General features: G+C 64.4%; 31 protein-coding genes and 3 pseudogenes. 25 read left to right on the forward strand and 9 right to left on the reverse strand.

What is annotated here, in order from left to right; all coding sequences use genetic code 11:
* From IC50_RS16515 to IC50_RS16545, 7 genes are all read left to right on the forward strand, one after another.
* Positions 1–246 (forward strand): hypothetical protein (locus tag IC50_RS16515; RefSeq protein ID WP_035706707.1); only part of this gene is annotated, 246 nt, incomplete at its 5' end.
* A gap of 117 nt (positions 247–363) precedes the next feature.
* Complete coding sequence (gene hisE / locus IC50_RS16520) at positions 364–768, forward strand: phosphoribosyl-ATP diphosphatase (RefSeq protein WP_035706709.1); 405 nt, start codon at positions 364–366, stop codon at positions 766–768.
* Between the two features lie 144 nt (positions 769–912).
* Positions 913–1,515: a YqaA family protein gene (locus tag IC50_RS16525; RefSeq protein WP_081492454.1), complete on the forward strand. Its 603-nt coding sequence runs from the start codon at positions 913–915 to the stop codon at positions 1,513–1,515.
* Positions 1,516–1,616: 101 nt separating this feature from the next.
* On the forward strand, positions 1,617–2,165 hold the full coding sequence (locus IC50_RS16530) for a hypothetical protein (protein WP_035706710.1): 549 nt from the start codon (positions 1,617–1,619) through the stop codon (positions 2,163–2,165).
* A 36-nt stretch (positions 2,166–2,201) separates the two neighbouring features.
* Positions 2,202–3,602, forward strand: a complete 1,401-nt coding sequence (locus IC50_RS16535) for an aspartate ammonia-lyase (RefSeq protein WP_035706714.1) — start codon at positions 2,202–2,204, stop codon at positions 3,600–3,602.
* Between the two features lie 291 nt (positions 3,603–3,893).
* On the forward strand, positions 3,894–4,865 hold the full coding sequence (locus IC50_RS16540) for an NAD(P)H-dependent flavin oxidoreductase (protein ID WP_035706716.1): 972 nt from the start codon (positions 3,894–3,896) through the stop codon (positions 4,863–4,865).
* A 141-nt stretch (positions 4,866–5,006) separates the two neighbouring features.
* Positions 5,007–5,780 (forward strand): thioesterase family protein, encoded by a 774-nt coding sequence (locus IC50_RS16545; RefSeq protein WP_035706719.1) that lies wholly within the window; start codon positions 5,007–5,009, stop codon positions 5,778–5,780.
* Positions 5,781–6,140: 360 nt separating this feature from the next.
* Here the strand turns inward: IC50_RS16545 and IC50_RS16550 are convergent, their stop codons facing one another.
* A complete protein-coding gene (locus IC50_RS16550) occupies positions 6,141–7,703 on the reverse strand; it encodes an AMP-binding protein (RefSeq protein WP_035706722.1) in 1,563 nt (520 codons plus the stop codon).
* A 107-nt stretch (positions 7,704–7,810) separates the two neighbouring features.
* Here IC50_RS16550 and IC50_RS16555 point away from each other — a divergent pair, with 107 nt between their 5' ends.
* The 4 genes from IC50_RS16555 (at position 7,811) to IC50_RS16570 (ending at position 10,792) form a co-directional block, all read left to right on the forward strand.
* Positions 7,811–8,776: an NAD(P)H-dependent flavin oxidoreductase gene (locus tag IC50_RS16555; protein ID WP_035706724.1), complete on the forward strand. Its 966-nt coding sequence runs from the start codon at positions 7,811–7,813 to the stop codon at positions 8,774–8,776.
* A gap of 149 nt (positions 8,777–8,925) precedes the next feature.
* Entirely contained in the window at positions 8,926–9,174 is a 249-nt protein-coding gene (locus IC50_RS16560) for a hypothetical protein (RefSeq protein ID WP_035706727.1), read from the forward strand.
* Positions 9,175–9,306: 132 nt separating this feature from the next.
* Positions 9,307–10,020, forward strand: a complete 714-nt coding sequence (locus IC50_RS16565) for a hypothetical protein (protein WP_035706730.1) — start codon at positions 9,307–9,309, stop codon at positions 10,018–10,020.
* Positions 10,021–10,111: 91 nt separating this feature from the next.
* Positions 10,112–10,792: a hypothetical protein gene (locus IC50_RS16570; protein ID WP_035706733.1), complete on the forward strand. Its 681-nt coding sequence runs from the start codon at positions 10,112–10,114 to the stop codon at positions 10,790–10,792.
* 187 nt (positions 10,793–10,979) lie between these two features.
* Here IC50_RS16570 and IC50_RS16575 read toward each other — a convergent pair whose 3' ends face one another.
* On the reverse strand, positions 10,980–12,551 hold the full coding sequence (locus IC50_RS16575; protein WP_035706735.1) for a winged helix-turn-helix domain-containing tetratricopeptide repeat protein: 1,572 nt from the start codon (positions 12,549–12,551) through the stop codon (positions 10,980–10,982).
* Positions 12,552–12,842: 291 nt separating this feature from the next.
* Between IC50_RS16575 and IC50_RS16580 the strand changes: the two genes are divergently transcribed.
* The 3 genes from IC50_RS16580 (at position 12,843) to IC50_RS16590 (ending at position 16,377) form a co-directional block, all read left to right on the forward strand.
* Positions 12,843–14,204 carry a class-II fumarase/aspartase family protein gene (locus IC50_RS16580; RefSeq protein ID WP_035706738.1) on the forward strand — a complete coding sequence of 454 codons (1,362 nt, stop codon included), beginning with the start codon at positions 12,843–12,845 and terminating at the stop codon, positions 14,202–14,204.
* 113 nt (positions 14,205–14,317) lie between these two features.
* Positions 14,318–15,574 carry an aminopeptidase gene (locus IC50_RS16585; RefSeq protein ID WP_035706740.1) on the forward strand — a complete coding sequence of 419 codons (1,257 nt, stop codon included), beginning with the start codon at positions 14,318–14,320 and terminating at the stop codon, positions 15,572–15,574.
* Positions 15,575–15,921: 347 nt separating this feature from the next.
* Positions 15,922–16,377 carry a cupin domain-containing protein gene (locus tag IC50_RS16590; RefSeq protein ID WP_035706743.1) on the forward strand — a complete coding sequence of 152 codons (456 nt, stop codon included), beginning with the start codon at positions 15,922–15,924 and terminating at the stop codon, positions 16,375–16,377.
* Between the two features lie 106 nt (positions 16,378–16,483).
* Here the strand turns inward: IC50_RS16590 and IC50_RS16595 are convergent, their stop codons facing one another.
* The 4 genes from IC50_RS16595 to IC50_RS16610 all read right to left on the reverse strand — a co-directional run bounded on the left by IC50_RS16595 (position 16,484) and on the right by IC50_RS16610 (position 20,448).
* Positions 16,484–17,005: a hypothetical protein gene (locus IC50_RS16595; RefSeq protein WP_035706746.1), complete on the reverse strand. Its 522-nt coding sequence runs from the start codon at positions 17,003–17,005 to the stop codon at positions 16,484–16,486.
* A 249-nt stretch (positions 17,006–17,254) separates the two neighbouring features.
* Complete coding sequence (locus IC50_RS16600; RefSeq protein WP_035706748.1) at positions 17,255–18,070, reverse strand: MBL fold metallo-hydrolase; 816 nt, start codon at positions 18,068–18,070, stop codon at positions 17,255–17,257.
* A gap of 93 nt (positions 18,071–18,163) precedes the next feature.
* Positions 18,164–19,702 carry a hypothetical protein gene (locus tag IC50_RS16605; protein WP_035706751.1) on the reverse strand — a complete coding sequence of 513 codons (1,539 nt, stop codon included), beginning with the start codon at positions 19,700–19,702 and terminating at the stop codon, positions 18,164–18,166.
* The gene (locus IC50_RS16610) at positions 19,699–20,448 is read right to left on the reverse strand and encodes an ABC transporter ATP-binding protein (protein ID WP_035706789.1); all 750 of its coding nucleotides are present in this window, start codon (positions 20,446–20,448) and stop codon (positions 19,699–19,701) included. The genes IC50_RS16605 and IC50_RS16610 overlap by 4 nt, the downstream gene beginning before the upstream one ends.
* Before the next feature lie 262 nt (positions 20,449–20,710).
* On the opposite strand from IC50_RS16610, the gene IC50_RS16615 reads away from it, so the two are divergent.
* From IC50_RS16615 to IC50_RS16640, 6 genes are all read left to right on the forward strand, one after another.
* Complete coding sequence (locus tag IC50_RS16615) at positions 20,711–21,586, forward strand: branched-chain amino acid ABC transporter permease (protein ID WP_035706754.1); 876 nt, start codon at positions 20,711–20,713, stop codon at positions 21,584–21,586.
* A 5-nt stretch (positions 21,587–21,591) separates the two neighbouring features.
* The gene (locus tag IC50_RS16620) at positions 21,592–22,743 is read left to right on the forward strand and encodes a branched-chain amino acid ABC transporter permease (protein WP_035706757.1); all 1,152 of its coding nucleotides are present in this window, start codon (positions 21,592–21,594) and stop codon (positions 22,741–22,743) included.
* Positions 22,740–23,498: an ABC transporter ATP-binding protein gene (locus IC50_RS16625; protein ID WP_035706760.1), complete on the forward strand. Its 759-nt coding sequence runs from the start codon at positions 22,740–22,742 to the stop codon at positions 23,496–23,498. The genes IC50_RS16620 and IC50_RS16625 overlap by 4 nt, the downstream gene beginning before the upstream one ends.
* A gap of 3 nt (positions 23,499–23,501) precedes the next feature.
* Positions 23,502–24,290: an ABC transporter ATP-binding protein gene (locus IC50_RS16630; protein ID WP_035706763.1), complete on the forward strand. Its 789-nt coding sequence runs from the start codon at positions 23,502–23,504 to the stop codon at positions 24,288–24,290.
* 77 nt (positions 24,291–24,367) lie between these two features.
* A complete protein-coding gene (locus IC50_RS16635; RefSeq protein ID WP_035706765.1) occupies positions 24,368–26,206 on the forward strand; it encodes an AMP-dependent synthetase/ligase in 1,839 nt (612 codons plus the stop codon).
* Positions 26,207–26,287: 81 nt separating this feature from the next.
* A complete protein-coding gene (locus tag IC50_RS16640; RefSeq protein ID WP_035706768.1) occupies positions 26,288–27,487 on the forward strand; it encodes an ABC transporter substrate-binding protein in 1,200 nt (399 codons plus the stop codon).
* Between the two features lie 172 nt (positions 27,488–27,659).
* Here IC50_RS16640 and IC50_RS16645 read toward each other — a convergent pair whose 3' ends face one another.
* A complete protein-coding gene (locus IC50_RS16645; RefSeq protein WP_035706771.1) occupies positions 27,660–28,775 on the reverse strand; it encodes a lysozyme inhibitor LprI family protein in 1,116 nt (371 codons plus the stop codon).
* A 97-nt stretch (positions 28,776–28,872) separates the two neighbouring features.
* Positions 28,873–29,604 carry a transglutaminase-like cysteine peptidase gene (locus IC50_RS16650; RefSeq protein WP_035706774.1) on the reverse strand — a complete coding sequence of 244 codons (732 nt, stop codon included), beginning with the start codon at positions 29,602–29,604 and terminating at the stop codon, positions 28,873–28,875.
* Between the two features lie 621 nt (positions 29,605–30,225).
* Between IC50_RS16650 and IC50_RS44035 the strand changes: the two are divergent.
* The 3 genes and pseudogenes from IC50_RS44035 to IC50_RS16660 all read left to right on the forward strand — a co-directional run.
* Positions 30,226–31,867 (forward strand): annotated as a pseudogene (locus IC50_RS44035) (FecR family protein); the annotation flags it as partial.
* 698 nt (positions 31,868–32,565) lie between these two features.
* A pseudogene (locus tag IC50_RS44040) lies at positions 32,566–34,083 on the forward strand (VCBS domain-containing protein); the annotation flags it as partial.
* Positions 34,084–34,151: 68 nt separating this feature from the next.
* Positions 34,152–36,383 (forward strand): CHASE2 domain-containing protein, encoded by a 2,232-nt coding sequence (locus tag IC50_RS16660; protein ID WP_035706777.1) that lies wholly within the window; start codon positions 34,152–34,154, stop codon positions 36,381–36,383.
* 218 nt (positions 36,384–36,601) lie between these two features.
* Here IC50_RS16660 and IC50_RS16665 read toward each other — a convergent pair whose 3' ends face one another.
* Complete coding sequence (locus IC50_RS16665; protein ID WP_035706779.1) at positions 36,602–38,197, reverse strand: ABC transporter substrate-binding protein; 1,596 nt, start codon at positions 38,195–38,197, stop codon at positions 36,602–36,604.
* Between the two features lie 199 nt (positions 38,198–38,396).
* On the opposite strand from IC50_RS16665, the gene IC50_RS16670 reads away from it, so the two are divergent.
* Together IC50_RS16670 and IC50_RS16675 are read left to right on the forward strand one after the other, a co-directional pair.
* On the forward strand, positions 38,397–40,058 hold the full coding sequence (locus IC50_RS16670; RefSeq protein WP_035706781.1) for an ABC transporter substrate-binding protein: 1,662 nt from the start codon (positions 38,397–38,399) through the stop codon (positions 40,056–40,058).
* A 253-nt stretch (positions 40,059–40,311) separates the two neighbouring features.
* A pseudogene (locus IC50_RS16675) lies at positions 40,312–40,489 on the forward strand (ABC transporter permease); the annotation flags it as partial.

Consider the following 40,489-nt stretch of genomic DNA (forward strand, 5'->3'; position numbering starts at 1 on the left):
GGAGGCGGCGCCGCTGCAGCTGCGGCCTTCGCCGCCATCGGCACGGGGCTCGCCATCGCGGCCAGCCGCAATGCCTACGCCTATGACTACGGTCCGGGTTACGGCTACTACGGCGGTCCGGTCTATTACAGCGCTCCGGCCTACGGTCCCTATTATGGTCCGGGTCCGAACTACCAGTATCAGCGCTATGGCGGCACGGCTCCGTCCGAGCTCTGCGGCCAGGGCTACTATCAGAACTGCTACTAGCTCGGTATCCATGGGTTGACCATGACGGGCCGGCGCGCTTGCCGCGCCGGCCTGTTTTCTGCTTTTATTGTCGTGCGTTAACACGCTCGCCATTTGTTTAGAGTAGTTTTGAGTACCATGAGTGATTCCCTTGAGCGGCTATATCTGGCTGTGCTCGCGGCCAGGGATCTTGATCCGGCAATATCGCGTACGGCCCGGCTGTTTCAGCGCGGCCCCTCGAAAATGGCGAAGAAGCTGGCCGAAGAGGCCATCGAAGTCGTGATCGATGCGGTCAACGGCGATAGCGAGGCCGTGATCCGGGAAAGCGCCGACCTGTTGTACAATCTCACCGTGCTCTGGGCCTCTGCCGGCGTGCGTCCCGAGGACGTCTGGCGCGAGATGACGCGGCGGGAAGACATGCTCGGCATCGCCGAGAAGCTGCCGAAGTCGTCGATGAAGCTGCCCAAGGTCGCCTCGCCGCGCGTGGCCGCCGGGCGGCCAATTGTCGCGCTCGAGGGCCGTGCCGCACGCAAGCGCCACTAAAAGCGCGATGCGATCAGGGTGAATGGTCATCACGCTTTAGCCTCTTGTTGAGCATGATCTTTTCGGAAAACCGCTGCACACTTTTCCGGATCATGCTCGAAACGTCATAATTCGCCTCAATCTCGGCATGGACAAATCCGTCCCATGGTGCTTGATCGCGGCGCCATGCTGAAACGTATCTACGACTGGTGCATCGACGCCGCCCACAAGCCCTACGCGCTCTGGATCATGGGAGCCGTGGCTTTCGCAGAGAGCTCCTTCTTTCCGGTGCCGCCGGATGTGATGCTGGTCCCGATGTCACTGGCGCGCCCGCAGCGCGCCTGGCTCTATGCGGCGGTCTGCACCGCGACCTCGGTGGTCGGCGGCATCCTTGGCTATGCCATCGGCGCGCTGTTGTTCGATTCGGTCGGCCAATGGCTGATCCAGGTCTACGGCCTCGGCGGCAAGGTCGACGCCTTCCGCGCCTCCTACGCGGAATGGGGTGCCGTCATCATCCTGCTCAAGGGGTTGACGCCGATCCCCTACAAGCTCGTCACCATCACCTCGGGCTTTGCCGGCTATAACATCATCCTGTTCATCCTGTGCTCGATCGTTGCGCGCGGCGGACGCTTCTTCGTCGTGGCGATCCTGCTCAACCGCTATGGCGACTGGATCCGGGTCCGGATCGAGAAGCATCTCGGTCTGTGGGTCGCGATTGGCGCCGTGGTGCTGGTGCTCGGCTTCGTCGTCGCGATCAAGCTGATCTAGGGCATGATCCGGAAAAGTGTGAAGCGGTTTTCCGAAAAGATCATGCTCACGTAGTAACCCGCGGCTTTGCCGCCGGGCCGGCTTCGGCTACGTTTGCCGTCATGATGGTTCGATCCGGCAATCCGGTTCTGCGGCTCGGGACGCTGACCTCGGCAGCGTTGCTGCTCCTGCTCGGTGCCGGCGGGACCGGGTGGCCGCAATCCGCCCCGCCTGCGCTCCGCCTCCAGGAGCAGGGAGCGCAGGGAGCGCAGACCGCGCCGCCGCCCTCGACGCCGGCTGCTTCCGCTCCGCCGGCGCGCGAGGAAAATCCCGGGCTGATCAATGAAATGGGCAAGCTGTTCGACAAGCTGCCCTCGATCCTGCCGGCGATCAAAAGCCCCAGCGAAACCATGAATGACCTGTCGCGGCTGGCCAAGCCCTCGACCATGGTGTCGGGGCGCGTGGTCTGCCCGGTCTCGTCGAACGGCGCGCCCGACTGCAGGCAGGCCGCCGACCAGCTCTGCCAGAGCAGGGGTTACAAGGAAGGCAAAAGCCTGAACGCCGATTCCGCGGAAAAATGCTCGGCCAAGGTCCTGATCCCCGGCAGGCAACGCAAACCGGACGACTGCCGCACCGATACTTTCGTGACCAGCGCGCTGTGCCAGAACTGACGTGGCGGCCCGGCGCGCGAGCAGCAAGGAGTGCCCATGAGCCGGACGGAGCAGGACTTCCTCGGACAGCGTGAGATCGCCGACGACATCTACTACGGCGTCCAGACCATCCGCGGGAAGGAGAACTTCCACATCACCGGCATTCCGATGAACCAGGAGCCTTACTTCGTGAAGGCGCTTGGTTACGTCAAGAAGGCCGCTGCCATGGCCAATCGCGATCTCGGCGCGATCGACGCCAAGGTCGCGGACGCCATCATCCTCGGCTGCGACCGTGTCATCGCCGGCGACATGATGGATCAGTTCGTCACCGATTTCATCCAGGGCGGCGCCGGCACCTCGACCAACATGAACGCCAACGAGGTGATCGCGAACCTCGCGCTGGAAGCGCTCGGCTTCACCAAGGGCGACTACCAGCACGTCAGTCCCAACGATCACGTCAATTACGGCCAGTCGACCAACGACACCTATCCGACCGCCTTTCGGCTGGCGCTGATCCTGCGGCTCGAGAGCTACATGACGGCGCTGCGCCAGCTCCAGGAGGCCTTCTTCGCCAAGGGCCGCGAGTTCGACCGCGTGCTGAAGATGGGCCGCACACATCTGCAGGACGCGGTGCCGATGTCGCTGGGGGCCGAGTTCCGCGGCTGGGGCACCACCATCGGCGAGGAGGTCGACCGCATCTCGGAAGCACGTGCGCTGCTCCGCGAGATCAATCTCGGCGCAACCGCGATCGGCACCTCCGTCACGGCCGCGGTCGGTTATCCCAAGCTCGCGGTCCGGCACCTCAGCGCGCTCACCGGCGTCGACTTCGTGCTTGCCGGCGATCTCGTCGAGGCGACCTCCGACACCGGCGCCTATGTGCAGCTTTCCGGCGTCCTGAAGCGCACGGCGAGCAAGCTGACGAAAATCTGCAACGATATCCGCCTGCTCGCATCCGGCCCGCGCGCCGGCTTCAACGAGATCAACTTGCCGCAGTTGCAGCCGGGCTCCTCGATCATGCCCGGCAAGGTCAATCCTGTGATCCCCGAGGTCGTCAACCAGACCAGCTTCCTCGTCATCGGGCTCGACACCACGGTGACGCTCGCGGCCTCAGCGGGCCAGCTCCAGCTCAACGTGATGGAGCCGGTGATCTCGTTCGCGCTGTTCTTCTCGATCCGGACCATGGAGCGCGCGGTCAACAGCCTGCGCGAGAATTGCGTCGTCGGCATCACCGCCAACGAGGAGCACACCCGCAACATGGTGTTGAATTCGCTCGGCATCGTCACGGTGCTGAAGCCGCTGCTCGGCTACAAGCGGTGCGCCGAGATCGCGCGCGAAGGTTACAAAAGCGGCAAGTCGCTGCACCAGATCGTCGTGGTCGAGCGCAAATTGCTCACGCAGCAGAAGTGGGACGAGATGTTCTCGTTCGAGCGGCTGATCAATCCGGATCTGGTCGGGTAGGCGGTCGTCGCATCGACCGCCGGCGTTCATGGGCGATCGATGCTTTCTCCGCGCGTCATTGCGAGGAGCCCTTGCGATGAAGCAATCCAGATTGTCTCCATGGAAAGAGACCGGATTGCTTCGCTGCGCTCGCAATGACGGAGGAGGCAGATGGGCTAAGAATTCCGCTGCTTGGAATTGCGCCAGCCCCTCCGCCACGGCGCCAAAACGCAATACTTGACAGTGGAAAGATTGCCTTGTTGGTATCATTCCAATCGTCGATTTTGACTGTCAACAAAGGATCGCTTCGCAATGTCCATGCCCGCCTTGTTCAAGGGGCGCCTGTCGATCCCGGTGATCGGTTCGCCGCTCTTCATCATCTCGGTGCCAGATCTCGTGATCGCACAGTGCAAGGCGGGGGTGGTCGGCTCGTTTCCGGCGCTGAACGCGCGGCCGCCGGAGCTGCTCGACGAATGGCTGGCGCGGATCACCGAAGAGCTGGCGGCGTATGACCGCGCCCATCCCGACAAGCCGTCGGCGCCGTTCGCGGTCAACCAGATCGTGCACAAGTCGAACAACCGGCTCGACCACGACATGCAGCTCTGTGCCAAGTACAAGGTACCGATGATCATCTCCTCGCTCGGCGCGCGCGAGGAGATGAACCAGGCCGTGCACGGCTGGGGCGGCATCGTCTTTCACGATGTGATCAATCAGAAATTCGCGCACAAGGCGATCGAGAAGGGCGCCGACGGCCTGATCCTGGTCGCGGCCGGAGCCGGCGGCCATGCCGGCACCATCTCGCCGCTGGCTTTCGTCGCCGAAACGCGAACATGGTTCGACGGTCCGATCGCGCTGTCAGGGGCGATCGGCAACGGCAAGGCCATCCGCGCCGCACGCATCCTCGGGGCCGACTTTGCCTATATCGGCTCGGCCTTCATCGCCACCAAGGAGGCCAACGCGGTCGAGAAGTACAAGGAGATGATCGCCGGCTCGAGCGCCGACGACATCGTCTATTCCAACCTCTTCACCGGGGTGCACGGCAATTATCTGAAGCCCTCGATCCTCGCTGCCGGCATGGATCCGGACAACCTGCCGACGTCCGATCCTTCGAAGATGAATTTCGGCACGGACGCCTCCGGCGAGCGCGCCAAGCCAAAGGCCTGGAAGGAGATCTGGGGAAGCGGCCAGGGCATCGGCAGCATCGACAAGGTCGTGCCGGCGGCCGAGTTGATCGCGCGTTTCAAGAAGGAATACGACGAGGCGGTCGATCCGCCATTGCCATAGTCGGGTCCCGGACGCTGTGCGGCATGAAATGCCGCTCCGCAGAGCCGGGGCCCATCGTTCAACGAATGGACCCCGGATCAGCAGCGCACCGCTTGCGCGCTGTGCGGCGTCCGGGGAACGCGCCGCGAGAATGAGCACCACATGACCCCCATCTACCGCGTAGACGGCAATAGCGTCCTCACCAGTCCGGATGCGGCCGGCCCCTGGGACCGGCGCATGCAGCACGGCTCGGCACCGGCTTCGCTGGTGACATGGGCGGCCGAACGCATTCCGACGCCTGTTGCGATGGACATCGCGCGCGTCACCATAGATCTGATGCGTCCGGTGCCGGTCGCGCCGCTCACGATCGTGACCGAGGTCCTGCGCGAGGGCCGCAAGATCCAGCTCTGCGGCATCAAGCTGCTCGCGGACGGCGTACAGGTCGTCGGAGCCACCGTGCTGAAGGTCAGGCGCCAGGTGCTGAACCTGCCCGATGACGTCGAGGAGCTGCCGGTTACGCTGCCGTCGCCGGAGGACTCGTTGGTCGAGGACGGACACGCCGCCACCAGCCCCTTCGTGCGATCGGTCTCGATGCGCGCCGCGCGCGGCCGCTTCGGCCAGGCCGGCGCCGGCGCGATCTGGTTTCGCGTCGACCATCCGCTGATCGCCGGTGAAGCGGTCTCGCAGGCGATGCGCGCCGTGGTCGCCGCCGATTTCTCCAACGGCACCGCCTCGACGCTCGACTTCCGCGCCTGGACCTACATCAACGCCGATCTCACCGTCAGCTTTTCACGTCAGCCGGTCGGCGAATGGATCCTGCTCGACGGCGATTCCTGGATCGGGCCCGACGGCGCGGGCCTCGCGATGTCGCGGCTGGCGGACAGGCAGGGATATTTCGGCCGCGCGGTGCAGAGTCTGGTGATCGAGAAGCGGTGAACGTGACGGCGAATGCCGTGTTCGCTCCCGATTGAACGGCAGGCTTCCGCCGCCGCGGAAGGGATGTTTGGTCGCGAGCCCCTTGTCCGGAGGTCTCTGGGGCGACGCAGGCATCCTGCCAGTTCACATTCCGTAGAAGATCTTGATCTCCCACAGCACCACGATGATAGCCGTGATCAACGTGATCGCGGCGACGGCACTTTCCAGGGAAGCGACTCTCATATCCTACTCCGCTTCCCAGCCCCGTCAGCGGTCTAGTTGATTCCCTGATTCGCCGGCAATCGCGCGGCCATCGCGAACGCGCACTCGGTCCCGCATTGTGGTGCCGGGGCCACAATGACACCGTAAAATCCCGGGGATTTACCCCACCATCCGGTCCCTCCCGCTCCAGAACCCCGCACGCAATACCTTCTTGTCGACCTTGCCGACGCCGGTCATCGGCAGCTGCTTGACGAACCGGATCTGCTTCGGGGCATGCGCCGAGCCCTTTCGCGTCTTGACCAGGTTGATCAACTCGTCCGGATCGGGCTTTGCCCCCTCGCGCGGCACGACGATGGCGGTGACGGCTTCGCCCCATTTCTCGTCGGGGATGCCGACGACCGCGACCATGGCGACGTCCGCGTGTTGCGACAGCACGTCCTCGACCTCGCGCGGGAAGATGTTGAAGCCGCCGGTGACGATCATGTCCTTCTTGCGGTCGAGAATGAACATGTAGCCGTGCTCGTCCCTGCGCGCGATGTCGCCGGTGTGGACCCAGCCGTTCTTCAGCGTCTCGGCGGTGATGTCGGGGCGCTTCCAGTACTCCGCCATCACGTGCGGGGCGCGCACGCAGATCTCGCCGGCGTCGCCCGTCTTCACTTCCTGGTCGTTGTCGTCGAGGATCCTGACCTCGCAGGCCGCGATCGGGAAGCCGCAGGACAGGAACAGCTCCGGGTGCTTCGGGTCGTGATCCGCCTTGCGCAGCACCGAGACGGGATAGCATTCGGTCTGGCCGTAGAGCTGCGAGAACACCGGCCCGATGCGCTCGATGCCCTCGAGCAGGCGGCTCGGCGACATCGCGGAGGCGCCATAGAGCACGAGCTCGAGCGAGGAGAGGTCGGTCTTGCCGAGCGCGGGCTGATCGAGCAGCACATAGATCATGGTCGGAACGAACAGCGTGAAATTGATCCGCTCGCGTGCGATCGTCGTCAGCACCGCCTCGGGATCGAACCCCCTCAGCATGTGCACGGTGCCACCGCGCATCAGGGTTGGCAGCACCTTTGTGCCCGCGACGTGACTGATAGGCGCGACCGTGAGATAGCGCGCAGCCTCCGGAATCTCGAAGTCGGCGAGGATCGCGCCAGCGGCCCCGCTGTTCTCGCGATGGTAGCGCAGCGCACCCTTCGATTTTCCGGTGGTGCCGCCGGTGTAGTTCAGCGTGGCGAGATCGTCGGCGCCGGCGAGGCACAGCGGGCTCGCATGTCCCGCAGTTTCGATTGCGGCCAGCAGATCGACGCCATAGTCGGCGGGGCCCGCGGTGAAGACCGCCTTGAGCCAGGTCGCCCGCGCGGAGAGCTCGCCGCCGCGGTCGCGGAAGGCGGCGGCATCGACCACCAGCATCTCGGCCTCGGAATCCTCGAGCTGGAACAATTGGTCCTCCAGCGATCCCAGCGGATGCAGCCAGGTGATGCAGAGCCGGGCCAACTGCGCGGCAACGCCGGCGCACCAGGTATCGGCACGGTTCGCGGTGAGGAATGCGATGCGCGCGCCGGGCTGTAATCCAAGCCGCATGAACACGCCCTGGATGCGTCCGATCAGGTCGATGGTGCCCTGATAGCTCAGCGATCCCTCAGGCCATGCGAAAGCGGTGCGCTCGGGAAAGCGCGACAGCGCCCGTAGCGTCTGCGCACAAGCCGGGGACGATGCGTGGAGCGGATCAGACATATGTTTCCTCGTTGCTTTGTCACCGGCTCCTGGCGTGCCAATGTTGCTGACGACGCTAGCACAGAGACTGCGGGAGGGAACGACAAAGCCCGCGCAGGGAGGCATGCATGCCATCAGATCGACTGCAACGCTTCCGCGACCGTCTCGCCCTGCCGCTGATCGCGGCGCCGATGTTTCTGGTGTCGGGCGTCGAGCTCATGGTCGCGTCCTGCCGCAGTGGGGTGATCGGCAGCTTTCCCACCGCGAATTGCCGCGGCACGGAACAACTCGATGAATGGCTCACCGAGATCGAGACGCGGCTGCGGCGGCACGAAGATCAAGTCGGCCGCAAGGTCGCGCCGCTCTGTCCGAACCTGATCGTGCACCGCTCCAATGCGCGGCTGGAAGAGGATCTCGCCATGTTGCTGCGGCACAAGGTGGAGATCGTCATCACCTCGGTCGGCTCGCCCGCGTCCGTGTTGAAGCCGCTCCATGATGCCGGCGCGCTGGTGCTGGCGGATGTTGCCTCCATCCGCCATGCCGAGCGCGCGGCAGAGGCAGGTGCCGACGGATTGGTACTGCTCACTGCGGGCGCCGGCGGCCAGACCGGCTGGCTCAATCCATTTGCCTTCGTCCGCGCGGTGCGCGCGTTCTATGACGGCGTCATCGTGCTCGCGGGCGGGATCAGCGACGGCCATGCGCTGCATGCGGCCGAAGTGCTCGGCTGCGACCTCGCTTATATGGGCACGAAGTTCATCGCGACGCGGGAGAGCATGGCGGACGACCGTCACAAGCAGATGCTGGTCGACAGCAGCGCCGACGACATCCTCCTCACCACGGCGTTCACGGGCCTGCAGACCAGCATGCTAAGGCCATCGATCGTCGCGGCCGGCCTCGATCCCGACGATCTGCCGGTGCGTGGGGCGATCGACATCGGCAAGGATATCAACGTCGCCGCGCGCGAGAGCCGTCCGAAGCGCTGGCGCGACATCTGGAGCGGCGGACACACGACGTCGGGGGTGACCGATGTGCCTGCCGTCGACGATCTCCTTGCGCGGACAATCGCCGAATACCACGCGGCGGACGGCCGGTAGGTGGCAGCCCGGCCATGCCGATGTGAGGCGTCGGCGGCCCGATCACGGTTAATCCCGCATGGCTCCGCGCCTCCTCACTTAACGGCAGATTAACCAACCCCCGCCAAGAATTCCCTCACGGCCGCCAATCAGGACGAGAGGGACAGGCGATGGACTTCGATTTTCTCGACAGCAAGACAGCCGCGACGCTGGACGAAATCCGCGTCCGCGTCGCCCATGCCCTGGCCCGCCACCCGCTGTGCCGCAACGTCCGTTTCGACATCGTCAGCGTCCCCCGGACCCGCCGCGGCGGCAACTGGACGGTGACGCTGCAATCGGTCGAGCCGCGTGCGGTCTGGGAGGCCTCGGAGATCGTGGCCGACATCCAGGACGCCTATGATCTCGCAGCAGCGGCCTGACTACCTTGAACTTTCCGGCCGATGTCGCCGCAGTCCGCGCGATTTGCCGCCGCGATGGCACCGTTAAGCCTTATTTATCGCCCAGTTTGCGGGCAGTGATCACGTGGACTTGAAGTGGACGCGGAGAGACGTTTGTCCAAAGCCATCACCATCGTCGCGCTGACCTGTTTCCTCGTCCTCGGCGCCGCAACCACTGCCATTCTCGGCCGCGACAGCGTGCCCAGCGTCAGCGCCGAGATGATCGCCCAGACGCCCCCGCCCAAGCCGCTGGCAACCAACCGCGCCGCCAAGGCTGATCGCCTCGTCCCGACGCTCGCGCTCGCTTCGGCCGCGATCGAGCCGGTGCAGGTGGCTGCCGACAAGCTTTCGCAGACGCCTGTCCTGACCGAGCCGCTGCGCCAGGCCTTCGCCGCCGCCACGCCCTCCGATTTCCCGATGCCGAAGCCGAGCGCGCATGAGGCACCGGCCGCGGCGGAGGTTCCGGCCGTCGAAGTTCCGGCCAAGCCGAAGGTGGTCGCCAAGCCGCAGCCGCAGAAGGCCTATTCGCTGCTGTCCGACGTGCAGATCGAGGGCATCAGGGGTCGCCTGAAACTGTCGTCGTCGCAGGAATATTACTGGCCCTCGGTCGCGACCGCGCTTCGCAACGTCGCCCGCAAGATCCAGGCGAACAGGCTGTCGAATCCGAACGCGCCGCCCGGTTCGCAGATCGATCCGAATTGCGACGAGGTGCAGCAGTTGAAGTCGGCCGCGATGCCGCTGTTGTTCCAGCTCCGTGACGATCAGAAGGAAGAAGTGCGCAAGCTCGCTCGCCTCATCGGGCTCGAGAAGGTCGCCCAGCAGATCTGATACGCGCGGCTTCCTCCTGGAGGAGCCGCGGCCATCAGGAACATCTGGTAATCCCCGCGCGTTGCCCGCTCCAAAAGAGGGAGTGGATGAAATGCGCGCCTCGACAGCCTATTTTGTCGGTGCCGGAACCATCATCGCAGCCATCGCCATTGGTCTCGGCGGCGGCATCGTTGCCGGCAACATCATGAATCCGGTCGCGTCCAAGCAGGGCCCGGACACCAGCAAGGTGACGCAGCGCACGGGGGGGCCGGCGACCACGAACGCGCAGTCGGAGCGTGTGAATTATCTCACCGGCTCGCGAGCCTTTGGCGCGATGATCACTGCGCCGGCGCGGGCCGAAGCAAAGCCTGAAGCCGCAACGCCTGACACGCAAGCCTCGCAGGCGAATGCTGAACCGCCGGTGCCGCAGCCTTCGCAGGCCGCTGCGGTCGAGCAGCCCAGGCAACAATCCAAGCCCGCGCCGTTCCCGCAGGCAGGAGAATCTGCCGAGCAGCAGGCCGCGACCGAGCCGTCATCCTCGTCGAACAACGCCTATGCCAAGGCGAGGGATTCCGACGTGAAGCGTGCCGCGACCGAACGGCGCCGAGCCGAGCGCCGCGAGCGCTGGGCCGAACGGCATCGCCATTCCCGCGAGCCGCGCGGCTTGCGCGACCGCACCGATTGGGACGACGTCGCGCGCAATGTCCGCGAGGATTCCGATGCGCGCGACTACGCCAGCCGGCCGCGCGGCGGCTTCCCCCAGATCAGGCTGTTCGGGCCTGACGACGATTAGCGCCCAAAGCGCGACGAGATCTGGATGAATCGTCATCGCGCTTTAGGTTGTCGTTTGCCCATGATTTCCGCGCAAACGCGTTCCGCGTTTGTCGCGAGGGAAACCGCTTCGCACTTTTCCGGATCGTGCTTTGGTCCGCGATCGCGGCTGCAATGGGAGAAGGTGCGCCGTCGTCGTGGCGCCGCTGTCACGTCATTCCCGCGCGCCGCAAGCCTTCGAGATAATGCGCACGATCCTCCTCCCGCAGCATCGGCAGCTCGCGCGTGATCCAGGCAAGCGAGACCTCGGGCTGGGCGCGGCGCAGGCCTTCCAGCGCGGAAGCCGCGAGCGCCGGATCGCCCAACATGCCGGCGGCGGCGGTCAGCACGCGGTGCGCGCCGACGAAATCTCCGCGCTGGCGCATCGATTCCCGTGCCATCTGCACGGCCCCCTCGTAGTCGCGGCCGACGAACCTGGCATAGGCCGCAACTCCGCAATAGATCGCCGCGAGCGGGTCGCGCGGGCTCAGGCGCAGCGCGCGGCGGGCGGCGGCGTCGCCGTCCTGCCATCGTCCGGCATAGCACAGCGTCACGCCGTGGAAGGCATGCGCCATCGCGAAATTCGGATTGAGCGTCAAGGCCAGTTCGAATTCCGCCAGCGCGTCGTCGAAGCGGCGGCGGAACAGATAGGTGTAAGCGAGGCCGTGATGGGCCCAGGCATCCTCGCGATCGGCCTCCACCGCCGCGAGCGCCGCACGTTCGGCGACCGGCACGGTCGCGGCCATGTCGGCCCAGCCCATATGCGCGCCAAAGATATGGCTGGTCGCGAGCAGGCCCAGCGCCTTGCCATAGGCGGGATCGATTGCGACGGCCTGTTCCAGCAGCCCTTGCGCTGCGGCATTGTCCTCGCGGCTGATGCGCCAGTAATGCGACAGCGCGCGCATCACGAGGTCCCAGGCATCCAGGCTGCCCGGCGGCTTCTGCTGGGCCCGGAAGCTTTCGGCGGCGTAGAGCTGCGGCTCGATCGCGGCGACGATCGCCTCGGTGATCTCGTCCTGCACGGCGAAGATGTCGGCAAGCTCTCGGTCGTAACGTTCGGCCCAGAGATGGCTGCCGGTCGAGACGTCGTTGAGCTGGGCCGAGATCCGCACCCGCTCGCCGCTCCGCCGCACGCTGCCTTCGACCACGTAGCGCACCCCGAGTTCCCGCGCGACCTCGTGGATGTGTACGGCGCGGCCCTTATAGACGAAGGAGGAATTGCGCGCGACGACGAAGAACCATCGCAGCTTCGACAGCGCGGTGATGATGTCCTCGCTGATGCCGTCGGAGAAATAGTCCTGCTCGGCCTCGCCGCTCATGTTGGTGAAGGGCAGCACGGCGATCGCGGGGCGCTCGGGCAGCGCGAGGGGGACCCGAGGGGGCTGCGCCGCCCCGCGGCCGGGCTCCGGCGCGATTGCCCCGGACCTGGCCTCCTTGGCCTCGACGTCGCCGACGAAGCGAAAGCCCTTGCGGGTGATGGTGCGGATCAGCGCCTGGCTCGCGCCATTGTCGCCGATCGCCTTGCGCGCCGCGTTGATCCGGCTGGTCAGGGTGGATTCGGAGACGCTGCGCCCGTGCCAGATCTTGTCGATCAACTCGTCCTTGCTGACCACCCGGTCGCGGTTCTGCATGAGGTGGACGACGAGATCGAAAACCTGCGGCTCCACGGCAATGGGAACCTGCTCGCGGCTCAGCTCGCGCCGGTCGGTATCGAGAAGGTGGTCCCGGAACAGAAACTGCACGTCGAAAACTCAGGCCTCATTGCGCAATCGGGAAAGCAATATGACAAAATGAAATTCGGGTCGAAAATCGTATGTCTGCCGAAGGGGGCCCCTGGTTCATCGCGATCGCGTGATGGCAGCCATGCCGGACGATTGGGGCCAGATCGCTGCGGGCGACGTGTTGACCGGGTATCTCCGTCCGCAATCGATCCTCATCCCGAGGTGCGTGGCGAAGCTGCGAATGTCCATTGCCGAGCAGCACGGCCCGCGTAATCTGTCTTCACACAAAACACGAACCGCAAAGAAACGCCCATGCCCGCTTTCACCGCCTCCACCACCGTGCTCGACTCCATGCTGTTTCGCGACGCCTTCGGCACGCCTGAGATGCGCGAGGTGTTCTCCGACGTCGCGACGGTCGCGCGCTATGCCGAGGTCGAAGTGGCGCTGGCGAAGGCGGAAGCGAAGTGCGGTGTGATCCCACGAGAGGCGGCCGCAGCGATCGCGGCGCGGACCGACGTCGCCGCGCTCGATTTCGATCTGCTCAGGCAGGAGACCGATGTCGTCGGCTATCCGATCCTCCGTCTGGTGCATCAGATGGTGAAGCAATGCGGCGAGGCCGGCCGCTACGTGCATTGGGGCGCGACCACGCAGGACATCATGGACACCGCCGTGGTACTGCAACTGCGCGCCGCGCTCGAGATCGTCGAACGTGACGTCGCCGAGCTGCGCAAGATCCTCGCTGATCTGTCGAAGCGCCATCGCGACACGGCGATGGCGGGGCGAACCCATCTCCAGCAGGCGCTGCCGGTGACCTTCGGCTACAAGACCGCGATCTGGCTCGCGATGTTCGATCGCCACGCCGAGCGTCTGGTTCAATTGAAGCCGCGCGTGCTGGTCGGTCAGTTCGCCGGCGCTGCCGGCACGCTGGCCTCGCTCGGCGACGAGGGGTTCGAGGTGCAGGAGGCACTTTGCGCCGAGCTGAAGCTGGGCATTCCGGCCTCGACCTGGCATGTCGCGCGCGACGGATTCGCCGAAGTCGTGAACTTCCTCGCCCTCGTCACCGGGTCGCTCGGCAAGATCGCGCTCGACATCATGATCATGGCTTCGACCGAGTTCGCCGAGGTCTACGAGCCCTTCGTCAAGGGGCGCGGGGCCTCCTCGACCATGCCGCAGAAGCGCAACCCGATCTCGTCGGAACTGATGCTCGCGGCGTCCAAGGCGGTGCGCCAGCACGCCGGCCTGATGCTCGACGCCATGGTGCAGGATTTCGAGCGCGCCACCGGTCCCTGGCACGCCGAATGGATGGCGATCCCCGAAAGCTTCGTGCTGAGCGCCGGCGCGCTGCACCAGGCGAAGTTTGCGCTCGCGGGCCTCATCGTGGACGAGGCGAAGATGAACGACAACCTCGCCATCAGCCGCGGCCTGATTGTGGCCGAAGCGGTCATGATGGGGCTCGCGCCGCAGATCGGGCGGCAGGAGGCGCATGACGTGGTCTATGACGCCTGCCGTCAGGCCAACGAGAAGGGAATGAGCCTTGCCGATGCGCTGTCCGCAGATTCACGGATATCGAGCCGCATCGACCGCGCCACGATCGAGGCACTTACCTCACCGAAAAATTACCTCGGACTCGCACCCGCCATGGTCGACCGGGTGCTGAAATCGGCAACACGTTGAAAACCAAAATGCGTGAAACCACGTATCTTTCATGCGTCGCAGGCCGCTCGCACACTTGTGTCTTGCGATGCTAGACTTAGATTGAACGAGAGACTTTCGGCAGAGGGCCCGGCATGACTGATCAACGCAATACCTCCACTCCCATCGATCCCGCGAAGCTCGACCGGCTGGCCGAGGTCGCGGTGAAGGTGGGCCTGGGCTTGCGGCCGGGACAGGATCTGCTTCTGACGGCGCCCGCGATCGCGCTGCCGCTGGTGCGGCGGATCGCCGTGCATGCCTACAAGGCCGGCGCCGGCATCGTGACGCCGATCTTGTCGGACGAGGAGATGACGCTGGCGCGCTACCGCCACGGCCGCGACGACAGTTTCGATCGTGCCGCCGGCTGGCTCTACGAGGGCATGGCGAAGGCGTTCTCGGACAACACGGCACGGCTCGCCATCGTCGGCGACAACCCGATGCTGCTGTCGGGCGAGGATCCTTCCAAGGTGGCGCGCGCCAGCAAGGCGAATTCGATGGCCTATCAGCCCGCGCTGGAAAAGATCGTCAATTTCGACACCAACTGGAACATCATCGCCTATCCGAGCCCGTCCTGGGCCAAATTGGTGTTTCCTGATGATCCCGAGGACGTCGCCGTCGGCAAGCTCGCGGACGCGATCTTCGCCGCATCCCGCGTCGACCGCGAGGATGCGATGAGCAATTGGGCGAGCCACAATGCGGTGCTGCGCGAGCGCACCAACTGGCTCAACGGCCAGCGTTTTCGCGCGCTGCAATACTCGGGTCCGGGCACCGACCTGACCATCGGGCTCGCCGATGGCCACGAATGGGAAGGCGGCGCCTCGCTCTCCAAGAACGGCATCAGCTGCAACGCCAATATCCCGACCGAAGAGGTCTTCACCACGCCGCATTGCCGCCGCGTCTACGGCCATGTCGTGAGTTCGAAACCGCTGTCCTATCAGGGCACGCTGATCGACAACATCGCGGTGCGCTTCGAGGACGGCAAGATCGTCGACGCAAAAGCCTCGCGCGGCGCCGAAGTGCTGAACAAGGTGCTCGACACCGACGAGGGCGCGCGGCGCCTCGGCGAAGTGGCGCTGGTGCCGCATTCCTCGCCGATCTCGCAGAGCGGGCTGTTGTTCTACAACACGCTGTTCGACGAGAACGCGGCGTCTCACATCGCGCTCGGTCAGTGCTACTCGAAATGCTTCGTCAACGGCGCCCAGCTCACGCCGCAGCAGATCGCGGCGCAAGGCGGCAACCAGAGCCTGATCCATATCGACTGGATGATCGGCTCGGCCGAGACCGACATCGACGGCATTTTGGCCGACGGCAGCAAGGTGCCCGTGTTCCGCAAGGGCGAATGGGCCAAGTAGCCTGCGCGACTCTCTTCGCGGTTCGCTCGAAAAGACCCGATGCGCATGCTGCGGAGGAAGCAACGCGAGCGCGCCGCCGGAGCCCGGCGACCAGAGCCTCGGGCGTAAAGACATTGGTGAGCTCGGTTCCAGGGCCTTCGCGCATTTTGTCGCACCCTGGGAAGGACCGAAGCATGTGGGCGGATTTGCAAGGGGAATCGGGACGTTAACCGGTTTGCACTTGCCGCTTCCGGCTGATTCTCGAAGCCGGCGTAAGAAAGAATTAAAAACGGACTACTAGCGTCGGGGCATCTTTCGAAACAATCCGGGCCGGGGTTCGGCCGCAATATCATTTCCTGAGGAAGCAGATGTCGCGCGCATTGATTGAAGTCGGTAGTTGCAATGTGGAGCTCGAACTGCGGCCGATCGAGCCGTCCTGGATCATCGAGGGCAATCCCGTATCCCGCTCGCGCGTCCTGTCGACCAGCGCCGATGGGACCGCCCAGACAATCATCTGGTCCTGCACCGAAGGCCGCTTCAACTGGTACTACGACATCGACGAGACGATCATGATCATGGAAGGATCAATCGTGCTCGAAAGCGACGGCATGCCGCCCAAGCGCTATGGCCCCGGCGACGTCATTTTCTTCCGCGACGGCGCACACGCCAAATGGCATGTCGAAGGGCACGTCAAGAAGATCGCCTTCTGCCGCAAGACCAATCCGGTGATGATCGGCTTCCTGATCCGCGTCGTCAACAAGTTGAAGAAGATGTTCGCCTCCACCGGCGAGCGCCGTCCGGCCTCGCTCATGGGTGCCGGCTAAAGCGGACAATAGCGTTCCAGGGACGCTTCCCAGCGGCCACGACGAAGAGGGGGCGGGATCGACATTCCGGCCCCTCTTCTCGTTTCGAGATCATGGCTGCCGATGCTCATGGCCTGCGCCGTCGTGCTTTGACCTCCACCATCAGCCGCCAATCCTGCGCTGCCGCGGACCTGGCTTCGCCAAGCCAATGGAAGGAGTCGTTGGTGATCCCTGTAAAGCTCCAGCGCGTCAGCTCGCCGGATTCGGTCGTGCCTTCCTGCACGATGTCGTTTCCACGCGGACGGCCGATCTGCTGGCGGAACACGCGGCGGCCGGGATCGAACCAGGAAATCCGCCACGCATCGATGGCCGGATCGTAGACGCGCAGCGTCGTGCCATACCAATTGCCGGCGATCGGAAAGGCCCGGCTGTCCGCGGGCCGGGGGATGATCCAGACGTCCTGCACCGCGCGGCCTTCCAGCACCCAGCCGAAATGGATTTCGTCAAGTGCGGTGTGCCTGGCGCCGTCCGGCGCATGTGCCGTGATCTCGCTGTTCCAGTCGCCAACGAAGCGGCCGTAAAGCCGAAGGGCCGCCTCGTTGTCGGGATGCGGCCCGCTCGCGTGCAGAAGTCTCGCAAAGTCGCTCATGTTGCTCTCCTGTCGCGGAGATTTCAGCACGAACGGGCCGCGGGCGACTTGGAGAAAATTGCCGTCAGTCCTCGGGTCCTGCGCCGTGACAGATGCCTCATGGTTCGATCGGCCTCGGCGTGCGTCCGCCGGCTGCTCGCGCGTTCAGCGCGCCAGACCATGATAACGGAGACATTGACATGGATTTCGGAGCAGCCAAGTCGTTGACGGTTCAAGTCGTTGACGGTTGATGCGTTCCGGTTGTGGCGCTCAGACCCCGTCGAGGATGATCACGGTCGGCTTCGGCGGCAGCGCATCCCGCGACATCCGGAATGACCGCTCGGTGCGCCGGTCGATTTCGAACTGCTGGCCGATCCGGCGCATGAAGTCGTCGAGCGGAGTGGCGAAGCGGTGCATCGGCAGCACCACCGAGGCGCGTAGCCGCTTGGTGATCTCGGAGATGCCGTCCAGCGACATGGTGTACGTACCGTCGATCGGCACCATCACGATGTCGAGCCGTCCGATCTGGGCGAAATGGCTGTCGTCGAGCTTGTGGTGAAGGTGGCCGAGATGGCCGATGCAGAGGCCGGCGACCTCGAAGATGAAGATGGAATTGCCGTCGCGGATCATGTCGGTGCCGGCATCGTCGCCGAAATGGCGGCGGATGTCCGTCGTGACGTTGCGGATGAAGGTGTCACTGATGCGCTCCGACACGATCGCCGGCTTGCCGTCCTCGCCCCAGCCATGCAGCACATGGGGAATTCGTTTGTCGGGATACAGAGAATAGTGCGTGCTGTGCGCCCGGTTCATGGTGACGACGTCGGGCAGCCGCCCCACCTGGTATGCGCCGCTATAGTCGGTCGCGATGCGCAAGCCGGCGGGCGTGTCGATGAAGTAGGTGGAGTGGCCGGCATAGGTGATTTGGACCTCGGCCGGGGCTGCCGCCAGCCGGAACGCAACCGGCATCACGCGGGGCGCCGCGTTCGCCATCGCCAGGCATTCGCTGCGTTGAGGTGGCTGCTGGGCGAGGGCAGGTGTGAGGAATGCACCGAACAGCGCCAGAGCCGCCGAAACCAGTCGCCACATGATCCGTCCCCAATGACGCCGGGGGGAAGTCTAGCGTGCAATGCAGCGCGCCGCCAACAGCCGGCGATCAACAGCGCGTCAGTGTCGCACCTGTCATTCCGCCATCCAGTCGCGCCTTGGGCTGAACTTCCAGGTGAGGGCGACGAGGCTCGCGGTGATCAGGCCGCTGATGAGGCCGGCCAGCGGCAGGGCGAGCAGCAGCGCGGCGGTCGCGGCCCAGCCGATCGAGGAGAAGGCTTCGGCGAAGGTCGCAAGCCGCGAAGACGTCTGGCGGCGGCGGAATTGGCTGCGACGGGCCTGCACCCGGAACCAGAGCTGGATCGCCGTCGCCGAGGCCGCACCGACCATGATCGCGCCGGCGCTGATCACCGCCTGGAATGGCGAGGCGAAGGCCAGCGCCGCGACCAGCGGACTGAAGATCACGGCGATTGCGATCAGCACCACCTCGATCTCGGCGCGGATGACGCTGGACGACATCAGCGGCGCGGTGGCGACGAGATCGGGAGCGTCCTCGCCGGAGATCGTCAGCCAGGCGAGCCCGCCGGCAAGCTGTCCGGCCGCCATGACAATGACAGGTGTGATCAGCGTCAGCGCTGCGGAGCTGTCGGCAAAGTTGCGCCAGAGCAGGAGCGCCGGCGGCACCAGATAGAGCAGCTGCATCAACGTCTGCGAGATCAGCCAGGGATCGCGCCACAGCAGCATGAATTCCTTGCGCCGCAACGCCTGCTGGCGCGATCCGGCGCGGAACGGACGCTCCCTCGCGCGGACGCGGCCGGACGCGCCGTACCCCGCCGCATCGATGGCGGTGTCGGCGAAGCGGTGCGAGAAGATCGCCATGACGCTGCCGAGCAGCACCAGGGCGAGCGCGAGAAGCAGCAGCAGCGCCTCGCTGTCGCCCATGGTCGCCCGCGCCGGCCACCACCAGATGCTGTCGGCGTCGGGCGCGTAAGCGGCAAGGCTGCCCGAGGTCAGGATGGTGAAGCGCGACAGCGTGCCGTAGGACATGATCGCGGCGACCTGCAGCGCGATCACGAAGCCCGCGCCGATGATCGCGGCGAGGATCTGGGCGATCAGGCGCGTTCGCGCCGGGCCGATCAGCCGGAACAACAGGATGGTGATGGCGATAGCGATCGCCGCGGCGGACAGACCCATGGCGACGACCACGCCAAATGCCGCGAGCCAGCGCGCGCCGCCACCGATCACCAGCACGTCGATGAACGGCGTCGAGAACAGCAGCGCAAGCACGGTGACGGTCAGCGCGATGGCGGCGATGCGGACCGAGAACAGATTGGCCAGCGTCGACGGCGAGGACATGATCAGGTCGAGATCGGCGCGGGCATAGAACACCCGTGTCACCGATTCGATCGCCTGCGACAGCATCAAGGTCCAGGCGAGAAAGATCGTCGCCGAAATCACGATCAGCGAGGATTTGTCGAGCGGCAGCTGCAGGTCGGCGAAGCGGCCGATCACCGCCCAGGCCGGCAGGTGCAGCAGCGCGGCGAAGCAGAGCAGGCCGATCACTGCGGCGCGCGCACGTTTGCGCCGGCCGCCCGTCATCATGGCGAACCATTCGCGCCGGGCGAGCCGCAGCTCGTGGCGGGCAAACCAGGACAGCGCGGTCGCCGAGTTCATGCCGCGGCCTGAAGCGTCACCAGCGCGATGAAGAGGTCCTCCAGGCTGGTGTCGGCATGGCCGTTCTGTTGACGCAGCTCAGCCAGCGTGCCTTCGGCGACGAGCTGGCCCGACGCGATCACGCCGATGCGGTCGGCCATGCGCTCGGCGACCTCGAGAATATGCGTGGTCATGATGACGGTGCAGCCGGCGCGGACGCGTTCGCCGAGCAGGCCCTTCACGTGGCGTGCGGAGACGGCATCGAGCCCCGTCAGCGGCTCGTCGAGGATAATGAGGCGGGGATCGTGCACCAGCGCGCCGGCCAGTGCCACCTTCTGGCGCATGCCCTTGGAGAAGCCCTCGCAGCGCTCGTGCCGGTGCGTCTCGAGCCCGAGCGAGCCGAGCAGCTCTTGCGCGACCGGTTCCGAGGTCGACGGGGCGATGCCCCAGAGCCCGGCGACGAATTCGAGATATTCGAGCGGAGTCAGCTTGTCGTAGATCATGGGCTCGTCGGAGACCCACGCCATCACCTGCTTGGCGGCAACCGGGTTTTGCAGCGCATCGATGCCGAAGATCGAGACCGCGCCGGCATCGGGGCGCAGCAGGCCCGCAACCATGCGCAAGCTGGTGGTCTTGCCGGCGCCGTTGGGGCCAACCAGCGCATAGAATTCGCCGGCGTGAATGGTGAGGTCGAGGCCGTCGACCGCCAGACGGTCAAAACGCTTCGTTAACCCTCGGACTTCCAGCGCCGAGCTGCCCGGCTTCATGACGGCCATACCATCCGGTTTTGCATCGCAAGCGACCATGACTTGAAGATGTTTCGGCACCGTGAATCGACGGCCGACAAATTCCGTCATCCGGTTTGGACTAAAGGCAAGTCACCGTTTGTTGACAGCGCCTGACGGTTCAGGCTGAATTGGCGCCAGGACAAATGCGCTAACGCGGCGAAACGACTGCGTAGCGACTGGACACAAGATGCGGCAAGGCGGTCACAAAGAACCGCCGGTTGCATCGGGAGGATGCGCGGCGATGCTGGATTTCGTTCAGCAGCTGGTCAGCGGTGTTGCGCTCGGCTGCGTTTACGGCCTGATCGCGCTCGGCTTCGTGCTCGTCTACAAGGCTACCGAGGTCGTCAATTTCGCCCAGGGCGATCTGATGATGCTGGGCGGCTTCTTCGCCTTCACCTTCATCGGCATGATGGGCCTGAACTACTGGATCGGCTTTGCCGGTGCAGTGGCCGCGATGGCGCTGTTCGGTATGCTGGCGGAGCGGGTGGTGGTGCGGCCGATCCTCGGCTATCCGCAGTTCTCGATCATCATGGCGACGATCGGGCTGGGCTATTTCCTGCGTTCGGTCGCCGGCATGATCTGGGGCACCGACGACCTGAAGATCGAGACGCCGTTCAGCCAGGGCGTGCTGCGCATGGGCTCGCTGGTGCTCGCCTACGACAAGCTGTCGGTGATCGCGGCGACGATGATCCTGTGCACGCTGCTGTGGCTGTTCTTCAACAAGACCACGCTCGGCACCGCAATGCGCGCCAGCTCCGAGAACATGCTCGCGGCCTACTACATGGGCATTCCGGTCAAGCGCGTGGTGTCGGTGGTCTGGGCGATCAGTGCGGCGGTCGCGACCTGCGCCGGCGTGCTTCTGGCGCCGATCACCTTCATCCACTCCAATGTCGGCCTCGTGCTCGGCCTGAAAGCGTTTCCCGCCGCCGTGCTCGGCGGCTTCGGCTCGATCCCGGGTGCGGTGGTCGGCGGTGTCCTGATCGGCGTGATCGAGAGCATGGCCGGCTTCTACCTGCCCGAGGGCTGGAAGGACGTCGCGCCCTATGTCGTGCTGCTGACGGTACTGCTCTTGAAGCCTGAAGGCCTGTTCGGCCTCCACGTCCGCAAGAAGGTCTGAACGCCATGCGCTTCCTGTTCAAGACCGACTATGAAGACGACATCAAGCTGTTCCCGCACTCGGGCTACGTCGTTTCCTACGGCATCCTGCTCGCGCTGCTGCTGATCGCGCCCTACGCGCTCTCCAGCTATCTGATGAGCCAGCTCGTCTTCGTCTGCATCTATGCGATCGTCGGCGTGGCGCTCCTGATCCTGACCGGGTTCACCGGCCAGGCTTCGCTCGGGCACGCTGCGTTCCTCGCGATCGGGGCCTACACGGCGGCCTATCTGCAGACATACAACGTGCCGTTCCCGGTCTACTTCCTCGCCGCCGGCCTTCTGACCGGCATCATCGGCGCGATGGTCGGCTTTCCCGCCCTGCGTCTCACCGGCATCTACCTCGTCATCGCCACCATCTCCTTTGCCTTGATCGTCGAGGAGATCCTGGCGCGCTGGGAGAGCGTCACCAACGGCAATGAGGGGATGCGGGTCAAGACCCTGTCGCTGCTCGGCGTCGCCGTGCCGCGCGACAGCCCGACCTTCTACTACCTCTGCCTTGCCGTGCTGGTGCTGACCATCGTCGGCACGCTCAATCTGCTGCGCTCGCCGACCGGCCGCGCCTTCGTCGCGATCCGCGACTCCGAGACGGCGGCGCGCAGCATGGGCGTCAACGTCGCGCTCTACAAGGTGAAGTCGTTTGCGATCTCGGCCGCGATCACCGGCTTTGCCGGCGTGTTGTTCGCGCACAAGCTCTCCTTCATCTCGCCGGAGATGTTCACGCTCCAGCTCTCGATCGAGTTCATCATCGTGATCCTGATCGGCGGCACCTTCAGCCTGCACGGCGCGGTGCTCGGTGCGATCTTCATCGTGATGATCGACCCGTTCCTCACCTATCTGAAGGACGACATGCCCGGCATCATCGCCGGGATCGCCGCGGCCTTCGGGGCGAGCACGGGGACTGCGGGCAATATCCAGTCGAGCGTCGCGGCCTTCGCCTCGCTCAACGGCCTGAAGGGCGCGATCTACGGCATCATCATCGTGCTGTTCGTGCTGTTCGAGCCGCTCGGGCTCTACGGCCGCTGGCTGAAGATCAAGCTCTTCTTCCAGCTATTCCCGCTCTACAAGCGCGCCACCTTCAAGCGGCAGAAGATCTACGTGAAGTCGGAGCGCAACCGATGAGCTATTTCCGCGCCGAGAACCTGTCGCTGCATTTCGGCGGCCTCAAGGCGGTCGATGCGGTTTCGTTCGCGGTCGAGCGGGGCGAGATCCTCTCGATCATCGGGCCGAACGGTGCCGGCAAGAGCTCGATCTTCAACCTGATCTCGCGGATCTACCGGCCGACCTCCGGTCGCATCTTCTTCGAAGATCAGGACATTACGGAAGAGCCGCCCTACGACATCGCCAGGCTCGGGATCGCCCGCACCTTCCAGAACATCGAGCTGTTCGAGAATGCGACCGTGCTGTCGAATCTCCTGGTCGGCCGCCACCGGCACTCGACGACGCAGCTCTGGCAGGAGCTGCTGTTCCTGCCGAGCGTGCGGGCCAACGAGAAGGTGCATCGCCGCAGGGTCGAGCAGGTCATCGAGTTCCTCGATCTCGAACCCTATCGCGACAAGCTGATCTCGGGCCTGCCCTACGGCGTGCGCAAGGTGATCGAGCTGGCGCGTGCCCTGTGCTCGGAGCCGAAACTGATCCTGCTGGACGAGCCGTCGTCCGGACTCAATGTCGAGGAGACCGACGACATGTCGTTCTGGATCCGCGACCTGAAGAACGAGCTCGGCGTCACCGTGCTGATGGTCGAGCACGACATGTCGCTGGTCAACCGGGTCTCCGACCGCGTCATCGCGCTGAACTACGGAAGGGTGCTCGCGATGGGTTCGCCCGCCGAGGTGCAGCAGCACCCTGACGTGGTTGCCGCGTATCTGGGAGCCTGAGCGATGGATGCCGCCGTGACGCCGGATATCATCCTGAAGCTCTCCAACGTCGAGAGCTATTACGGGCCGATCATGGCGATCCGGGGCATTTCGCTGGAAGTGCCGCGCGGCCGCATCGTCACGCTGCTCGGGGCGAATGGAGCCGGCAAGACCACGGTGCTGAAGACCATCTCGGGCATCCTCGATCCGCAGAAGGGGGCGATCGAGTTTCTGGGCAGGCCGATCCAGCGCATGGAGGCCGACCGGATCGTGCGGCTTGGTCTCAGTCATGTGCCGGAGGGGCGCGAGGTGTTCCCGTTCCTCTCGGTGCGCGAGAACCTGATGATGGGCGCCTATCCGCGCCGGGATCGCGACGGCGTCGCGGAGGATCTGGAGCGTGTCTACGGCTATTTCCCGCGGCTGAAGGAGCGGATCAACCAGCCGGCCGGACAGCTCTCCGGCGGCGAGCAGCAGATGCTGGCGATCGGGCGCGCCCTGATGAACAGGCCGACGCTGCTGCTGCTCGACGAGCCCTCGCTCGGCCTGTCGCCGCTGCTGGTGAAGGAGATCTTCACCATCATCCGCCGCGTCAACGAGGAGCAGGGCATGTCGATCCTCCTGGTCGAGCAGAACGCCAAGGTGGCGCTGGAGACGGCGCATTACGGCTATGTGCTGGAGATCGGCCGCATCGTGATGAACGACAGCTGCGACCGCTTGATGCATTCCCAGGACATCCAGGAGTTCTACCTTGGCGCCAAGGAAGCGGGCGCGCGAGGCGAGCGGCGCTGGAAAAAGAAGAAAACGTGGCGTTAAATGGGACGCCTCTCCGCAAGACATAGACCGCCGGCAAGGCAGGCAGCGGAGGGGAAGGCGACAAGGAGGAGACGCGCATGGCCCGACCGGCGGTGCTGACGGTCGCTGATACGATCGCGAAGAGCTTCTTGCGCGCCGCCGAGACGCGGGGCGACAGGCCGGCGATCCGCGAGAAGAAATTCGGCATCTGGCAGCCGACGAGCTGGCGCCAATGGCTGGAAATCTCGAAGGAGATCGCCTACGCGCTCCGGGCGATCGGCTTCATGCCGGGCGACGTCGCCTCCATCGTCGCCAACGCCGTCCCGGAATGGGTGCATGCCGACATGGGTATCCTGTGCGCCGGCGGCGTCTCCTCCGGAATCTATCCGACCGATTCCTCGTCCCAGGTCGAGTATCTCGTCAACGATTCCCGCACCAAGGTGATCTTCGCCGAGGACGAGGAGCAGCTCGACAAGATTCTCACCTGCCATGCACGCTGCCCGTCCTTGCAGAAGATCATCGTGTTCGACATGGAAGGCCTCAGCGGCTTCTCCGACGACATGGTGATGTCGCTCGACGAGTTTCGCGCGCTCGGCCGCAACCACATGGTCGGGCGCGAAGCGCTGTGGCAGGAGATGATCGACAGCCGCAGCGCCGGCGATCTCGCGATCCTCGTCTATACGTCCGGCACGACCGGTCCGCCCAAGGGCGCGATGCACGCCAACCGCAGCGTGACGCACCAGATGCGGCACGCCAGCGACTTCATCCCGGCGCGAGAGGACGAGGACCGGCTGATCTTCCTGCCGCTCTGCCACGTCGCCGAGCGCATCGGCGGCTACTACATCTCGATCGCGCTCGGTTCGGTGATGAATTTCGCCGAGAGCCCGGAAACCGTGCCGGACAACTTACGCGAAGTGCAGCCGACCGTCTTTCTGGCGGTGCCGCGCATCTGGGAGAAGTTCTATTCCGCCATCACCATCGCGCTCAAGGATGCGACGCCGCTGCAGCAATGGGTCTATCGCCGCGCTATCGGCATCGGCTACCGCATGGTCGAGTGCCGGCTCGAGGGCAGGGTGCCGCCGCCGTCGCTGCGCATCGCCAACCACATCGCCTACCGGGTCGCGTTCCGCAACATCCGCCGCATGATCGGTCTCGATCGTTGCCGCATCGCGTTCACCGGCGCGGCGCCGATCGCACCGGAACTGATCCGCTGGTATCTGGCGCTCGGCATCGACATGCACGAGGTCTACGGCCAGACCGAGAATTGCGGGGTCGCCACCATGATGCCGGCGGAACGGATCAAGCTCGGCTCGGTCGGCACGGCGGTGCCCTGGGGCGAGGTCGCGCTGTCGCCCGACGGCGAGATCCTGATCAAGGGCGACTTCCTGTTCATGGGCTATCTCAACCAGCCGGAGAAAACCGCCGAGACCATCGATCCGCGCGGTTGGCTGCACACCGGCGACGTCGGCACCATCGACAATGAAGGCTTCGTCCGGATCACAGACCGGATGAAGGACATCATCATCACCTCCGGCGGCAAGAACGTCACGCCGTCCGAGATCGAGAACCAGCTCAAGTTCTCGCCTTACATTTCCGACGCCGTGGTGATCGGCGACAAGCGGCCTTATCTCACCTGTCTCGTGATGATCGACCAGGAGAACGTCGAGAAGTTCGCCCAGGATCACGACATCCCGTTCACCAACTATGCCAGCCTGTGCCGGGCGAGGGAGATTCAGGATCTGATCGGGCGCGAGATCGAACAGGTCAACGGCAACTTTGCCCGCGTCGAGACCATCAAGAGGTTCTATCTGATCGAGCGCCAGCTCACGCCGGAGGACGAGGAACTGACGCCGACCATGAAGCTGAAGCGCGGCTTCGTGAACAAGCGCTACGCCGCCGAGATCGAGGCGATGTATCGCGAGCGTGCGGTGGCGTGACGAGCCAGCCGATTCGAGAAAGCGAAGGAGCCGTGGCCCCCGCCCTTCGTCCAACACGGGCCTTTAGGAGAGGAGACGTCAATGTCGAAATCGTTCAGCGCATTCGGCCTTGCTGTGAGCGCCGTGGTGTTCACCTGTCTGCCGGCCGCAGCGCAAACCAAGGTCACCAACGAGGGCATCTCGGCAACCGAGATCGTCATCGGCACTCACCAGGACCTGTCGGGTCCGATCAAGGGCTGGGGCGTCCCGGTCGCAAACGGCATGAAGATGGCCACCGAGGAGATCAATGCATCCGGCGGGATCAACGGCCGCAAGATTCGACTGGTCGTCGAGGACAGCGGCTATGATCCGAAAAAGGCCGTGCTGGCTTCGCAAAAACTGATCGAGCGCGACAAGATCTTCGCGATGGTGGGACCGATGGGATCACCGACAGTGCTCGCCGCGCAGGATATCCTCTTCGACGCCGGCGTCCTGCAGCTCTTCCCGCTGACGGCGGCCGAGTTCACCTTCAAGTTCGATCCGGCCAAGCCGCAGGAGCGATTGAAGTTCAACAATCTGCTGCCGTACGTCGAGAGCACACGGGCCGCGTTGAAATACATGATGGAGTGGAAGGGCTTCAAGAAGCCCTGCATCATGCATCAGGACGACGAGTACGGGAAGAACGTGCTCGACGGCTTCAATCAGCAGCTCACCGCCATGAAGGCGCAGCCGGCGTCGATCACGAGCTACAAGCGCGGCGCCTCTGATTTCAGCGCGCAGATCGCCAAGATGAAGTCCGATGGCTGCGACCTCGTCGTGCTCGGCACCGTGCTTCGCGAGACCATCGGGGCGATGTCCGAAGCCAGGAAGCTCGGCTGGGACGTCACCTTCCTCGGCGCCACTCCCACCAACGTGATGGAGGTCCCGGCGCTGGGCAAGGAAGCCGTCGAGGGTCTCTATGCAGCCAGCGGATTCGAAATTCCCTACGAGGATACGGCCAAGGGCAAGGTGAAGGATTGGCTCGTCAACTACAAGAAGATGTTCAACGCAGACGCCAACACGCAGGCGATCATCGGCTACAACGCGATGATGACGTTCGCCTTCTACGCGAACAAGGCGGGCAAGGATCTGACGGGCCAGAAGATGTTGGACTCGCTCGAGTCAGGCGAGAAGTTCCTCGACATCTTCAACTCGCCGCCGACCAAGTTCTCCAAGACCGACCATCTCGCCAACACCGTCACCCAGGTGCAGCAGGTCAAGGGCGGCCGCTGGGTGCTGGTGAAGGACAATCTGATGTTTTGATGTTTGCTTTCACCCTCCCCTGGGGGGAGGGTCGATCGCGCGAAGCGCGAGCGGGGTGGGGTGATCCCTCAACACGGGCACAGTTCGTTGGAGAGACCTTCACCCCACCCCGTCTCACATCTCGCTGCGCTCAATGTGAGCCGACCCTCCCCCTCCGGGGGAGGGTAAGGGTTCATGATCCCCCGCTCGCGTTGCCCGAGTTCACCGGCGCCAGCTCGTCCTCCCGGCAGCGCCAGCCGTCGGCGGCTTTCACGAACGCAAAGGTCCGCTGGATTCTCAGCCGGCGCGTGACGTTGAAGGCTTCTGCAGAACGCTCCTTGTTGCGGGCTTCCGGCTCCGGACGACCCGTCCTCGCGTCCCAGCAGGTGCCGGTGCAGGTGGAGGCGACCTTGCTGCACATGGTGAAGGGCGCCAGCACCGCCATCTCGATTTCGCCCGTGACCTGCGCCTCGTGCTCGGTCACCTGGCTTTCGATGGCGTAGACACGGTTGATGCGCAGGAAGTTGCCGCAGGAATTGGCCGCATGGATGCGCGCGGCGCAGAAATCGACGGCGTCGGTATCGGGCGAGCGGGCCGCGACCTGTCGGCCGAACACCTTTTTTGGATCGCCCTTCGCCGCGCGGATTTCATCGGTCTTGCGCTTCAAATGGTCGGCGAGACAATCCTCCGCGGAGTCGAGCTCCTGCAGCGGCACGTTCTCCTTGCCGACCAGGTTGCATTTGCGGTCGCGCTCTCTAGTCCACCTTCCATATTCGGCGAACGCAAAGCGGGCTGCGGTCGGGTCGAGCTTGCCGATCAGGCCGAGCGCCTGGCCGTTGAGCTCGGTTTCGGCAAGCGCCAGCGACGGGTCGGCGCAGATCAGCGCGCCCGCCGCGGTGTTGGCCGCGAGGCAGTCGAAATCGGGATCGCGCACGATCGCGGCGCGCTCCTCGGTGACCTTGAGCAGGCACGTCTTCACCCGGTCGAAATCGTCGGGGCGGATCGCGGTCTGGCCGACGATGCCGCAGCCGAGGTTGCGCTGACGGATCCAGATTGCATTCTCCTCGATTGCAGGCAGGCGATCGGGCAGGCGGGCGAGCCGCGCCTCGATCGCCGTGCTCAGCCTCTCGGCTGCGGCGGCAAGCTCGGCGTCACCGCAGAACAATTGGTTGCCGGGATCGCGTATCTGCTGGCAGTTGTTCCTGGCAAACAGCGGCAGCCTGTCGGCGATCGAGCGTTCGGATTGCGCGGAGGCGGGCGCCGCCGGCAATGCCAGCAGCACAAGCACTGGCAGCACGATGAATCGCATTCCAGTCGCCCCCGGATGGAAGCCGCCATGCTAGCGCCTGGGATCGCGCGGCGAAATGGGTTTGTGGTGGGGGCTGGATCCGTCCGGGCTGCAACGATCAACGCGCTTCGGCGACTTCCATCGAGATCCGCACCGGTTCGTCGACATATTTCATCACGGCCGACCGGTAGAGCACGAACAGCGGTTGATAGCTCCGCGCAGCGTCGTCCTCGACCATCGCCATGCGGCGGTTGTCGAGCATCAGCCAGTGGCCGTCGAGCCGTGCAGCGGCAATCGCGTGCTCCTCGGCGGCGCGGGTGTCGCGCACCACGAGGATGCGGAGGTCTTCGGGGGGAACGCCCGCCAGCCGCAGCGCGGCGAGCTTGGCGATCGCATAATCTTCGCAATCGCCGGCGCCGCGCGCGAAGGTCGCAAGCGGCGAGCTCCAGACGTCGTCGCTGCCGTCATTGGCGGCGTGGATGGCGAGGTTGATGGCGCGGTTGGTCTCGCCGAGGCGTGCGCGGCCGTCGCGGGCGCGGGCCTGGTCGACGATGGCGAGCAGCTTCAGGGCCGCAGGGGATGCGCAATTGTCCCGGTCACCGTCGCACAGCGCGAGCTGCACCATCTCGTCGTCGAGCTTGTCCTTCAGCGCGGACCATTTCTGCTGGAGGCCGCCGGACGAGATGGCGAAGGCGAACACGCCGAACGGTTCGGCGGATTTGCGCACGACGACGCCGGCGCCCGGTGACAGCAGCGTGCCGGCGCGAAGCTCGGCGGCCGATCCGAGCAGGATCAAGCCGCACAAGACGAGAATTGCGCGCCAGGTGCGCGAGCGGGCAGCGGTCTCCATCTGACATCCCCTTCCCGAGTTTCGCGAGATCCCCCTCGATCTCGACGTGCCGGGCTTTGTTGCTTTCGCGGAGATAGTGCGAGGCGGGCCGTTTTGTTCTGCTTAACGCGCCCGGCAGGGTTTCCCAAAACCATGGGACAGGCTGAAACAAGCCTGTCCAAATTGCGTAAAATTTTACGATTCGGAGGTTAGGAGGGCCGCGCTGCCGCGAAATGGAATCAGATGCAGGCACAAGTTGCGAGGCCGCCGATTCTGCGTCCTATGGCTAACAGACCGCTATTTCACGGTTTTTGTTAGTTAGGTCACAGATTTTGCTCCGTATTTGCCGCAGGATCTCACAGGGCATCATGCAAGGAAGATAACGCAAGTATCCATTCGACCAATTTTACATTAAACGACTTGGAATGATGGGAAATGCGTGCATCTAAGCTCATTTCGACTGCAGAATGCTTGGAATGTTACTTCAGCTACTCTGGGAAGGCGCCGGCCTGCGGGGGCTCCTATGGCCAAGTGATGCGGAATCACACAAGCAATAGACGGTTTCGCTAAGGACTTGGTAATGCTAAGCAAGCTTAGGCAGTCGATACTTACTTAGATTTTAACCCTTTTTACGGTGCCCGGTTGAACTACGCTGGCAAACTTGACGCCGCGACCTCCTTGGACGGCCAGGATTCCAGCTCGCCTGCCCACGTCCATGCCGATTCGTTTGCGGCCAAGCCCTTCATCGCAAAGGCGCATGGCCATGTGCCCGATGGCGCGTTCGTTGTTCCCGACCCGAACCTGATCTTCAACGGCGAGTTCAAGCGCGCCGGCCTCGATCTCGTGCTGTCCCACGAAGGTCACGAGTTCGTGGTTCACGATTATTTCAGGGGCGACAAGCGCGCCGCGATCGCCTCGCCTGACGGCGCCCACCTCACCGGCGACATCGTCAACGCCCTTACCGGCCACGTCGAGGTTGCCCAGGCCGCGCCCGGCGCGGCTGCGGCCCAGGTCATCGGCCACGTCACAAAACTCTCGGGCAGCGCGACCGCGATCCGCAACGGCGTTTCGGTCATCCTGAACAACGGCGACAATGTCGAGAAGGGCGACGTGGTCTCGACCGGCGCCGATTCGACGCTCGGCATCACCTTCATCGACGGCACCGTGTTCGGCCTGTCCTCCAATGCGCGGATGGTGCTGAACGAGATGGTCTACGACCCCAACGGGTCGAGCAACTCCTCGCTGCTCAGCCTGGTCGCGGGCACCATCACCTTCGTCGCCGGCGAGACCGCCAAGCACGGCGACATGAAGGTCGACACGCCGGTCGCGACCATGGGCATCCGCGGCACCGCGGTGCTGACCCAGATCAACTTCGTCGTTCCCGCCGGCGGCGGCGATCCGCAGCCGCAGGCGAGCTTCCAGGTGCTGGTCGAGCCGAACGGTACGACCGGCTCCTACATCCTGTTCGACAAGATCACGCTGCTGCCGATCGCGACGGTCAACCAGGCCGGCCAGATGATCCAGATCAGCGGCGGCAACGTGTCGATCGGCAATGCGCTGATGTCGCCGGAAATTCAGAAGCTGATCACGGACGTGTTCACGCTGAAGTTCACCGACAACAACACCAACACCAAGCTGACCACGAACTTCACCGACACGATCACGCCGATCAGCCTGGACTTCGTGTTCAAGTCGGGGTCCGGCGCCGCCGCGATCGCGACATTCGTCAGTCTCACTCCGCAGGGACGCGACGGCCCCAGCAATCCCACGCCGCCCGTCACCCGTATTCCCGGCCAGCCGATAGCGCAAAGCTTCGATGCCGGCGGCATTGTGAAGACGGCGTTCGCGCTGACCGAGCGTACCGACACCACCGGCGACACGCAGGCCGATACTGTCACCGGCCTGATCAGGTTCGTCGATCAAAACCTCGGCGATCGGCCGACGGTGAGCGTGAGCCTCGCCGAGGCGCCGAACTACGTCTACAAGAGCGCCGGCCAGCAGGACGTCACCGGCTCGCTCACCGAGCTCCAGAAGAACAACATCGCGGCGACCCAGATCCAGATCGGTGTCGTCGCCGACCCCGCCAACGAGAACAACGGTTCGGCGGTCTGGACCTACACGATCCCCGACAACGTCTTCGACTTCCTCGCGGCCGGCGAAACCCTGACGCTGACCTACATGGTTCGCGTCGACACCAATTTCGTGGTGAACCCCGAGTCCAGGTTCATCCCGATCACCATCACGATCACGGGGACCAACGACAAGCCTACCGTGGCGACGTCGGGCGGAAACGTCATCGAGAAGGTCGGGACCGGCAACGAGGCCCTGGACACCATCACGGGCACGGTTACCTTCACCGACGTCGATCTGACGGACCGGCCGATCGTGAGCGCTGAGCTCTCGTCCACCCAGCCGTTCAAATATCTCGATGCGGAAGGCAACGACATCACCGCCACGCTGACGCCCGCGCAGCTCGCGGCGATCGCCGCCGTCAAGGTGCCGCTGTCCGTAGTTCAGGGCGCTGGAAACGGCAACAACGGCTCGGCCACCTGGACCTACAGCGTCCCCGATCACTTGTTCGACTTCCTTGCCGAGGACGAGAAGCTGATCCTCAACTACGTGGTGCAGGTCGATGACGGGCATGGCGGCATCGTCAGCACGCCGCTCACGGTGTCCATCAATGGCGCGGACGTCAATGTCGAAGGCACCAACGACGTGCCGACGATCATCGAGGACGATACGACCTCGACCGGCGCGGTGACCGAGGATGCGGCGGCGCCGCTCGTGGCCAACGGCATCATCGCATTCAACGATCCCGATCTCACGGACACCCACACCGCAAGCTTCGAGCTGAAGTCGACGAATTCGAGCGCGCATCTGCCCGGCTTCAGCGCCGGCACCTCGCATATCGGCACGTTCTCGCTTGGAGCGGTGAGCGAGAGCCCGGGCGCCGGCACGGAAGGGTCGGTGAGCTGGACCTTCACGATCGATGCCAACGATCCGATGCTGCAGTCGCTGGCCGAAGGCCAGACCATCACGCAGGTCTACACCGTCACGTTCGACGATCATCATGGTGGCATCGTTAGCCAGGACGTGACCATCACGATCACGGGTGTCAACGACGCGCCGACGATCACGAGCGACGTCGACGCGGCAAAGGGCGCGGTCACCGAGGACGAGGGCTCGCCGCTTTTGACATGCGGCACGCTGGCGATCCAGGACGTCGACCTGATCGACACCCATACGGCGGAGTGGTCGTTCAAGTCGTCGTGCGTCAGCACGGATCTGCCGGGCTTCGGGGACGGTTCGCATATCGGCACCTTCTCGATCGGCTCGGTGTCCGAATCCAACGCCGACACCAGCAACGGTGCGACGCTGGACTGGCACTTCTGCCTCGACAACAGCAATGCGGTGCTGCAGTCGCTGGCGGAGGGGCAGACCATCACGCAGGTCTACACCGTCACGTTCGACGATCATCACGGCGGCAAGGTGAGCCAGGACGTCACCGTCACGATTACCGGCACGAACGACGCGCCGACGCTCGCCGATCTCGACATCGGCCCGCTCACGGACACTGTCGCGGCCGACACGTTCGCCAATCTCACCGGCCAATTGTCCGGAACGGATGTCGACAGCGGCGAGACGGCGACACTGACCTATGCCGTTCTGGACGCGGATCATCATGCGGTGACGACGGTTGCGGGACTGTACGGCTCGCTGACGGTTAACCCCGACGGCGGCTACAGCTACATTCCCGACGCGACGGCGATCAACGCGCTGCCGGAAGGATGCTATACGGATACGTTCACCGTCCAGACCATGGACGCGCATGGCGCGACCGGCACGGCAACGCTCACGGTGGACGTGACTGGCGCGAACGACACGACCTCTGCGCCCGTGATCAACCTCGACCAGATCAGCGTCTCGCAGGAAGGCGACCAGGTCTTCGTCCACGGCATCACGGTCAGCGACGCCGACGCTGCCGTCGATGAAACCTTCACGCTCGCCGCGTCCGCGGATTCGGGCACCTATGTGGACCCCGCATCGACCTCCGACACGTTGGCCAACCTCAATTCGGCGCTCCAGACGCTGACATACACCGATCCGAGCCAGAGCCCGGCTGAGACGGACAAGGTCGTGATCACCGTGACCGACGGCCACGGTGCGAGCGATACGGTCAATTTGATCTTCAACCTGAACGAACAAGGCCCGGTGAGCCTCGCCAGCACCAACGGCAAGGACGTGCTGTTCGGGACCGGCTATCAGGATCAGTTCGTGTTCGCTGCCGACTCTAACCACGACACGATCCTCGATTTTGAGCACGGTCAGGACCACATCAACCTGACGGCGGTTGTGGCGACCGATATCGACGCGGCATGGATAGCCCAGCATGTGGCGGCCTCGGGAGCTGATACCCTGATCACGATCAATGCGACGGACACCATCCTCCTGAAGGGTGTCGCCCAGGTCCAGGCGAGCGACTTCATCGTCCACGCCTGATCGCTGCGCGATCGTCCGCGAGCCGATCCGCGCTGCCGTTCGCCATCAAAGCGTGATATTCCACCAGCATGAAACGTCTCAAGATCCTGCGGCGGTGGTTTGCGCGGAAGTTCGGCCTTGCCCGGCTGATGTGCCTTGCGCTGCTGGTTCTGTTTGCCGGCGTTCGCCTCTGGGATCCGCCGCCGATCCAGGAATTGCGGCTGCGCACTTTCGACATGTTCCAGCTGATCGATCCGCGCCACAAGACGGCACGGCCGGTCACTATCGTCGACATCGACGACAAGAGCCTCGCCAGGCTCGGTCAGTGGCCGTGGCCGCGCACGCGGATCGCCGATATGATCCAGAACCTCACCCAGAGCGGCGCGGTGGCGATCGGCTTCGACGTGGTGTTTTCCGAGCCCGACCGGCTCAATCCGGATCTGGTCGCGGGCCAGATGCGCTCTCTCGACGATGCCACCCGCGCCAGGCTGCGCGAGCTTCCGACCAACGACCAGATTCTCGCCGATGCGATCAAGCGCTCGCGCGTGGTGCTGGGCGAGACCGGGCTGCCGGAGGTGCTGTCCGAACTCGACAAGTCGCTTCCGTTCACGGGCATCGCGACGCTCGGCGAGGAGGGATCGGAGCGTTTCCTTTTCGATTTCCCCGGCTTGCTGCGCAACGTGCCTGCGATCGAGAAGGTCGCCGCCGGTCGCGGCTTGTTCTCAATCAAACCCGAGCGCGACGGCCTGATCCGCCGCGTGCCGATGGTGATGCGCGCGCAGGGCAACATCATGCCCTCGCTCAGCCTCGAGATCCTGCGGGTCGTCACGGGAACGCCGACGCTGCTGATCCGCACCGACAAGACCGGCATCAAGGCCGTGCGCCTCAAGGGCCTCGAGATCCCGACCGACAAGAACGGCCAGCTCTGGGTGCATTACGCGCGGCAGGACCCGTCGATCTACGTCTCCGCCGCCGACGTGCTCGACAACACCGTGCCGCCGAGCAGGATTGCTGGTAAGTTGGTGTTGATCGGCACCTCGGCGGGCGGCTTGAACGACATTAAGACTACGCCGGTCGAGAAGGCGATGCCGGGCGTCGAGATTCATGCCCAGGTGCTGGAGAGCGTGCTCAGCAAGGCTGCGATCTCGCAGCCGAGCTATGCGCTTGGCGTCGAGCTGATCGCGGCGCTGATCATCGGCCTGCTCGTCATCATCTTCACCCCGAATCTCGGACCGGTGCGCCTCGTGCTCGCCGGTGCGATGTTCGCCGCGATCCTGGTCGGCACGTCCTGGTTCTTCTATGCGCAGTACCGCTACCTCATCGATTTCACCTATCCGCTGCTCTCGACCACCGCGATCTACCTGACGCTGATCTTCGCCAGCTTCGTGCGCGAGCAGCGCCAGCGCGTGCAGATCCGCGGCATGTTCGCGCAATACATGTCGCCGGTGCTGGTCGAGCAGCTGGCACAATCGCCGGAAAAGCTCGTGCTCGGCGGCGAGGAACGCGAGATGACGATCATGTTCTCCGACGTGCGCGGCTTCACCACGATCTCGGAGAGCTACAAGCACGATCCGCAAGGGCTGATCGCGCTGATGAACCGCTTCCTGACGCCGCTGACCGACGTCATCATCGAGCGCAAGGGCTACATCGACAAATACATGGGCGACGCCATCATGGCGTTCTGGAACGCGCCGCTCGACGATGCCGAGCACGAGGTCAACGCCTGCGAGGCGGCGATCCAGATGCTGGAGCAAATCGATCTGGTCAACAAGGAGCGCGAACAGGAGGCCGCCGACGGCGGCCACGTCTACATCCCGCTCAACGTCGGCATCGGCCTCAACACCGGCATCGGCGTTGTCGGCAACATGGGCTCCGACCTGAAGAAGAACTATTCCGTGCTCGGCGACAGCGTGAATCTGGCCTCGCGTCTCGAGGGGCAGACCAAGGAATACGGCTTCCCGATCATCGTGGGCTCGCGGACTGCGCTCGCCGCCAAGGAGAAGTTCGCGATCCTCGAGCTCGACTTCATCATGGTCAAGGGCAAGACCGAGCCGGAAGTCATCTACGCCATCGCGGGCCGCGAAGACGTGATGCATTCGGGCGCATTCCAGCGCCTGCGCAACATCACCATCGAGATGCTCGGCTGCTACCGCAGCCGCAACTGGCAGGGCGCACTGGACGCGATCGAGCGCGGCCGCCGCAGCGAAGACGCCGACACGCTGGAAAAGCTGTTCCGTCTCTACGAGGCAAGGATCAGGGATTTCCAGCTCAATCCACCACCGGAGGGCTGGACCGGTGCATATGCGCTGCTGACGAAGTAGGCTGCAAGTGAGTGGGTTCTGCAGTCGCCCACACTCCGTCATTGCGAGGAGTTCTTGCGACGAAGCAATCCAGGATCCCTCCGCGGAAAGATTCTGGATTGCTTCGCTCCGCTCGCAATGACGAGTATCGAGGCGATTGCGCGCGATCATTCCGAGCGATCGTCCCGGCGAAAGCCGCGACGACCGCGTTCATTGAGCCTGGCACTCAGCCCGCCGCCTCACTCCACCCCGATCGTCGTCAGATCCTGGAACCAGTGCTGCGCCTGCACGAATTGCTTGATCTTCGGCGACAGCGCGTGCGGGTTGGTGTCGTGGACGACCCAGACCAGCGCCGCGTCGTCGACGATCAGTGCATGGGCCTGCGCTAGCAGCGCGTCCTGCTTGGCGGTGTCGAAGGTCTGCTTGGCTTCGTCGATCAGCGCGTCGACCTTCGGGTTCTTGTAGCCGCCCCAGTTGACGCCGACCGGTGCGACCTGGCCCGAATGGAAGAACCTCACGATGGCATAAAGCGGGTCCGAGGTGACATAAGCGATGTTGTTGGCGGTGATGCCGGCGTTCATCTCGTCGGCCGCGCCCTTGCGCCAATGCGTATAGAGCGTCTCGAGCTCGACCACCTTGAAGTCGATGTCGATGCCAATCTCCTTGAAACTCTGCTGCAGGAACTCGTTCATCGGCAGCGACAACATCTGGCCGGTGCCGCCCTGTGCAATGATGAAGGTGGTCTTGAGCGGCTTGGCCTTGGAGTAGCCCGCCTCCTCGACCAGCTTCTTGGCTGCTGCGAGATCATATTTCAGATCGAAACTGGGCTTGCCGAACCACGGGCTCGACGGGTCGACCTGGCCCTTGGCCGGCTTGGCGAGGCCGTTCATCAGGCCGACCACCGCCTCGCGATCGATCGCGAGGTTCAGCGCCTTGCGCAGGCGGATGTCGGTCCAGGGCGAGCCCGGCAGCACGCTCAGATGATAGTTCCAGACGTGCGGCGTGATGTTGTCGACGATCTTCATGCCGGCGGCCTTGAGCTGCGGCACCGCGTCAGGCGCCGGGGTCTCGATCAGATCGACCTGGCCCGCGAGCAGCGCGTTGGTCCGCGTCAGCGCCTCCGGCATCGGCACCAGCACGAGCTTGTCGACCTTGGGAATGCGCTTCTTGTTCCAGTAGTCCGGATTCTTGCTGAGTTCGGCGAGCTCGCGCGGCACCAGTTTGGTCAATTTGAAAGGGCCGGTGCCCGAGGGCTGGCTGGCGAATTTGTCCCAATCCTTGCCGAGCTTCTCATACTGCGCCGGGCTCGACACCAGGAACCACAGCATCTGATACGGGAAGAAGGAATCGACCGTCTTGGTGGTGATCTCCACGGTAAAGTCGTCGATCTTGGTGTAGCTGGCGACGGAGGGCAGGCGGGTCTTCACCTGCGCGCTCTGCCGCTTGTCGAATTGCGGCGCCTTGTCGTTGAGCACCTTGTCCAGATTCCAGATCACCGCATCGGCGTTGAACTCGCTGCCGTCGTGAAACTTCACGCCCTTGCGAAGCGTAAAGCGCCACTTGGTCTTGTCGGCATCGTCCACTTTCCATTCGGTGGCGAGCCCCGGCACCAGCTTGCCGGGGCGATCGGCGACGTCCATCTCCCAGGCGACCAGGGGATCGTAGATCGTGTAGGCCGTGAACTGGTAAGCGCCGGCGCCGCGATCGGGCTGGCCTGTCGTCAGCGGGATGTCCGCCATCGAGATGCCGTAACGCACCACCGTTTCGGCGCGCGCCGAGATTGCGGAAACTGCCAGCGCAAGCACGGCGAGACAGGTGGATAGACGAATACGCATGAGTCGAAGCTCCAGGGAGGATCCGGGGCCAAACCTGCAATCTTGATGCCAGAATAGGCAGCGCGCCGAACTCGACCGTGCGTCATCACAAGGACTTGTCGTTGCGGGGGCAATTTGCCGAATAAGTTTCTCCTTGGCATGGCCATTGCATACGATTGCATCAAAATTAATCATCGAAAGCCGGAAAAGGACTGAGGCGATGCTTATCAAGAAGAACAAGACCCGCGCGGCGCTGATCGCGCTGTTGGCGCTCGGCAGTGTGGCCGCATGGCCGCGTGCGGCCAGCGCCGAAACCGTGTTGCGCATCGGCATGACCGCTGCCGATATTCCGCGCACCCTGGGTCAGCCCGATCAGGGTTTTGAGGGCAACCGCTTCACCGGCCTCACCATGTACGACGCGCTGACCGGCTGGGACCTGTCCTCCGCCGACAAGGCGAGCGTGGTGATCCCCGGCCTTGCCACCGAGTGGAAGGTCGACGATGCCGACAAGACCAAGTGGGTCTTCAAGCTGCGCCCCGGCGTCACCTTCCACGACGGCTCGCCGTTCAATGCCGATGCCGTCGTGTGGAACGTCGAGAAGGTGCTGAAGCAGGATGCGCCGCAATTCGACGCCAGTCAGGTTGGCGTCACGGCCTCGCGCATGCCGACACTGGCCTCCGCCAGGAAGATCGACGACATGACGGTCGAGCTCACCACCAAGGAGCCCGACAGCTTCCTGCCGATCAACCTCACCAACCTGTTCATGGCGAGCCCGGCGAAGTGGCAAGCCTTCTACGACAAGGCCGAAGGCGCGGATGCCAAGGCCAAGTCGCAGGCTGCCTGGACCGCGTTCGCCAAGGACGCTTCGGGCACCGGCCCGTGGAAGATGTCGAGCTTCACGCCGCGCGAGCGGCTCGAGCTGGTCAGGAACGCGAACTATTGGGACAAGGCGCGCGTGCCCAAGATCGACAAGATGGTGCTCCTGCCGATGCCGGAAGCGAATGCGCGCACCGCAGCGCTGCTTTCGGGTCAGGTCGACTGGGTCGAAGCACCGGCACCGGACGCGCTGCCGGAACTCAAGCAGCGCGGCTTCAAGCTCTACGCCAACGAGCAGCCGCACGTCTGGCCATGGCAATTCTCGCGCGTCGAGGGCTCGCCCTGGAACGACATCCGCGTGCGCAAGGCGGCGAACCTCTGCGTCGATCGCGAAGGCCTCAGGGACGGCCTCCTCGCCGGCCTGATGGTGCCCGCGACCGGCACCTTCGAGCCCGGCCATCCCTGGCGCGGCAAGCCGAGCTTCGAGATCAAATACGACAAGGCAGCCGGTCAGAAGCTGATGCAGGAAGCAGGCTTCGGTCCGAACAAGAAGCTGGCGGTCAAGGTCCAGACGTCAGCGTCCGGCTCGGGTCAGATGCAGCCGCTGGCGATGAACGAATATCTCCAGCAGGCGCTGGCCGAATGCTATTTCGACGTGAAGCTCGACGTCATCGAATGGAATACGCTGTTCACCAACTGGCGCCGCGGTGCCAAGGACCCGTCAGCCAACGGCTCGAACGCGACCAACGTGACCTATGCGGCGATGGATCCGTTCTTCGCCCTGGTGCGCTTCCTGCAATCGGGCATGGCGCCGCCGGTCTCGAACAATTGGGGCTTCATCAACAACCCCAAATTCGACGAGCTGGTGAAGAAGGCGCGCCAGACCTTCGATCCCGCCGCACGTGACGCCGCGCTCGCCGAATTGCACGCGGCCTCCGTCGACGACGCGGCGTTCCTCTACGTCGCCCACGACGTCGGCCCGCGCGCGATGAGCCCGAAGGTCACGGGCGTCGTGCAGCCGAAGAGCTGGTTCATCGACTTCTCGCCGGTGTCGATCGCGCAGTAAGGTGAGCACGCTCTATCAATGCGTCATGCCCGGGCTTGACCCGGGCATCCACGTGTCTCCTCCAGCTCCGTCATTCCGGAATAGTCCGAAGGACCGGACCTCAGGTGCGCAATTGCGCACCGGGCAATCTCGAGATTCCGGGTTCGATGCTTTGCATCGCCCCGGAATGACGGACCAAGAAGAACGTGGATGGCCGGGACAAGCCCGGCCATGACGACCTGCGATATCTACGCATTCAACTGAGTAACCAAACGTGCTCGCCTATATCGCCCGACGCATCGTCTATGTCGTTCCGATCGTCATCAGCGTCGCGCTGGTGTGTTTCCTGCTCGTGCACATCACGCCGGGCGATCCGCTGGTCGCGGTGCTGCCCGCCGATGCCTCGCAGGAGCTCGCCGCGCAGCTCCGCGCCGCCTATGGCTTCGACCGGC

Origin of the sequence: Bradyrhizobium genomosp. I (2014), from assembly GCF_000261685.1 — a bacterium.
In the GTDB taxonomy this organism is placed as follows: Bacteria; Pseudomonadota; Alphaproteobacteria; order Rhizobiales; family Xanthobacteraceae; genus Bradyrhizobium.

Excerpts from the sequence above, each read along its gene's own strand:
- IC50_RS16600 (WP_035706748.1), bottom strand. The coding sequence starts at position 18,070 with ATGTGGCGACTGGTTTCGGCGGCTCTGGCGCTGTTCGGTGCATTCCTC.
- IC50_RS16570 (WP_035706733.1), top strand. The coding sequence starts at position 10,112 with ATGCGCGCCTCGACAGCCTATTTTGTCGGTGCCGGAACCATCATCGCA.
- IC50_RS16580 (WP_035706738.1), top strand. The coding sequence starts at position 12,843 with ATGCCCGCTTTCACCGCCTCCACCACCGTGCTCGACTCCATGCTGTTT.
- IC50_RS16550 (WP_035706722.1), bottom strand. The coding sequence starts at position 7,703 with ATGTCTGATCCGCTCCACGCATCGTCCCCGGCTTGTGCGCAGACGCTA.
- IC50_RS16535 (WP_035706714.1), top strand. The coding sequence starts at position 2,202 with ATGAGCCGGACGGAGCAGGACTTCCTCGGACAGCGTGAGATCGCCGAC.
- IC50_RS16610 (WP_035706789.1), bottom strand. The coding sequence starts at position 20,448 with ATGAAGCCGGGCAGCTCGGCGCTGGAAGTCCGAGGGTTAACGAAGCGT.
- IC50_RS16605 (WP_035706751.1), bottom strand. The coding sequence starts at position 19,702 with ATGAACTCGGCGACCGCGCTGTCCTGGTTTGCCCGCCACGAGCTGCGG.
- IC50_RS16530 (WP_035706710.1), top strand. The coding sequence starts at position 1,617 with ATGATGGTTCGATCCGGCAATCCGGTTCTGCGGCTCGGGACGCTGACC.
- IC50_RS16545 (WP_035706719.1), top strand. The coding sequence starts at position 5,007 with ATGACCCCCATCTACCGCGTAGACGGCAATAGCGTCCTCACCAGTCCG.
- IC50_RS16625 (WP_035706760.1), top strand. The coding sequence starts at position 22,740 with ATGAGCTATTTCCGCGCCGAGAACCTGTCGCTGCATTTCGGCGGCCTC.
- IC50_RS16585 (WP_035706740.1), top strand. The coding sequence starts at position 14,318 with ATGACTGATCAACGCAATACCTCCACTCCCATCGATCCCGCGAAGCTC.
- IC50_RS16630 (WP_035706763.1), top strand. The coding sequence starts at position 23,502 with ATGGATGCCGCCGTGACGCCGGATATCATCCTGAAGCTCTCCAACGTC.
- IC50_RS16660 (WP_035706777.1), top strand. The coding sequence starts at position 34,152 with ATGAAACGTCTCAAGATCCTGCGGCGGTGGTTTGCGCGGAAGTTCGGC.
- IC50_RS16645 (WP_035706771.1), bottom strand. The coding sequence starts at position 28,775 with ATGCGATTCATCGTGCTGCCAGTGCTTGTGCTGCTGGCATTGCCGGCG.
- IC50_RS16650 (WP_035706774.1), bottom strand. The coding sequence starts at position 29,604 with ATGGAGACCGCTGCCCGCTCGCGCACCTGGCGCGCAATTCTCGTCTTG.
- IC50_RS16635 (WP_035706765.1), top strand. The coding sequence starts at position 24,368 with ATGGCCCGACCGGCGGTGCTGACGGTCGCTGATACGATCGCGAAGAGC.
- IC50_RS16560 (WP_035706727.1), top strand. The coding sequence starts at position 8,926 with ATGGACTTCGATTTTCTCGACAGCAAGACAGCCGCGACGCTGGACGAA.
- IC50_RS16590 (WP_035706743.1), top strand. The coding sequence starts at position 15,922 with ATGTCGCGCGCATTGATTGAAGTCGGTAGTTGCAATGTGGAGCTCGAA.
- IC50_RS16595 (WP_035706746.1), bottom strand. The coding sequence starts at position 17,005 with ATGAGCGACTTTGCGAGACTTCTGCACGCGAGCGGGCCGCATCCCGAC.
- IC50_RS16640 (WP_035706768.1), top strand. The coding sequence starts at position 26,288 with ATGTCGAAATCGTTCAGCGCATTCGGCCTTGCTGTGAGCGCCGTGGTG.
- IC50_RS16525 (WP_081492454.1), top strand. The coding sequence starts at position 913 with ATGGTGCTTGATCGCGGCGCCATGCTGAAACGTATCTACGACTGGTGC.
- IC50_RS16620 (WP_035706757.1), top strand. The coding sequence starts at position 21,592 with ATGCGCTTCCTGTTCAAGACCGACTATGAAGACGACATCAAGCTGTTC.
- IC50_RS16665 (WP_035706779.1), bottom strand. The coding sequence starts at position 38,197 with ATGCGTATTCGTCTATCCACCTGTCTCGCCGTGCTTGCGCTGGCAGTT.
- IC50_RS16670 (WP_035706781.1), top strand. The coding sequence starts at position 38,397 with ATGCTTATCAAGAAGAACAAGACCCGCGCGGCGCTGATCGCGCTGTTG.
- IC50_RS16615 (WP_035706754.1), top strand. The coding sequence starts at position 20,711 with ATGCTGGATTTCGTTCAGCAGCTGGTCAGCGGTGTTGCGCTCGGCTGC.
- IC50_RS16540 (WP_035706716.1), top strand. The coding sequence starts at position 3,894 with ATGTCCATGCCCGCCTTGTTCAAGGGGCGCCTGTCGATCCCGGTGATC.
- IC50_RS16555 (WP_035706724.1), top strand. The coding sequence starts at position 7,811 with ATGCCATCAGATCGACTGCAACGCTTCCGCGACCGTCTCGCCCTGCCG.
- hisE (WP_035706709.1), top strand. The coding sequence starts at position 364 with ATGAGTGATTCCCTTGAGCGGCTATATCTGGCTGTGCTCGCGGCCAGG.